The sequence below is a fragment of the Gordonia aichiensis NBRC 108223 genome (genome assembly GCF_000332975.1).
GTDB classification, from domain to species: Bacteria; Actinomycetota; Actinomycetes; order Mycobacteriales; family Mycobacteriaceae; genus Gordonia; species Gordonia aichiensis.
The window spans coordinates 57,672-107,846 of sequence record NZ_BANR01000021.1 but is presented as its reverse complement, the minus strand read 5'-3'; the positions used below and the strand labels follow the sequence as shown (position 1 = coordinate 107,846).

General features: G+C 65.1%; 47 protein-coding genes and 1 pseudogene (1 of these 48 cut by a window edge). 22 read left to right on the top strand and 26 right to left on the bottom strand.

Annotation, left to right across the window (positions count from 1 at the left end):
• Positions 1–698: winged helix-turn-helix transcriptional regulator (locus tag GOACH_RS17545; RefSeq protein ID WP_245551936.1), on the bottom strand; the 698-nt coding region annotated here is incomplete at its 3' end.
• On the opposite strand from GOACH_RS17545, the gene GOACH_RS17540 reads away from it, so the two are divergent.
• The 6 genes from GOACH_RS17540 (at position 697) to GOACH_RS17510 (ending at position 7,358) form a co-directional block, all read left to right on the top strand.
• Positions 697–1,083 carry a nuclear transport factor 2-like protein gene (locus GOACH_RS17540; protein WP_005177618.1) on the top strand — a complete coding sequence of 129 codons (387 nt, stop codon included), beginning with the start codon at positions 697–699 and terminating at the stop codon, positions 1,081–1,083. The two genes, GOACH_RS17545 and GOACH_RS17540, sit on opposite strands and share 2 nt — an antisense overlap.
• A complete protein-coding gene (locus GOACH_RS17535) occupies positions 1,080–1,412 on the top strand; it encodes a TfoX/Sxy family protein (RefSeq protein ID WP_005177612.1) in 333 nt (110 codons plus the stop codon). Before GOACH_RS17540 ends, GOACH_RS17535 begins: the two co-directional genes overlap by 4 nt.
• A 76-nt stretch (positions 1,413–1,488) precedes the next feature.
• On the top strand, positions 1,489–2,475 hold the full coding sequence (locus GOACH_RS17530) for an IS481 family transposase (RefSeq protein WP_005177610.1): 987 nt from the start codon (positions 1,489–1,491) through the stop codon (positions 2,473–2,475).
• 929 nt (positions 2,476–3,404) lie between these two features.
• Positions 3,405–4,064: a TetR/AcrR family transcriptional regulator C-terminal domain-containing protein gene (locus tag GOACH_RS17520; RefSeq protein ID WP_005177607.1), complete on the top strand. Its 660-nt coding sequence runs from the start codon at positions 3,405–3,407 to the stop codon at positions 4,062–4,064.
• A 45-nt stretch (positions 4,065–4,109) separates the two neighbouring features.
• Positions 4,110–5,636: a class I adenylate-forming enzyme family protein gene (locus GOACH_RS17515; protein WP_005177605.1), complete on the top strand. Its 1,527-nt coding sequence runs from the start codon at positions 4,110–4,112 to the stop codon at positions 5,634–5,636.
• A 39-nt stretch (positions 5,637–5,675) separates the two neighbouring features.
• A complete protein-coding gene (locus GOACH_RS17510) occupies positions 5,676–7,358 on the top strand; it encodes an acyl-CoA dehydrogenase family protein (RefSeq protein ID WP_005177603.1) in 1,683 nt (560 codons plus the stop codon).
• On the opposite strand, the gene GOACH_RS17505 is transcribed toward GOACH_RS17510, so the two are convergent.
• Together GOACH_RS17505 and GOACH_RS17500 are read right to left on the bottom strand one after the other, a co-directional pair.
• Positions 7,333–8,244, bottom strand: coding sequence for a LysR family transcriptional regulator (locus GOACH_RS17505; RefSeq protein ID WP_040519046.1), 912 nt, complete (start codon positions 8,242–8,244; stop codon positions 7,333–7,335). The two genes, GOACH_RS17510 and GOACH_RS17505, sit on opposite strands and share 26 nt — an antisense overlap.
• A 199-nt stretch (positions 8,245–8,443) precedes the next feature.
• Positions 8,444–9,811, bottom strand: a complete 1,368-nt coding sequence (locus tag GOACH_RS17500) for an FAD-binding oxidoreductase (protein WP_040519045.1) — start codon at positions 9,809–9,811, stop codon at positions 8,444–8,446.
• Positions 9,812–9,900: 89 nt separating this feature from the next.
• Here GOACH_RS17500 and GOACH_RS17495 point away from each other — a divergent pair, with 89 nt between their 5' ends.
• Positions 9,901–10,845, top strand: a complete 945-nt coding sequence (locus GOACH_RS17495) for a serine/threonine-protein kinase (protein ID WP_005177596.1) — start codon at positions 9,901–9,903, stop codon at positions 10,843–10,845.
• Between the two features lie 246 nt (positions 10,846–11,091).
• On the top strand, positions 11,092–12,588 hold the full coding sequence (locus GOACH_RS17490) for an amino acid permease (RefSeq protein WP_005177592.1): 1,497 nt from the start codon (positions 11,092–11,094) through the stop codon (positions 12,586–12,588).
• Between the two features lie 8 nt (positions 12,589–12,596).
• Here GOACH_RS17490 and GOACH_RS17485 read toward each other — a convergent pair whose 3' ends face one another.
• Positions 12,597–13,730, bottom strand: a complete 1,134-nt coding sequence (locus GOACH_RS17485; protein ID WP_005177591.1) for an amidohydrolase family protein — start codon at positions 13,728–13,730, stop codon at positions 12,597–12,599.
• A 164-nt stretch (positions 13,731–13,894) separates the two neighbouring features.
• Here GOACH_RS17485 and GOACH_RS17480 point away from each other — a divergent pair, with 164 nt between their 5' ends.
• Positions 13,895–15,046 carry an FAD-binding oxidoreductase gene (locus tag GOACH_RS17480; RefSeq protein ID WP_005177589.1) on the top strand — a complete coding sequence of 384 codons (1,152 nt, stop codon included), beginning with the start codon at positions 13,895–13,897 and terminating at the stop codon, positions 15,044–15,046.
• 26 nt (positions 15,047–15,072) lie between these two features.
• Here GOACH_RS17480 and GOACH_RS17475 read toward each other — a convergent pair whose 3' ends face one another.
• The 6 genes from GOACH_RS17475 to GOACH_RS17450 all read right to left on the bottom strand — a co-directional run bounded on the left by GOACH_RS17475 (position 15,073) and on the right by GOACH_RS17450 (position 21,239).
• Positions 15,073–16,275 (bottom strand): DUF7159 family protein, encoded by a 1,203-nt coding sequence (locus GOACH_RS17475; RefSeq protein WP_005177588.1) that lies wholly within the window; start codon positions 16,273–16,275, stop codon positions 15,073–15,075.
• Between the two features lie 90 nt (positions 16,276–16,365).
• The gene (locus GOACH_RS17470) at positions 16,366–16,788 is read right to left on the bottom strand and encodes a heat shock protein transcriptional repressor HspR (protein ID WP_005177585.1); all 423 of its coding nucleotides are present in this window, start codon (positions 16,786–16,788) and stop codon (positions 16,366–16,368) included.
• A 3-nt stretch (positions 16,789–16,791) separates the two neighbouring features.
• The gene (gene dnaJ, locus GOACH_RS17465) at positions 16,792–17,994 is read right to left on the bottom strand and encodes a molecular chaperone DnaJ (protein WP_005177583.1); all 1,203 of its coding nucleotides are present in this window, start codon (positions 17,992–17,994) and stop codon (positions 16,792–16,794) included.
• Between the two features lie 140 nt (positions 17,995–18,134).
• Positions 18,135–18,743 (bottom strand): nucleotide exchange factor GrpE, encoded by a 609-nt coding sequence (gene grpE, locus GOACH_RS17460; RefSeq protein WP_005177580.1) that lies wholly within the window; start codon positions 18,741–18,743, stop codon positions 18,135–18,137.
• A complete protein-coding gene (gene dnaK, locus GOACH_RS17455; RefSeq protein WP_005177578.1) occupies positions 18,740–20,593 on the bottom strand; it encodes a molecular chaperone DnaK in 1,854 nt (617 codons plus the stop codon). The genes grpE and dnaK overlap by 4 nt, the downstream gene beginning before the upstream one ends.
• A gap of 292 nt (positions 20,594–20,885) precedes the next feature.
• Positions 20,886–21,239 (bottom strand): hypothetical protein, encoded by a 354-nt coding sequence (locus GOACH_RS17450; protein ID WP_005177576.1) that lies wholly within the window; start codon positions 21,237–21,239, stop codon positions 20,886–20,888.
• 194 nt (positions 21,240–21,433) lie between these two features.
• Here GOACH_RS17450 and GOACH_RS17445 point away from each other — a divergent pair, with 194 nt between their 5' ends.
• Positions 21,434–21,961 carry a DoxX family protein gene (locus tag GOACH_RS17445; protein WP_005177573.1) on the top strand — a complete coding sequence of 176 codons (528 nt, stop codon included), beginning with the start codon at positions 21,434–21,436 and terminating at the stop codon, positions 21,959–21,961.
• A 39-nt stretch (positions 21,962–22,000) separates the two neighbouring features.
• Here the strand turns inward: GOACH_RS17445 and GOACH_RS17440 are convergent, their stop codons facing one another.
• Positions 22,001–23,563 carry a molybdopterin-dependent oxidoreductase gene (locus GOACH_RS17440; protein ID WP_005177569.1) on the bottom strand — a complete coding sequence of 521 codons (1,563 nt, stop codon included), beginning with the start codon at positions 23,561–23,563 and terminating at the stop codon, positions 22,001–22,003.
• 218 nt (positions 23,564–23,781) lie between these two features.
• Between GOACH_RS17440 and GOACH_RS17435 the strand changes: the two genes are divergently transcribed.
• Together GOACH_RS17435 and GOACH_RS17430 are read left to right on the top strand one after the other, a co-directional pair.
• On the top strand, positions 23,782–24,450 hold the full coding sequence (locus GOACH_RS17435; protein WP_040519062.1) for a fasciclin domain-containing protein: 669 nt from the start codon (positions 23,782–23,784) through the stop codon (positions 24,448–24,450).
• Positions 24,451–24,574: 124 nt separating this feature from the next.
• Positions 24,575–24,790 (top strand): hypothetical protein, encoded by a 216-nt coding sequence (locus GOACH_RS17430; RefSeq protein ID WP_005177563.1) that lies wholly within the window; start codon positions 24,575–24,577, stop codon positions 24,788–24,790.
• A gap of 60 nt (positions 24,791–24,850) precedes the next feature.
• Here GOACH_RS17430 and lon read toward each other — a convergent pair whose 3' ends face one another.
• A complete protein-coding gene (lon, locus tag GOACH_RS17425) occupies positions 24,851–27,217 on the bottom strand; it encodes an endopeptidase La (RefSeq protein ID WP_005177560.1) in 2,367 nt (788 codons plus the stop codon).
• Between the two features lie 577 nt (positions 27,218–27,794).
• On the opposite strand from lon, the gene GOACH_RS17420 reads away from it, so the two are divergent.
• Complete coding sequence (locus tag GOACH_RS17420) at positions 27,795–28,268, top strand: hypothetical protein (RefSeq protein ID WP_005177559.1); 474 nt, start codon at positions 27,795–27,797, stop codon at positions 28,266–28,268.
• Between the two features lie 67 nt (positions 28,269–28,335).
• Here GOACH_RS17420 and GOACH_RS24565 read toward each other — a convergent pair whose 3' ends face one another.
• Together GOACH_RS24565 and GOACH_RS17415 are read right to left on the bottom strand one after the other, a co-directional pair.
• Entirely contained in the window at positions 28,336–28,614 is a 279-nt protein-coding gene (locus GOACH_RS24565) for a hypothetical protein (protein ID WP_052004054.1), read from the bottom strand.
• On the bottom strand, positions 28,611–30,248 hold the full coding sequence (locus GOACH_RS17415; protein ID WP_052004053.1) for a DUF222 domain-containing protein: 1,638 nt from the start codon (positions 30,246–30,248) through the stop codon (positions 28,611–28,613). The genes GOACH_RS24565 and GOACH_RS17415 overlap by 4 nt, the downstream gene beginning before the upstream one ends.
• Positions 30,249–30,642: 394 nt before the next feature.
• Here GOACH_RS17415 and GOACH_RS17410 point away from each other — a divergent pair.
• Positions 30,643–31,466: pseudogene (locus GOACH_RS17410) on the top strand (crotonase/enoyl-CoA hydratase family protein).
• A 14-nt stretch (positions 31,467–31,480) separates the two neighbouring features.
• Here GOACH_RS17410 and GOACH_RS17405 read toward each other — a convergent pair.
• Both GOACH_RS17405 and GOACH_RS17400 read right to left on the bottom strand, forming a co-directional pair.
• Positions 31,481–32,311, bottom strand: a complete 831-nt coding sequence (locus GOACH_RS17405; RefSeq protein WP_005177548.1) for an SDR family NAD(P)-dependent oxidoreductase — start codon at positions 32,309–32,311, stop codon at positions 31,481–31,483.
• A gap of 66 nt (positions 32,312–32,377) precedes the next feature.
• Entirely contained in the window at positions 32,378–33,850 is a 1,473-nt protein-coding gene (locus GOACH_RS17400) for a DHA2 family efflux MFS transporter permease subunit (protein WP_005177545.1), read from the bottom strand.
• A 175-nt stretch (positions 33,851–34,025) separates the two neighbouring features.
• Here GOACH_RS17400 and GOACH_RS17395 point away from each other — a divergent pair, with 175 nt between their 5' ends.
• Positions 34,026–34,580 carry a hypothetical protein gene (locus tag GOACH_RS17395; protein ID WP_040519044.1) on the top strand — a complete coding sequence of 185 codons (555 nt, stop codon included), beginning with the start codon at positions 34,026–34,028 and terminating at the stop codon, positions 34,578–34,580.
• On the opposite strand, the gene GOACH_RS17390 is transcribed toward GOACH_RS17395, so the two are convergent.
• From GOACH_RS17390 to GOACH_RS17380, 3 genes are read right to left on the bottom strand one after another with little or no spacing between them, the layout of a single operon-like run.
• Complete coding sequence (locus GOACH_RS17390; RefSeq protein WP_005177542.1) at positions 34,568–35,119, bottom strand: SRPBCC family protein; 552 nt, start codon at positions 35,117–35,119, stop codon at positions 34,568–34,570. The genes GOACH_RS17395 and GOACH_RS17390 overlap by 13 nt on opposite strands.
• Complete coding sequence (locus GOACH_RS17385; RefSeq protein ID WP_005177541.1) at positions 35,119–35,502, bottom strand: nuclear transport factor 2 family protein; 384 nt, start codon at positions 35,500–35,502, stop codon at positions 35,119–35,121. The genes GOACH_RS17390 and GOACH_RS17385 overlap by 1 nt, the downstream gene beginning before the upstream one ends.
• A gap of 27 nt (positions 35,503–35,529) precedes the next feature.
• Entirely contained in the window at positions 35,530–36,921 is a 1,392-nt protein-coding gene (locus GOACH_RS17380; RefSeq protein WP_005177540.1) for a glucose-6-phosphate dehydrogenase, read from the bottom strand.
• A gap of 87 nt (positions 36,922–37,008) precedes the next feature.
• Between GOACH_RS17380 and GOACH_RS17375 the strand changes: the two genes are divergently transcribed.
• Entirely contained in the window at positions 37,009–38,787 is a 1,779-nt protein-coding gene (locus GOACH_RS17375; RefSeq protein WP_040519060.1) for a glycoside hydrolase family 15 protein, read from the top strand.
• A gap of 14 nt (positions 38,788–38,801) precedes the next feature.
• Here the strand turns inward: GOACH_RS17375 and GOACH_RS17370 are convergent, their stop codons facing one another.
• From GOACH_RS17370 to GOACH_RS17360, 3 genes are read right to left on the bottom strand one after another with little or no spacing between them, the layout of a single operon-like run.
• Positions 38,802–39,236: a nuclear transport factor 2 family protein gene (locus tag GOACH_RS17370; protein ID WP_005177536.1), complete on the bottom strand. Its 435-nt coding sequence runs from the start codon at positions 39,234–39,236 to the stop codon at positions 38,802–38,804.
• Between the two features lies 1 nt (position 39,237).
• Positions 39,238–39,624, bottom strand: a complete 387-nt coding sequence (locus tag GOACH_RS17365) for a DUF427 domain-containing protein (protein ID WP_005177534.1) — start codon at positions 39,622–39,624, stop codon at positions 39,238–39,240.
• The gene (locus GOACH_RS17360) at positions 39,621–40,301 is read right to left on the bottom strand and encodes a nitroreductase family protein (protein WP_005177532.1); all 681 of its coding nucleotides are present in this window, start codon (positions 40,299–40,301) and stop codon (positions 39,621–39,623) included. Before GOACH_RS17360 ends, GOACH_RS17365 begins: the two co-directional genes overlap by 4 nt.
• A gap of 145 nt (positions 40,302–40,446) precedes the next feature.
• On the opposite strand from GOACH_RS17360, the gene GOACH_RS17355 reads away from it, so the two are divergent.
• Positions 40,447–41,493 (top strand): alpha/beta fold hydrolase, encoded by a 1,047-nt coding sequence (locus GOACH_RS17355; protein ID WP_005177530.1) that lies wholly within the window; start codon positions 40,447–40,449, stop codon positions 41,491–41,493.
• Between the two features lie 144 nt (positions 41,494–41,637).
• On the opposite strand, the gene GOACH_RS17350 is transcribed toward GOACH_RS17355, so the two are convergent.
• The gene (locus GOACH_RS17350) at positions 41,638–43,158 is read right to left on the bottom strand and encodes a catalase (protein ID WP_005177529.1); all 1,521 of its coding nucleotides are present in this window, start codon (positions 43,156–43,158) and stop codon (positions 41,638–41,640) included.
• A 153-nt stretch (positions 43,159–43,311) separates the two neighbouring features.
• The gene (locus tag GOACH_RS17345) at positions 43,312–44,262 is read right to left on the bottom strand and encodes an oxidoreductase (RefSeq protein WP_005177525.1); all 951 of its coding nucleotides are present in this window, start codon (positions 44,260–44,262) and stop codon (positions 43,312–43,314) included.
• A gap of 155 nt (positions 44,263–44,417) precedes the next feature.
• Here GOACH_RS17345 and GOACH_RS17340 point away from each other — a divergent pair, with 155 nt between their 5' ends.
• The 3 genes from GOACH_RS17340 (at position 44,418) to GOACH_RS17330 (ending at position 47,500) form a co-directional block, all read left to right on the top strand.
• Positions 44,418–45,431, top strand: coding sequence for an alpha/beta hydrolase family protein (locus tag GOACH_RS17340; protein ID WP_005177521.1), 1,014 nt, complete (start codon positions 44,418–44,420; stop codon positions 45,429–45,431).
• Positions 45,432–45,567: 136 nt separating this feature from the next.
• On the top strand, positions 45,568–46,227 hold the full coding sequence (locus GOACH_RS17335) for a PAS and ANTAR domain-containing protein (RefSeq protein ID WP_005177519.1): 660 nt from the start codon (positions 45,568–45,570) through the stop codon (positions 46,225–46,227).
• A 94-nt stretch (positions 46,228–46,321) separates the two neighbouring features.
• On the top strand, positions 46,322–47,500 hold the full coding sequence (locus GOACH_RS17330; RefSeq protein ID WP_005177518.1) for a zinc-dependent alcohol dehydrogenase: 1,179 nt from the start codon (positions 46,322–46,324) through the stop codon (positions 47,498–47,500).
• A 54-nt stretch (positions 47,501–47,554) separates the two neighbouring features.
• Here GOACH_RS17330 and GOACH_RS17325 read toward each other — a convergent pair whose 3' ends face one another.
• A complete protein-coding gene (locus tag GOACH_RS17325) occupies positions 47,555–48,343 on the bottom strand; it encodes a SigB/SigF/SigG family RNA polymerase sigma factor (RefSeq protein WP_005177515.1) in 789 nt (262 codons plus the stop codon).
• 174 nt (positions 48,344–48,517) lie between these two features.
• Here GOACH_RS17325 and GOACH_RS17320 point away from each other — a divergent pair, with 174 nt between their 5' ends.
• Positions 48,518–48,970 carry an STAS domain-containing protein gene (locus GOACH_RS17320; RefSeq protein ID WP_083859095.1) on the top strand — a complete coding sequence of 151 codons (453 nt, stop codon included), beginning with the start codon at positions 48,518–48,520 and terminating at the stop codon, positions 48,968–48,970.
• Between the two features lie 20 nt (positions 48,971–48,990).
• On the opposite strand, the gene GOACH_RS17315 is transcribed toward GOACH_RS17320, so the two are convergent.
• Positions 48,991–49,470 (bottom strand): hypothetical protein, encoded by a 480-nt coding sequence (locus GOACH_RS17315; RefSeq protein ID WP_005177511.1) that lies wholly within the window; start codon positions 49,468–49,470, stop codon positions 48,991–48,993.
• 270 nt (positions 49,471–49,740) lie between these two features.
• Between GOACH_RS17315 and GOACH_RS17310 the strand changes: the two genes are divergently transcribed.
• Positions 49,741–50,175, top strand: the 5' portion of a protein-coding gene (locus tag GOACH_RS17310) for a methyltransferase (RefSeq protein ID WP_005177509.1). The gene runs 336 nt beyond the window's last position; 435 of the gene's 771 nt are visible here — the first part of the coding sequence; its start codon is at positions 49,741–49,743; its stop codon lies beyond the right edge, outside the window.

The following is a 50,175-nucleotide window of genomic DNA, read 5'->3' as shown; positions in this document are numbered from 1 at the left end:
GGTAGAACTCGCGTCAGGGTCGCGGCATCGCCGGTGACATCCACGCCATGCGCGATAGCGGCGGGCAGAGGCATTGCGCCTTGCAGGAGGGCAACCAGTACCGGCCCGGGGCCTGCAACACGCGCCAGGGGGCTGACATCGCGCTGGCAAGGGTTCACCGTGATGGTCCCGTCGGCGGCGGTGAGGTCGAAGCCGTCGTCGAAGGTGCCGAACCGGATCACGATCGGTGGCTCGTCCGGTCTGTGATCCGCGAGGAGGAAGCGTGCCGGTTGGCTGAGCCAGTGCATCTGGAAGATCGCATCACTCGGCGCCTCTGGAACCGTCGGTGCACCCCACTTCAGAAGCTCGCGCAGCACTCCGTCCAGGGCCCGGCCACGCTCGGTAAGCCGATACGTTGGCGTGCCCGGGATTCCTGGGGCGGGCTCGCGGGCGACGACACCGTTGGTCTCGAGGTCCCGCAGGCGCTGGGTGAGCAGGTTCGTCGCGATGCCAGGCAGGCCGCGCTGGACTTCACCAAAGCGCAATGCTCCCCCGATCAGCAGCTCACGCACGATCAGGAGAGTCCACCTGTCACCGACGACATCCAGGGCGCGAGCGATCGAGCAAAGCTGTCCGTAGGACTTCACCTGAACCCCCTTGACTTTATCAAGTGCCTGCTTGAAAGTATCAAGCACCATTCTCACACCAAGGAGAGCCATGCCCGCCACCCTGTCTTCTGCCGCACCTCAGACACTCAAGGACTACTACCGGATCCTCGAGTCCGGCATCGACAGTTACCAGGACGGGGCTGACCTACGGCCTCTGCTGGATGACCACCTCGACTTCACGGGCTCCCTCGCTGGACACCTCCCCGACGCCACCGATGGCTTCCTGGGCGGGGTCGCCGGGTTCATCGCGACGGTCAAGCAGATCGAGATCATCCACGACGTGCACGGCACTAACAGCTCCGCCGTGCTCTACACGGCGACCATGCCCGGCGGTCCCATGACCTTCGCGGAGTTCTTCACCTTCGACGGCGGACGCATCGCGTCCTTGAACCTTCACTACAGCGGCCCCGAGTACATCGAGAAGGGTGGACGATGACGGCACAGAAGGACCTGGTCGAGCGAGTTCGTGACGCGCTAAGAGCTCGCAACCCTCGTGAGGTGTCGATGTTCGGGGGAGTGTCGTTCATGGTCGAGGACCGGATGGTTGTCGCCGCTCGTCGGGAAGGGACGCTCCTGCTACGCATCGACCCCACTGACGCGGAAGACCTGCTCACCCGCCCTGGTGCTCACCCTGCGCTCATGGGCGCAGATCGCCCCATGGGCGACGGCTGGATCAGCGTCGAGCAGGCCGCACTCCAGGGACCTGGGCTCGAGTCCTGGCTCGAGCCAGCACTCACCTTCCATGCAGCGCAAGGCGCCGAGTAGAGATCTCTACTCCAATTCCATCATCCGGTGGCCGGTCGCAAACGCGGCCGGCCACCGATCTATCTCAGGAGGCACTTTGAGTCATCGCAATGCCGCGCTGACCCCACGTCATCGTCTACGAGTCGCACGCCTCGTCATCGAGGAAGGATGGCCGATCAGCGAAGTTGCTGCCCGCTTCCAGGTGTCGTGGCCAACCGTGAAGCGGTGGGTCGACCGCTACCTTGCTGGCGAGCCGATGCAGGACCGGTCGTCACGGCCGAAGTCTTCGCCGAACAAGACGAGCAAGAAGACGACAAAACGGTGCGTGAGCCTACGAATGCGCCTGAGGGAAGGGCCTATTCAACTCGCAGCCCGACTCGGCATCGCCCCGGCCACGGTCCACCGTATCCTCACGACCGCGCGCATGAATCGACTTTCCTACGTCGACCGTGCTACCGGCGAGCCGATCCGCCGATACGAACACGACCACCCTGGCTCGCTCGTGCACGTGGACGTCAAGAAGCTTGGGAACATCCCCGACGGTGGGGGCTGGCGATACGTCGGGCGACGTCAAGGATCGAGGAATCGTGCCGTCACTCCCGGCAAGCCGAAGAACAAGTGGCGCAACCCCAAGCTCGGGTATGCGTTCGTGCACACCATCATCGATGACCACTCGCGCGTCGCCTACACCGAGGTTCACAACGACGAATCCGCTGTCACCGCCGTCGGAGTCCTGCATCGAGCGGTCGAGTGGTTCGCCGACCGAGGGGTCGCAATTGAGCGCATCTTGTCCGATAACGGTGGTGCGTACCGTTCTCACCTGTGGCGAGACACGTGCGAGGCCCTATCGATCACTCCGAAGCGAACGCGGCCATACCGCCCACAGACCAACGGCAAGGTCGAGCGATTTCACCGCACCATGGCCGACGGTTGGGCGTATGCGCGCTGCTACACGAGCGAGAACGAACGCCGCGATGCCCTCCCCGACTGGCTCCACGAGTACAACCAGCACCGACCACACACCGCCTGCGGAGGCCAGCCGCCCTTCTCACGATTGATCAACGTCCCCGGTCAGTACACCTAGGCGAGCTGGTGACTCTTCGACGTTGAGTGAACAAGTCTGCTCGGCATCGAAACAATGGCCCCCAGTTCTTCGGGGATTTGATCTATTCCGGATTCGACCTCGCCGGGATCGGTTTCGGTCCCTCAGAGTGGCATTCTTACGGTTGTGCCGCGCTATGTGGTGGTCGGACCGTTGGGTCCTCCGAGCAGGGTCGTCGCGACTGCGTTGCTCCGCAACGACTATCTGATGGGAACGTCTCAGTCGCGTCCGGAACTGACCCATCCGCCGGGCGCCCCGACGCACCGGTTCACCTCCTCCTGACCCGGCCGTGGCACGCGATCTCGTCAAAGCTCCGCGCGATGGCAGTCCTGTCCACGCCGCCCACAGACGGTCGACCACGCTGAGTGAGAGAGTTTATGGCTGCAGAACAAGCAACGGGCCCTCTCGCTTCCGCTCTCGGTCGAACTGCCATCGCCCGGTACACTCACCATTGGTGACGTATATAGGAGTGCCCCCAGGCCCCTCATAGCCTTCTTATCTCCGTTGTCCCGCAGCACAATTCGACATTTTTCTTCTTCCAACCGCCTACTGTTCTTTCGACGAGGACCCCAATACAGCGCGCGAGAAGGCGGCTGGTCTCGCGACGTTTCACTGCCCGGAACCACGGGGTTGAAGGTCCGTCGCTTTCAGTACTGCGCCTTTAACCCCGCTCAAACGCACGCTCGCGGAATGTAGCCTCGTCGGCTGACTCGACCACACCGGACCGCTCCGCGGCGCCAGACGTCGACGCCCGACCGTCGGGCCCGATACACGCGGACAAGTACAAACAAGGTCACGATAGATCCGGAATATTCAAACTAGGCGCGGATCTCACAACTCCTTGACCCGCGCAGAGCCGCGGTTTATTGTCGAACATACAAACTTGTTCGTCATACAAACACGGAGTCAGGGTGCCACCTCGTTCGTCGTCGCCTCGTTCGCAGCAGCGCGCAACGCGCACCGCGGGTAAGCAGACCCGCCTCGCTCTGCTGCGCGCCGCGGACGAGGTCTTCCGCGAGCAGGGCGAGACCGCGTCGGTTGCGCAGATCTGCGAGCGGGCCGGAGCCTTCCCCAACCAGGTCACCTACTACTTCGGCTCCAAAGAGCAACTCTTCGTCGAGGTCGCGTGCGCAGCGGTCCTGCGCGCGGGACGCCATGCCGAAGAGGCGGCCGAAACCACCGAGACCGTGCGCGAGTATGCACAGACGCTGGTGGCCACACTGCTCGGGCCGGAGCTCCGCGGCGTCGAAATGTTCACCACCGCAATGCTCTTGGTGTCACGCCGCGACGATCTGCGTGAGCTCATCACCACCACCTTGCAGACCTTGCACGAGCGGGGCGAGGAAGCCCTCATGCAGAAGCTCGTGCGCACCGGCTGGCAGCTGCGCGCCTCGATCGACGTCGAGGCCAAGGCGTTCTGGTCGGCGATCTTCGGACTCGCCGTCCAGAAGTCGGCCACTGACGACTCGCTGGGGCCCTCGCTGGCCGACTCCGTCACGGTGATATTCGCGAATCTCGGCATCCCCGACAACGTGCTCGACGCCAGTCTCCCCACCACCGACACGGCGTGATCCATCCGCCTACCCCGAACACACACCACAACGAAGAGGTCTCTCGTGGACATACTCGCCGCATTCGACAGTGCAGCAACCAAATTCCCGACCAAGGACGTGCTCATCACAGGTGAAGGAGATTCGCTCACCTACGCCGAACTGGTGGATCAGAGCCGCCGCGCGGCAAACGTTTTTGCCGGTCAAGGACTAAGCTCAGGCGACCGCATCGCCCTCATGTGCTACAACACAACAGGTTTCGTCATCGCCATGCTCGGCGCGTGGCGTGTGGGTGCAACTATCGTCCCGATCAATCACAAGCTGGCCCCACCGGAGGTCGCCCACATCATCGGGCATTCGGGATCGGCGCTCCTGGTGGTCGACGGCTCATTGCACGCCGGAACAGAAGGCATCGACGTCGCCGTCATGACCACCGACACCTCGGTGCCCGACGTCCCGCACCTCGAGGACGCGGTTGCCGCAGCCACTCCCCTCCCCGCTGCAGAGCAGGCGCAGTTGGCCGACGACACGATCGCTGAGATCCTGTACACCTCGGGCACCACCGGACTTCCGAAGGGTTGTGTGCACACGCACCGTACGGTCACACTCACCGCGATGACCGCCGTGATCGGCTTGTCGATGACGCGCGATGAACGACTCCTGATGAGCGTGCCCATCTGGCACGCGTCGCCGCTGAACAACTGGCTTCTCGGCACCCTGTACGTGGGTGGAACCGTCGTGTTGCAGCGCGAGTATCACCCGGTCAAGTTCCTCGATACCGCTGCCGCACAACGGATCACACTGTGCTTCGGGCCGCCGGTCATCTACACAACCGCACTCAACTCGGTACCCGACTTCGCCGACTACGATCTGTCCTCTGCGCGCGCGTGGCTGTACGGCGGCGGACCGATCGGCCCCGAGGTGGCACAACGACTCGCGGCCGGATACCGCAGCGACAACTTCTTCCAGGTGTACGGCATGACCGAGACCGGCCCCGTCGGTTCGGTTCTCTACCCCGACGAACAGGTGAGCAAGGCAGGCTCGATCGGACGAGTCGGCCTCCCGGGAGTCGACGTGCGGGTCGTCACCGCGAGCGGTGAGAACGCCCACGCGAAACAGGTGGGCGAGATATGGATTCGCAGCGCGACCATCATGATCGGATACCTCGACGACCCGGAGGCCACCCGCGCCGCGATCGATGCCGACGGCTGGTACCACACCGGCGACCTCGCGCGCGTCGACGACGACGGCTACCTCTTCATCGTCGACCGCACCAAGGACATGATCATCACCGGTGGCGAGAACGTGTACTCCAAGGAGGTGGAGGACGCGCTGACCGCCCACCCCGCCATCGCCGAAGCGGCAGTCGTCGGACGTCCGCACCCGGAGTGGGGCCAGACCGTGATCGCGCACATCGTCCGCATCGACGGTGCGGACGATGTGACCGAGGATCTCACGACGTTCTTGGCCGATCGTCTCGCCCGCTACAAGATCCCGCGCGAATTCCATGTCGCACAGTCGCTTCCGCGCACGCCGACCGGGAAGATCCAGAAGCACCTGATCAACACACCCGAACTGTCGACCACGGCCTGAACGCACACAGCCACACCTGGTCTGAGAAAGGCACCAACCATGACCTCCACAACCCCCACCACACATCCGCAACCGCATTTGACACACACCGTGTTCAACCAGTCCGCTCCGCGCACCGAGGTCAACGAGTACGAGCTGAACACCGTGCTCGTCGAGGCCGTCAACCGTCATGACGCCGGCTGGGCCACAGACGAACTCCGCGAGGTCGGCGCGCTGGTGGGTACCGAGCAGTTCCAACACGACGCCACGCTCGCCAACACGATCACTCCGGAACTGCACACCTTCGACCGCTGGGGCAACCGGATCGACGAGGTCGAGTACCACCCCAGCTACCACCGCATCATCTCTGCGGCGGTCGAACACGGCGCACACACGCGCTGCTGGTCCGATCCCCAGCCGGGGTCGCACGTGGCACGCGCAGCGATCTTCATGCTTTTCGGACAGATCGAACCGGGACACGCCTGCCCGGTATCGATGACACACGCCGTGATCCCGTCGTTGGAACTGCAGCCGGACGTTGCCGCACAGTGGGTGCCGAAAGCGTTGTCGCGCAGTTACTCCCCCGACCTCTCAGCCGACAAATCGTCGGCCATCTTCGGCATGTCGATGACGGAGAAGCAGGGCGGCTCCGACGTTCGCGCCAACACCACTGTCGCCCGACCGGTCGGCACAGGCGGCCCCGGTGCCGAGTATCTCCTCACCGGACACAAGTGGTTCTGCTCGGCCCCCATGTCCGACGCGTTCCTGGTGCTTGCTCAAGCGGAAGGCACCGGCGGCCAGGGGCTCTCGTGCTTCCTGCTACCCAGAATCCTGCCCGACGGCACGCGCAATTCGTTCCGCATCCAGCGCCTCAAGAACAAGCTCGGCAACAAGTCCAATGCGTCGAGCGAGATCGAACTGGACGGCACCGTCGCACTGATGGTCGGTGAACCGGGCCGCGGGGTGCGGACGATCATCGAGATGGTGGCGCAGACCCGTCTCGACTGCGTGCTCGGCAGCACGGCGGGTATGCGCCAGTCGGTCGCTGAAGCACTGTGGCATGCCCGCCACCGTGCGGCGTTTGGCGCCACCCTGGCCGACCAGCCCGCCATGACCGCCGTCCTCGCCGACCTCGCCCTCGAGTCCGAAGCAGCAACGGTGACCGCGATGCGGCTGGCACGTGCCCACGACGAGGACGCAACCGACCAGGAGCGTGCCTTCCGTCGACTGGCCACCGCGGTCGCCAAGTACTGGATCTGCAAGCGCGGTCCGCACCACTCCTACGAGGCGCTCGAATGCCTCGGGGGAAACGGCTACACCGAAGACTTCCCGCTGGCGATGCGCTACCGAGAACAACCGGTCATGGCCGTGTGGGAGGGCTCGGGCAACGTCATCGCGCTCGACGTCCTGCGCGCGATGACGCGCGAGCCGGAGTCGATCGCGGCGTTCGACGCCGAGATCAACCTCGCGCGCGGGGCTGACCCGGTACTCGACGCCCACCTCGACCGCGTCCGCACCGAACTCGGCGAGTTGGTCGGGCTCGATCCCGCCGACGCGCAACGCCGCGCACGCCGCGTCGTCGAATCCATGGCACTTGCCCTCGAGGCCTCACTGCTGGTTCGCTTCTCGCCGACGCCGGTCTCCGAGGCATTCATCGCTGCGCGACTGGGCGCCGACCGTGGAGCGGAGTACGGAACGCTGCCCGTGGGCGACGACCTCACTGCGATTCTGCAGCGGCACTGACACCGACGGCGTCGAGGATACGGTTGCGCATCCTCGGCGCCGTGTTCGGCAGCCACATCGCCATGACCGGTGTCATCGGCGGGTTGTCGAACGAGATGACGCGGATCTGGTCGTCGTAGAGCCATCCCGGCTGGTTGGTCACGAACGCGACCGCCTGCGGGTGGGCGATCACCGAGGTGTGCGGCGGCGTGCCGCGAAGGTTGGAGACGATGATCTCGGGTTCGAACCCCGCTCGTCTGCAATACGACACGATCATGTCGGTGTAGTCGGGTTCGAGCTCGGAGATCACGATCTGGCAGGACGCGACGTCCTTCATCGCGCACGTCTCATGCGCGGCGAGCGGATGCCGCGCATTGACCGCGAGCCGTAGCTCATGACTCGTCGCGATGGCACCGGCGAGGTCGGGCGGAGCCTCCACTGTCCGGGCGAGTGCGAGGTCGATACTCCCTGCGAGGAGTTCGTCCCGGATGAACTCGGCAGCGACCGGGCGGACGGTGATCGGCATGGAGGCGTCCTGCTGAACCGCGCCCTCGATGACCTGGAAGACCTCCGACGGCGCAAGTCCCTGGGTATAGCCGATCACGTAGGGGTCGGGATTCTGTGCGTCGACCATGCGCACTTCCGATGCGAGATGCGCGCCGCCGGCGAGCAGGGGGACCGACCCCTCGTACAACGCCGTGCCTGCAGCGGTCGGGGTGAGTGACCGCCGCGAACGAGAGAACAATTGCACGCCGAGCTGTCGCTCGAGGTCCTTGATCGCCGACGACAACGCCTGCTGTGAGATGAAGAGCCGCTCGGCCGCGACACGCAACGACGGGGCCTCGATCACCTCGACGAACATTCTGAGACGCCGAAGGTCCAGGTCACGATCCGATGAACTGGTCATAAGCTCCATTATCAATCAGAGGTTGACAATTATCCGGATATTCTCGATGGATGGTTGTGTAAATCGTGATTACAGTGTCATCAGCGGTACGAACTTGGAGTCAGCGCCTTCCCATTCGAAGACGTCAGCTGCGCTCGATCCCGGTCCGCATGTCGCAGCACAGAGGGGGCGTTGCGACATGCGGACCGGTGCCGTTTCCCTACAGGAGCACGCCCGGGTTGAGTAGGCCATGAGGATCCAGTGCCGCCTTGATCGTTGCTGTGAGTTCCATGACATCGGGCCCGAGTTGGTCCGGTAACCAGCCCTTCTTCAACCGCCCGACGCCGTGCTCGCCTGTGATCGTCCCGCCGAGACCGATCGCGAGATCCATGACCTGACCGAACGCTGTCTGCGCTCGCCTGCTCTCGTCGGCGTCTGCCGGGTCGAACACGATCAGCGGGTGGGTGTTGCCGTCACCCGCGTGCGCGATCACCGAGATCATCACCCGGTTGTCGGTGGCAATGGCCTCGACCCCGTCGATGAGTTCCGGTAGTGCGGGCAATGGAACTCCGACGTCTTCGAGCAGCAACGAACCGAGACGTTCGACGGCCGGGATCGCCGCGCGGCGGGCTGCGGTGAACGCCTCCCCCTCGGCAGGATCCGACGTCGCGAACACCTCGGTCGCGCCGTGCTCGGAGAACGCTTTCTCGATCAGCTCGACCTCCGCGATGCCCGCGGGTCCCGGAGCGTCGGACTGCGCGACCAACAGGGCGCCAGCATCCCGATCAAGGCCCATCTTGAGCATGTCCTCGACGGCGTTGATCGACACCGAATCCATGAACTCGAGCATTGCCGGTCGGATCGTCGCGGTGATTGCGAGGACCGCTTCGCTCGCGTGGTGCACCGACGCGAACGTCCCGACCACCGTGCACGCCGACGCCTGCGGCGGAAGCAGACGCAGCGTGACCTCGGTGATGATGCCGAGCAGCCCCTCGCTCCCGACGAACAGCTTCGTCAGGGGCAGACCTGCCGAGTCCTTGAGCTGTTTGCCGCCGACCCTGATCGCGCGGCCGTCGGCGAGCACCACCTCGAGCCCGAGTACGTAGTCGGTGGTGACGCCGTACTTCACACAACACAGCCCACCGGCGTTGGTGGCGACGTTGCCGCCGATCGAACAGATCTCGAACGACGACGGATCGGGTGGATACCACAGTCCGTGGCCCGCAGCTGCCGCCTTGACCTCAGAGTTCAGCAGGCCCGGTTGTGAGACGGCCGTGCGGGTCGCCGTGTCGATGGTCAGATTCCGCATTTTCTCGGTCGAGAGCATCACCGCACCGTCGACCGCGGTCGACCCGCCCGACAAACTCGTCCCGGCACCACGGGTGATCAGCGGAATACCGTGCTTTCCGCACCACCGCACCACCTCTTGGACCTGTGCTGTCGCGGTGGGCCTCACCACTGCCAACGGCGTTCCGGCCTCCGGGTCGTTGGCACGATCCTGGCGGTAACCCGCCAGAATGTCCGGATCTGTCACGACCATCTGGTCGCCGAGCGTGGCGATCAGTTCGTCGAGTGCTCCACTGCTCATGAGGATCAAGCGTAGGCTCCGAGGCCGACTCCGATGACCGTGTTGGACGGACCGCGTGCGCCGCGCACTGCGCCGGATACCCTGACGAGGTGTATGAGCCGGGAAGCCTCGTAGCCGGTTACACCATCGATGCGCTGGTGGGTAGCGGCAGTAGCGCTGACGTGTACCGCGTACATCGCGGCGACGAGCGCATTCCCGAAGCACTGAAGGTGCTGCACTCCGACGAGACCGGCAACACGCGGGCCGCCGAACGTTTCGAGCGCGAGTTCACCATCGCCTCCCTCCTCGACCACCCGAACATCGTCGAGATGTACACCCGCGGCGAGATCCCGCCCGATGATCAGAGCATCCGCCGGGCACAGGCTCTGGGCGTGCCACCCGACCGCGTCGCGCCGACGTTGTGGATCGCCATGCAGTACGTCGACGGTCCCGCGGCAAGTGCGCTGATCCCCTCCCCGACGACGGAGCCGGAGGTGACGACGATCGTCCGTGTGGCCAGACAGATCGCGGCGGCAATCGATTTCGCACACTCGTGCGAGGTGCTGCACCGCGACGTCAAGCCCGCCAACATCCTGCTGACCTCGACTCGACCGGACACCGACGCACTGCTCTCCGACTTCGGTATCGCGCAACTCGTCGACGACAACCGGCCACTGGCGCGCAACGGCCGAGTGCAGGGATCGATCGCGTACGCCTCCCCTGAACTGCTTCAGGCCAGACAGCTCTCACCGGCAACCGACGAGTATGCGTTCGCCTGCACCCTGACCGAATTCCTCACCGGCGCACCCCCTTACCCGCGCGCAACAGCCTTCGCGATCACCAACGCGCATCTGCGTGATGATCCGCCCGTACTGACCCGACGACGACCCTGGCTGCCCTCGGCCCTGAATTCAGTCTTCGCCAAGGCGCTTGCCAAGAATCCGGCCGACCGGTACCCGACGTGCAGCGAGTTCGCCGACATTGTCGCCCGCAACCTTCGCGACGTCCCTGTGCCCGCACCCGAGCCGCCACGACGTCCATGGCGTCGACTCTGAACCGACGGCACAACCGTTGTCGGACACAGGGCCTCGATGCGTCACTATGACACAGAACACAGATTCACGATTGTTAAATCGGACATCGGATAGCCAGTTATTCTGCGCACCAAGGCATTTAGCGCGAACCGACCCCGCGTCGACACCCAGCGACCGCCTCGATCGTTAACACTCTGCGTCATCTCAACGTAGCGAAGACCAATTAGCGTCGACCGACGTCCAGTGTTTTCACCCGTATGGGGAGTCATGACAGCCGAATCAACGACGCAGTACGACAACTCTGCGCTCGCCCATGAGGAGGAGGGCTACCAGAAGGCCCTCAAGCCGCGCCAGATCCAGATGATCGCCATCGGAGGCGCGATCGGTACCGGATTGTTCATGGGTGCGGGGTCGCGCTTGCATGACGCAGGTCCGGGGCTGTTCCTCACCTACGCCGTGTGCGGCGTCTTCGTCTTCTTCATCCTTCGCGCCCTCGGCGAGCTGGTGCTCCATCGTCCGTCGTCGGGATCGTTCGTCTCCTACGCACGCGAGTTCTTCGGGGAGAAGACAGCATTTGTCACCGGCTGGCTCTACTTCTTCAACTGGGCAGCCACCGCCATCGTCGATGTGACGGCTGTCGCGCTCTACGTGCACTACTGGGGCATGTTCGGCGCGATCCCGCAGTGGCTGATCGCCCTCATCGCCCTGTGCATCGTCCTGACGATGAACATCATCTCGGTCAAACTCTTCGGCGAGATGGAGTTCTGGGCGTCGATCATCAAGGTCACCGCACTTGTCACGTTCCTCGTCGTGGGAATCGTCTTCCTCGCGGGACGATTCGACATCGAGGGCGCTCCGACCGGATTCAGTGTGATCTCCGACAACGGCGGAATGTTCCCCACCGGCCTGTTCTCGTTGGTGATCGTGACGTCGGGCGTCATCTTCGCCTATGCGGCAGTCGAATTGGTCGGCACGGCTGCCGGCGAAACCGCCGAACCGGCGAAAGTGATGCCGCGAGCGATCAATTCGGTGATTCTGCGCATCGCCGTGTTCTACGTGGGCTCACTGATCATCCTCGCGCTGCTTCTGCCCTACACCACCTACAAGGCAGACGAGAGTCCGTTCGTCACTTTCTTCTCCAAGATCGGCGTTCCGGCCGCGGGCGGGATCATGAACCTCGTCGTGCTCACGGCGGCGATGTCGAGTCTCAACGCAGGCCTGTACTCCACCGGACGCACCCTGCGCTCGATGGCGCTCAATGGCACGGCCCCGGCGTTCACCGGCAAGATGAACAAGAACGGGGTGCCCTTCGGCGGTATCGCGCTCACCGGCGCGCTGACGTTCCTCGGGGTCATCCTCAATCTGTTCGTGCCCTCCGAGGCATTCAACATCGCGCTCGATCTCTCGGCGCTCGGCATCATCTCCACCTGGGGGATGATCGTCGCCTGTCAGATCCAGCTCTACCGCTGGGAGAAGAAGGGCATTCTCACCCGTCCTGCGTTCCGGCTACCGGGCACCCCGTACACCAGCTACGCCACCCTGGTCTTCCTCGCCGCCGTGGTCGTGCTGATGTGCTACGACAACTACTGGAATCTCATCGCGATCATCGTCGGCATACCGCTACTCATCGCCGGGTGGTTCGGCTGTCGGTCCAAGGTGCTCGCCATCGCAGCCCAGCGTCAGGGCTACACCGGCGAATACCCGGTCATCCCGCAGCCGCCGGTCCCCGAGGGCCCCGAGGACACAAAGGACGCGAAGGACTGACCAGGCCATCAGGGGGTGTCGTCGACGCCGTACACCCTGAGCGCGTTGTCGCGGAATACTTTTCGCATGAGGTCGTCACCCCACGGCGCAAGTACGTCGAGCAGGGCACCGACGAGCATGCCCATCGTCGCGTTCGGTCGGTCGAGCGGAAAGTTCGAGCCGAAGATGAGGCGTTCAGAGCCGAAATGGCTCACCAGGTGCCCGACGAGTGGACCGATCATCTCGGCGAGGGTCTTTCGGCTACCGATGTTGCCTCTGGCGTCGTGGCCATAACCGAGGATCGGCATCGCCAGCCCCGACAGCTTCATCACGATGTTGGGCTGTGCGGCAAGACTCACCACGCGTTCACGCCACAATCGCATGATGTCGGCGCGCGCCGCAGCAGTGTTGCCTGTTCGCACACCCATTGGGCCGAACACACCCACCGGCGCCCCTATGTGGTCGACAACGACCGTGGCCTGGGGATATTCGCGCGCCACACTGATCGCGTCGTAGAGCTGATGCGAATAGGCGAATACCTCCACCACCAGTCCTCGACGCACCGCTTCGCCGAAGCCACGCAGCGCGGCAGGCGATGACAGCAGACTCTCGTCCGGGGTCGAGTCGCGCACTCGCGGATCCGGATGCCGAGCCGCGAGCACGCGGATGCCCCGCACGGGAGGGGTGATATCGAGCTGGCGGTCGAGTTGCGTTGCGAAATCCGGTGATCGAGGGTCACCGTGCACGATCAAGCCGCCGAGCCGCGGCGCACCGTCGCGGCCGAAGGGAAGCCCCAGTGCGTAGCGGGTCTCCGACAGTTCCTCGGCCTCGACGTCGGGAATCATGTCGATGTCGCCCGCGTAAGCACGCCAGTGAGAGTCGGCGAGGATCACCGTGTCGATCGGAACGCCCGCGACGACAGGCACTCCAGCGATGTCGCTGACGTAGTGCTCTGTCTCGTAGGCGCGAGCGATGACCGACGGCGTCAGGACGTACTCGCGATCGGACTGCGAGACCAGCAGTGTGAACGCACGGTCACCGAGCCTCGGCGTGAGTCGCTGCACTCGCGCGAGGCCCTTTGCCCGCCAGGGAGTCTGACGCGGATTCCATTGCAGCAGGTGCGCGTCTACGATTCCCGGGAGCACGTTTTCCAGGGAGACCACATATGCAGGGTCCCATATCGCGCGCAATTTCGGTCCGATTGGACACTTCACGGGTGCGGATTGTTTCCGCCGGACTCGCCTCACTCCTGCTCTTCGGACACCGTCGGCCGACGAAGAGGCAGAATGGAGAGGCTGTCGACGGGGCGAAACGAGCGGAGGTGTGCATGGGCGGGCATTCACGCCACGTGCTGCACCATGTCCGTCAGGTGATGGGACGCGACCCGGACGCGTTCACGCGCGGTGTCTTCACCCGACTGTTCGCCCTCGACCCCGACCTGCGTGACCTGTTCCCCGCCCAGATGTCGCACCTACGTGAAGCGTTCTACGGAGTGATCGACCACGCGCTCGAAGTGATTCCCTCCGACGACGGGCACACCGACCTCGTCGAATTTCTTGCACAACTCGGCCGGGACCACCGCAAATTCGGTGTGCTGCCTGCGCACTATTCGCTGATGTGTTCCGCGCTGATCGGGGAGTTCCGTGCGCTGCTCGACGGCTACTGGGACGGCGAGACCGAGGAGACCGTCACACAGGCGATGCTGTTGACGACCGGCGTGATGCGGGGGGCTGCCGAAATGGCTTCCGGTCCACCGACCTGGACGGCGCAGGTCGTCGAGAAGTATCGGATCACGCGTGATCTCGCCGTCGTGCGCCTCATCGGCGACGCTCCGCTTCGCTTCTCGGTCGGCCAGTTCCTCGAGGTGGCCATTCCGCAATGGCCGCACGAATGGCGACATCTCTCACCGGCTATACCGCCCAATCCTGACGGTGAGATCGAGTTTCACGTCCGCGCGATACCGGGCGGCGTTGTCAGTTCCACAATCGTGGCGGACACCCGCGTCGGCGACGTCTGGAAGCTCGCGCAGCATCACGGCACGCTGCACGTCGAACGGGATCGCGACGTTCTCATGGTCGCGGGCGGGACCGGCCTCGCCCCGCTGCGTGCGCTACTCATCGAGATGTCGAAGCGGGCCGACTCACCGTCGACGCACATCTTCTACGGCATGCGCTACCCCGGCGAACTCTACGATCTCGCGGTGCTGGCGCGCATCGCGTCGACGAATCCGTGGCTGAGAGTCACCGCCGTATCGCAGGAGCGCGACGACCCGTGGTGGTTGAACTCGATCGCGACACCAGAGGACCTCGGCGTCGAGCACCGCATCGGCATCCTCTCGAATATCGTAGCGGCAGAACGCGATTGGACCGAGCATCAGGCTCTCGTCGTCGGCTCTCCGCAGATGGTCACCGAGACCCGACGCCGACTCATCATCGCGGGCGTGCGGGCAAGCAGTATCCAGTCGGACCCGGTGTACTGAGATCGCTGCCGGTTTCGGATCCCGGTTCAGCCCGCGTCCGACTCCTGCTCGCTGCCGCCCTCGGACTGACCGGGCACCTCGACGGTGGTGGTCCTGATTTCGGTGGTCGTCTCGGTCTCGGTCTCCGTCACTGCAGGGGCTTGCACGGTTCTGGTAACCGTCGGTGGTCTGACGGTGGTGGTGCGGACCTCTCGCCTGGTTTCGGTCGCGGTCTCGGTGGCGACCTCACCCTCGCGGGTGACGGTTGCGCGCTGCGGGGTGTCTGTGACGGTCACCGTCGTCGGCGCGGAATCGGGCGTGGCTGCGGCGTCGTCTCCACTTGCGTGAAGCGCAGTGAGTCCGATGGCGCCGAGCAGGACCGCTACCCCGATGACAGCACCCAGTGCCCACCAGCGCAGACCGGTCGCATCACGAGGCGCACGCGTCGGGGCTGCGGCGAACGCGGACCCGCCGGGTTCGCCCGCTGGTATCGCCGTCGTTCTCGCAGGGGTCGCGGCGGCGCCGACGGCAAGGGCGAGGGCGGGCATATCCGCGATCATCACCGGGCGCGTGACGGCGTATTCGAGTGCCGGCGCAACACCGGGCAGTTCCGCGCCCGACCCGGTGCACACCACCGCGCCGAGTCGAGAACCACCGTCGGCGTCGAGGATCAACCGCGCGACCTCGTCGGCGCCCCGCGGGTCGGTGACGGCAATGCCCTGCAGCGTCGAGTTGTCGCGCGTGTCGAGCAGCCGGCCCGTGGTGTTGTCGACGAGTGCGACGCATACTCCGTCGGCAGGTTCGCCTGTGCGTGCGAGATTGACGACCGCACTCACCCCTGCGCCGCGCGGAGACGAGCGCGCCACCGCCAGCATGGCGCCCGCTATGTCGTCGACGCTGGTGATCTGGTACCAGGGCGGGGTCGACGGCCCGGGCGTGAATGCCTGCGCAAGATAGTTGCGGGTGCTCGGACGCGAGCAGGAGACGATCAGGTGATCGACCTCGAAGGGAACCGACTCGACCAGCTCCGTGATGGCTGCTGCCGCCGATTCCGGCAGGTAATCGGGCAGATCGACAAGGTTACTTGCCGCGATCTCGTCGCCACCGGCGCCCGGACGGATGACGACCGATGCGATCTCGTCGCCGACGACCGACACACCGAGGGTCACTGATCCGCCGGGATCTCTGCCCGATGTCGGCGTCACTGCCGTCTGCGGCCCGTTCAGCGGTGTCCCGCTCGTCGTTGTCACCGTTATCTCCCCATGTCGCTCTCGAGGGGTCAGCCTAACGTGTCATCCCCGACGGCCAACCGGCCGTCGGGGATGAGGGATCGAAAGTGATCAGTCCTTGCGCTTGGCGCGTCGTGGTTGCCACACGACCAGAGCGCTCGTGCGTGGAACCGGCACCAGCTCGCCGCCTCGGCGAGCGGACTGCTCGACCTGACTCTGCAGTTCGCCCACTCTCTGCTGCAGAGCGTCGACCTGGTTGGTCAGATCGATGATCCGCTTGATACCCGCGAGGTTGACGCCCTCCTCCTGCGAGAGACGTTGGATCTCTCTCAGCAGTTCGACGTCGCGCGTCGAATACCGACGCCCGCCTCCCGTCGTGCGTTGCGGGGTGACGAGCCCGAGCCGGTCATAGGTGCGCAGTGTCTGCGCGTGCATCCCGGCCAGTTGTGCGGCAACCGAGATCATGAACGTCGCACCCGAATCCTCGAAGTCCCGATCGTTGAAGCCCCGATCGTCGAAGTTCCGACTCGCCATGACTCATCGCCCCCATCCTGCACGGGGATCGAAACCGCTGGCCTTCTCCGCCTCTGCGTAGGTCTTGAGCGCTTCGGTCGCGGCGTCGTCGAGCTTGCTCGGCACCTCGACCTTCACGGTGACCAGCAGATCGCCCGCGCCACCGGTGCGCTTCGGGACACCCCGACCGCGAACGCGCAGTGTGCGCCCGTCGGTGGTGTTCGGCGGGATCTTGACCCCCACCGACCCCTCGAGTGTCGGAACCGAGACCGTTGCGCCGAGCACCAACTCGGAGAAGCTCACCGGCAGGTGCACCTTGAGGTCGTTGCCGCTGCGGGTGAAGATCTTGTCGGCTGTCACGTGGACGACCACATAGAGGTCGCCAGACGGAGCGCCGCGTCGACCTGCTTCGCCCTGACCCGCCAGTCGAATCCGTTGTCCGTCTTCGACTCCTGCGGGGATACGCACATTGATGGTGCGTGCCCTGACCTTGACGCCTGAGCCGTCGCAATCGGTACACGGGTCGTCGATGCGCGATCCCGTGCCCTGGCAGTCCTGGCACGGCTCACTGAAACCGAATGCGCCCTGATTTCGGCTCACCAGCCCCGACCCGTTACAAGTCGGGCAGACCCGCGGACTGGTTCCCGGCTTCGCGCCGCTTCCGTGGCAGGTCGTACAGGGCGCGGGACTCGTCACCCGAAGCGGGACGGTCGTGCCGATCGCCGCATCCTTGAACGACAGCGTGGTCTCGGTCTCGAGATCGTTGCCGCGACGCGGTCGAGTCGCCGTCGACGGACGCGACGAACCGCCGCGATTGAACAGACCGTCGAACAGGTCGCCGAAGCCGCCGCTCGACTCGCCCCCGCCGCCGAACAGATCGCCGAGATCGCCGATGTTGAAGTCGGCGCCGTTACTCGTCGAGTACCGCGTTCCCCCACCGGGGAATCCTCCCGGGAACCCGTTGCCGCCGCCGCGGAACTGACCGCCCGCGAACATGGCACGGGTCTCGTCGTACTCCTTACGCTTGTCTGCGTCGGAGAGCACGCTGTGGGCTTCGGACACCCGCTTGAAGCGTTCTTCGGCTTCCTTGTCTCCCGGGTTGGCGTCGGGATGCAGCTCGCGTGCGAGCTTGCGGTAAGCCTTCTTGATCTCTTCAGCCGAAGCGTCAGAAGCAACGCCCAGGTCCTTGTAGAAGTCGTGTTCGAGCCATTCTCGTTGTGGAGCCACCAGACGTCACCTCCTTCGTGGTTGTGTGAAGTTGTCTGGTCTTGAGTTGTGGAAAAGCTGTGTTGTGTTGGTGGGCCGTGCAGCGCCGACGGCGCGTCGCGTCATGTCGCGCGACGCGCCGTCGGTGCATGTGCAGGTGTTTATTGTGCACCACTCTGCTGGTTCTGCGGCTCCGACTGCTGCGCCGGATCCGGGTCGGTGACCGTGACCATCGCTGTGCGAATCACTTTGTCGCCGAGACGGTATCCGCTGCGGTACACCGCACCGATGACGGGTTCTGCTCCGCTGCCGTCGTTCTGGACGGCCTCGTGCAGTTCGGGATCGAACAGATCGCCCGGCGTACCGAACTTCGTCAATCCCTCGGCGTCGAGCGTGGCGATCAGCTTGTCGGCCACGCCCTTGAGCGGTCCGCCCTCGAGATCGCCGTGCTCGCGGGCACGGTCGAGGTCGTCGAGGACCGGCAACAGCTTGTCGATCAGGATCTGCTTGCCGTAGGCGACGCGTCCCTGCTTCTCTTCTTCGGTCCGCCGCTTGTAGTTGGCGAACTGAGCGCGCTCGCGCTGCAGGGCAGCGGTGAGTTCGGCAACCTCGGCCGAACCCGTATCCGCCTCTTCCGAACTCTGTGCCTCCTCGGCACCGCCGGGGCGCACCTCACCCGTTTCGGGATCGATGCGCCGCCGGTCGGTGACCGTGATCGGCTCGTCGACTTCGACGTCGACCGGGTCGAGCTCGGGCTCCTGTGAGGTCACTTGGTGTCCCCGGAGTTCGGCTCGTCCACGACCTCGGCGTCGACGACGTCGTTGTCGGAGTCAGCGGTGGCACCGTCGGCCGATGCGCCGTCCTGCGACTCTGCGGCCGATGCCGCGTAGATCGCCTGACCCATCTCCTGGGATTCCGCCGAGAGCTTCTCGATCGCGCTCTTGACCGCCGAGATGTCGGTGCCCTTCAGCGCCTCGTTGGCCTCGGAGATCGCAGCGTTGACCTTGTCCTTGACCTCGCCGGGAACCTTGTCCTCGTTGTCCTTGAGGAACTTCTCGGTGTGGTTGACAAGCGACTCGGCCTGGTTGCGGGTCTCGGCCTCCTCGCGACGCTTGCGGTCCTCTTCTGCGTGGGCCTCGGCGTCCTTGATCATCCGGTCGATCTCGTCCTTGCTCAGGCCCGAGCCCTCCTGGATGCGGATGGAGTTCTCCTTGCCGGTGCCCTTGTCCTTCGCGGTGACGTGAACGATGCCGTTGGCGTCGATGTCGAACGTCACCTCGATCTGCGGGACACCTTGCGGCGCAGGAGCGATGCCACCGAGCTCGAAGGAGCCGAGCAGCTTGTTGTGCGAAGCGATCTCGCGCTCACCCTGGTAGACCTGGATCTGCACGGAGGGCTGGTTGTCCTCGGCCGTGGTGTAGGTCTCCGACCGCTTGGTCGGGATCGTGGTGTTGCGCTCGATCAGCTTGTGCATCACGCCGCCCTTGGTCTCGATACCGAGCGACAGTGGAGTGACGTCAAGCAGCAGAACGTCTTTCACCTCACCGCGGAGCACGCCAGCCTGCAGCGCAGCACCCACCGCGACGACCTCGTCGGGGTTGACGCCCTTGTTGGGCTCCTGGCCACCGGTGAGTTCCTTCACCAGATCGGTGACGGCGGGCATACGGGTCGAACCACCAACGAGCACAACGTGATCGATGTCGCCGACGGAGATGCCTGCGTCCTTAATGACCGCCTGGAACGGAGCGCGGGTGCGCTCGAGCAGGTCGGAGGTGATCTTCTGGAACTCGCTGCGGCTCAACTGCTCGTCGAGGAAGAGCGGGTTCTTGTCGGCGTCGACGGTGATGTAGGGCAGGTTGATCGAGGTGCTCTGCGAGGCAGACAGTTCGATCTTGGCCTTCTCGGCAGCCTCACGCAGACGCTGCATGGCCATCTTGTCCTTGGTCAGGTCGATGCCGGAGCTGGTCTTGAACTTCTCGACGAGCCAATCGACGATGCGCTGATCCCAGTCGTCACCACCGAGGTTGTTGTCACCCGAGGTCGCACGGACCTCGACGACGCCGTCGCCGATCTCGAGTAGCGAGACGTCGAAGGTACCGCCACCGAGGTCGAAGACCAGGATGGTCTGTTCCTTCTCACCCTTGTCCAGGCCGTATGCCAGCGCGGCTGCGGTCGGCTCGTTGACGATGCGCAGGACGTTGAGGCCCGCGATCTGTCCGGCCTCCTTGGTGGCCTGACGCTGCGAGTCGTTGAAGTATGCGGGCACGGTGATGACCGCGTCGGAGACGTCTTCACCCAGGTAGGACTCGGCGTCGCGCTTCAGCTTCATGAGCGTGCGGGCGCTGATCTCCTGCGGGGTGTACTTCTTGTCGTCGATCTCGACGTTCCAGTCGGTGTCGCCCATGTGGCGCTTGACCGAGCGGATGGTGCGGTCGACGTTGGTGACTGCCTGGTTCTTGGCAGGCTGCCCGACGAGTACCTCACCGTTGCGCGCGAACGCCACGACCGACGGAGTGGTCCGTGAGCCTTCGGCGTTGGCGATGACAGTCGGTTCGCCGCCCTCGAGCACGGACACCACGGAGTTGGTGGTGCCGAGGTCGATTCCAACAGCACGAGACATCTGTTATTTCCTCCTAGTTTGTGGGTGTGCACCCAAGTTCTTGTCCCCGGGTCGAGCTCGCGGCACGACCTGGGGGGTGGTCGTTGCAAACCTGCGCCTGGAACGTGTGAGACTTCAGTGCGTCCGACTCATGTCCTACTGGTTGAGTCTTACCGCGTCAAGTCTACTTGAGTCTGCCAGGCTCAGGTTTCTCGATAGGTGCAACTACACCCGATGGAGGGTTGTTCCCGATTCGGAGAAAAAAGTTGAGCGAAGTTCGCGCAAGTCTGGGCGCCTCGGTCTCCCGGTGCTCTTACGGCGCAGGCGGAAGCGCGTCGCCGGGGAGACCTTCGGCGGGGTGGACGTCGAAGGTGAACACCCCGGCCTGCACGGCAGGGTCGTCGTTCATGATCGCGGTGACAGTGTCGACGTCGCGGTCGAAGACGGCGATCCCACAGATGTCGGAGTCGTCGCGCACCGGGAGCACCACGGCGATCTCGCCGGCCTTGCGCAACGCGAACGTGCGTCGACCGTGTTCTTTCACCAGGTCCGCAGACTCCGGCTTGCCGTGCTCGGGGCCGGCCTTGAGGATCGCCACGGTGTAGGGCTGCGCATACTCGATGATGGTCTGCATCTCGGCATCGGTGATCTCGGGCAACTCGGTCATCACGGCTCCTTCTCGTCGGTCGACGGACACGAGGCGGCACCGGCACACCTCGGTGCCAGCCTATTCCGCCATACGACCGAATACGCGTCGCGCGATCGGCACGAGTGTGCGCATTATCTCCCGCCGCGGCTTAGACGACGTGGCGCTAAGCGGACTACAGTCCCCTTAGCGATCTACGAACGAAAGGCCCTCCCATGTCACATTCCGATTCACGCTCTGTTGCCCTCGACGCCGGTCTGTTGACCCTGCGCGTCGCGGTGGGCACCACCCTGTTCGCGCACGGTGCACAGAAGCTGCTCGGCTGGTTCGGCGGCCCGGGCATTGAGGGCACGGCAGCAGGCATGGAGCACATGGGCTTCGAGCCGGCCAAGACCTCGGCCGTCGCCGCGGGCGTCAGTGAGGCCGCAGGCGGACTCGTCGCACTCGGTGCGGGAACGCGCGTCGCCGCCGCTGCCGGCGCCGCGGCCATGCTCGCAGCAAGCGACGTCCATCGCCCCAGCGGATTCTTCGCCCAGGAAGGCGGATTCGAGTTTCCCGCGGTCCTCGGTCTCGCATCTGCCGCGCTGGCGCTGACCGGGCCGGGTCGGTACTCCGTCGACGCCGTCATCAAGCACCCGCTCTCTCGCGACGGCGTGGGCGTCGCCGCACTCATCGCGTCTGCGGCAGGTGCGGCGGGTGTGCTCACTCGTCGCAAGAAGGCCCTGGCGTCGAAGACGGCCTGAGTCGAGCCGTTCGGTCCGGGTGCAGCCAGGCGCATGACGCTAGGCCACCTGGACCACGCGGCTGTGCCAACCAGTGGCACCGTCGGGAATCGGAGCCACTCGCTGCTCGGTCTGCGTCCGCCCCTCGGCGTCGGTCGCCCGGCAGTACAGCGTGTGCTGGCCGGGCGTCGCCTGCCAGGTCCAGCTCCACTGGCGCCACGTGTCAGTGGAGTACTCGGTCGCGAGGGTGGCGGTGTTCCACTCGCCGTCGTCGACCCTCACCTCCACTCTGCGTACGCCCCTGTGCTGCGCCCATGCCGTACCCGCCACGACAACCGGCCCGACCGGGTTGGTCGACAGTGGCGCCGGCCTGTCGATACGTGAAGCTGTTTTGATGGGCGCCTTGACACCCCAGCCGCGTTTGGCCCAATACGATTGCGCGCGGTCGAATCTCGTTATTTCCCAATCGACGACCCACTTGCACGCAGAGACGAAGCCGTACAGCCCTGGTATCACCTGCCGCACGGGATAGCCGTGTTCGAGCGGCAGGGGCGTTCCATTCATTCCGACGGCGAGCATGGCATCGCGCCCGTCGGTGATCGCGTCGAGAGGTGTTCCCGACGTCCATCCGTCGACGCTCGTGGAGAGCAACATGTCGGCGTCCGGATGCGGTTTGGCCCGTGCGAGGATCTCGCGCATCGGGTAGCCGATCCACCGGGCGTTGCTTGCCAGATCGCCGCCCACCTCATTGGAGACGCAGGTCAGCGTGATGATCCGCTCTTGTGCGGACATCGCCATGAGATCGCTCCAGTCAATCGTGACCTCGCGGTCGACCATCCCGTGAATTCGCAGCCTCCAGTCGGAGGTGGACAGCTGAGGCACCTGCAGGGCGGTGTCGATGCGGTAGAAGTCCGCATTGTCGGTGAGGAACGGCGTTGCGCCCTTCACCTCGACGCCCGACGGCACCGCCCTCGCCGTCGATGCAGGTCTGGGTAGCACCAATCGGGCCCTCTCCGCGATGACCCCACCGGCTTCGGCCAGACGCCGGGCGACCACCAGCGACACCGCCGACGCCCCCGCCACCACGGCTGCGGTGACCAGGAAGGTTCGACGTGACCAGCCAGACCCCTCCGGGACAGCGGGTTTCTCAGTGACGGCCTCCGATTGTTCGGGGCCACGACGCGAACCTCGCGCTCCGCGGCAGAGGAGGACGAGTAATGCAACCGCGACCACACCTGCAACGATCGACGGAATCACGTAGGCCGCGGTCGCGGTGGGCCGGGTCGCCGCCGCGACGACGCCGAACAGCGCGACAAGAACGACGATCACTGCACCAGCAGGAGGGCGCACCACCTGCAGAATGCCTGCCAGCACCGCCAGGACGGCTACGGCCAGGCCCACGCCGATCATCAACGCCAGCTTGTCGTTCGTGCCGAACGTGTCGATCGCCCACTCGCGGGCCGGGGCAGGAGAATGATCCACCAGGAAAGCAGCCACCGACTGAAACGGTGACGCCAAGCGCGACAACGGAATAGCGGTCAACTCACCGACCGACAACCCGCCGATCACAGCAAGTGGACCGGAAACCGCAGCACGGAGCCAGGTTTCGGATCGATAACCCATATCGACGCTCCTCGTCCGAAGTCGTCCTCATAGCGCGTCCACGTCATAGCGCATCAACGTCGTAGCGCGTCAACTTCTGCAGGGGCTTCGTACGAGCGAGGCGTGCAGATGGGTCGCAATCTTTCTTGGCAGCCCACCCATCCGGGGTGAAACCACCTGCGAATGACCTCCTGAGACTCACAGTCCGGTGAGTTTGTTCCTCAATGATGGGATCGATCATGGTAGCCAACAGATTTCAACGACTGACGCTTGCTGCGGCAGGTGCAGTACTGACCGTCGGTGTCATCGCGGGTTGTTCCGACGACAGCAGTTCGTCGTCCGATACGTCAGCGTCGTCGATGGCGCCGATGTCGTCGTCGGAGATGCCGATGACCAGCGGTTCTGCTGCACCCGCGGCTCTCGTCGGACCGGGATGTGCCGACTACGCCAAGGCAAATCCGTCCGGGAGCGGGTCCGTCGAGGGAATGGCGATGGACCCGGTGGCCACCGCGGCGTCGCACAATCCGATGCTCAAGACACTGACGCAGGCGGTGTCGGGTCAGTTGAACCCGCAAGTGAACCTGGTCGACACGCTCAACAACGGTCAGTACACCGTGTTCGCACCCACCGACGATGCATTCGCGAAGCTCGATGCCGCGACGCTCGACAAGCTGAAGACCGATAAGGATCTGCTGACCAAAATCCTTACCTACCATGTTGTTTCGGGCCAGGTGGCACCCGACAAGATCGACGGGATGCACAAGACGCTCGAGGGTCAGGACGTGAACGTCACCGGATCGGGCAATGACATCAAGGTCAACGACTCCGGCGTCGTCTGCGGTGGCGTCAAGACCGCCAATGCGACGGTGTACATGATCGACACGGTGTTGATGCCGCCGAGCATGTGAGCGCATCGGTGATCGGTTGCAGGGCAACACCATCCGTGCTGCGCACCGGATCGTGTCGCTCACCGGCCGGTGGCGAGGAGTATTCTCGCTGACTGCCGGTGACCGAGCGGTTGGGAGGAGCACGATGGAGCGATCGATCGTCGAATGTTCGGGCGGGGCCTACTACTCCACCATCTGGGTGCCGTCGGTGTCGTTCAAGGCTATCCGCCTCGGCAGCACCCGAGTGCAGCGGTGCCCGATCCACCACAAGTGGGAGAAGACGCGGCTCGTTGCGCCCGACACGTTGGAACCGGAGGTGCTCGCGAAGGCACGCGCGACCCGCGACTCGAGCATCCCGTAACAGGTCCGCGACGCGAACGAACCCCGGGAGACTCCTCCCGGGGTTCGTCGTATCGCGGTGTCAGGCCGCGACTGTCTCGTTTGTCCGATCTACGGCCGAGTCTTTCGCTTCATCGGCGGCAGGCTCGAGGGCCTGTGCGACGACGTCCGCGACGTCGGCGACCGGTGTGACCGTGACGGCGTCGAGGATCTCGGCGGGAACGTCGTCGAGGTCGGCGACGTTCCGCGGCGAGATGAACACCTGTGTCAGCCCGTTGCGTTGTGCCGCAAGCAGTTTCTGCTTGAGCCCACCGATCGGGAGCACGCGACCGTTCAGCGTGACCTCGCCGGTCATGCCGACCTCGGCGCGCACCTTTCGGCCGGTGGCCATCGACACAAGTGCGGTCACCATCGTGATGCCGGCACTCGGGCCATCCTTCGGGACCGCCCCAGCAGGCACGTGCACGTGGATGGTGCCCTCGAGGTTGCTCGGATCGACGCCGAGTTCGCGTGCGTGCGCACGGACATACGACAGTGCGATCTGCGCCGACTCCTTCATCACGTCACCGAGCTGGCCGGTCAGTTGCAGACCGCCCTTGCCCTCACCGGTGTCGGTGCGGTTGGCCTCGATGAACAGCACGTCGCCGCCCATTCCGGTGACCGCGAGTCCTGTGGCAACGCCAGGCACGGCGGTGCGCTCCTCGGACTCCGGGGTGAACCTGGCACGTCCAAGGTAATCCTTGAGATCGGACTCCTCGATTGTGACAGGCGTTGTGGCCTTGCCGCTTTCGATGTTGGTCGCGACCTTGCGGAACAGCTTGGCGAGCAGACGCTCGTACTGGCGCACCCCCGGTTCGCGGGTGTAGTTGGCAGCGATCTCACGCAGCGCGTCCTCACTCACCGACACCTCGTCGTTGGTCAGGGCCGCACGCTCCTCCTGCCGCGGGAGCAGGAAGTCGCGGGCAATCGCGACCTTGTCGTCCTCGGTGTAGCCGTCGATGGTGACGAGTTCCATGCGGTCGAGCAGCGCCGACGGGATGTTCTCGATGACGTTGGCCGTCGCGAGGAACACCACGTCGGACAGGTCGAGGTCGAGGTCGAGGTAGTGATCGCGGAACGTGTGGTTCTGCGCGGGGTCGAGGACCTCGAGCAGAGCCGCAGCGGGATCGCCCCGGAAGTCGGAGCCGACCTTGTCGATCTCGTCCAGCAGCACAACGGGATTCATCGAGCCCGCTTCGCCGATGGCACGAACGATCCGACCCGGCAACGCGCCCACGTAGGTACGACGGTGACCGCGGATCTCGGCTTCGTCGCGCACACCCCCGAGGGCGACGCGCACGAACTTGCGGCCGAGCGCACGGGCAACCGACTCACCCAGCGACGTCTTGCCGACGCCGGGAGGACCGGCCAGCACCATGACAGCACCCGAGCCGCGTCCGCCGACGACCTGCAGCTTGCGCTCGGCACGGCGGGCTCGCACGGCGAGGTACTCGACGATCCGATCCTTCACGTCGTCGAGACCGTGGTGATCGGCGTCGAGGATCTCGCGAGCACCCTTGATGTCGGTGGAATCCTCGGTCGTCACGTTCCACGGAAGGTCGAGCACGGTATCCAACCATGTTCTGATCCAACCGGTTTCGGGCGACTGGTCGCTGGCGCGCTCGAGCTTGCCGACCTCGCGCAGCGCGGCCTCCCGAACGTTCTCGGGCAGGTCCGCCGATTCGACGCGACCGCGGTAGTCGTCGGCGCCGTCGGGCTCGTCCTCACCGAGTTCCTTGCGGATCGCGGCGAGCTGTTGGCGGAGCAGGAATTCCTTCTGCTGCTTCTCCATACCGTTGCGGACGTCGTCGGCGATCTTGTCGGAGACCTCGGTCTCGGCGATGTGTTCGCTGGTCCAGTCGATCAGCAGTTGCAGCCGCTCACCGACGTCGGGCGTCTCGAGCAGTTGACGCTTCTGCACGTCGTCGAGCCACGACGAGTAGCCCGAGGTGTCGGCGAGATCCGACGGATCGGTCATCTTGTTGACCGCGTCGATGATCTGCCACGCCTCGCGACGCTGCAGCATGGCCAGGACGAGCTTCTTGTACTCGGCGGCCAGCGCCTTGGTCTCGGCGCTCGGTTCGGCGTCGGCGACCTCGGTGACCTCCACCCACAGCGCATTGCCGTGGCCCGTGGTGCCGGTGCCGATGTGTGCGCGCTTCTCACCCTTGACCACGGCGGCCTGGGTGCCGCCGGGCATGCGGCCGACCTGCACGATCGACGCAAGAACCCCGTAGGTGGGGTACCGGTCGTCCAAGCGCGGGGCGACCAGCAGTTTTCCGGACTCACTGGCCCGGGCCGCGTCCACCGTCGCCTGAGCGGCGTCGTCGAGGGGCACGGGCACAACCATGCCGGGCAGGACGACCAGGTCAGGAACGAAGAGGACGGGCACTGAATACGTGTCAGACATGTAACCTCCAAAGTTCAGTCTGCCCGACTCAACCCTCGTGGCCGGATGTTTGTTCCCGGGCATATTTCGCCGGGGGTGAACATTGCGGCGCCGGTGTGTCGCCGGGTGCTCGGCAGGGCCCTCTGGATCGAGGAGGCGGCACCCCTGGGCTGAATGTGTGTCGTATCGAAGGATGTGGATGCTGCAACGCCCACATCCTTCGATTGGACACACATTCAGAACAGAGCACATCTAGGTTGTGGCGCGTCGACGGTGATCCCGCGCGAACTATTCCGATGTGCCGGCGTTCACGAATAGTCGGTCAGGAACTGCAGTGACTGCACCCGCCGGAGGCAATGAACAACTATGGAAACGGCCGAGTGACAACGCTTGCACGGCTGGTGGTTCGTTAACCGAAGTGGTGGCCCGGTCGCCCCTGACGTGTCCCGCGTATCCCCCGATCGGCGGACCTCACGATCAACCGCCCCACCACCCGGCCGGCGGAAGGTCGTCGCCCCTGATGAGCGGCAGAGTCATTGGTGTCAGAAACAACCCGCCCAGCCCCGACCGGGACCGGACGACACTCGGAGGAGACACGATGACCATCTCGAAGAACGTCAAGACCCGCACCCTCGCCGCCATCGCAGGGCTCGGTATCGCCGGAGCACTCGCCGCGGGCGGAGCCGGGCTCGCCAACGCGGGCACGCTGCCGGTCACCCACCCTGGCGAGCCCACTGTCGCCATGACGCTCACCAACCACACCGACAAGACCGAATGGCTCGTCTCGGCAACCCCCGGTACCGGCAACTGGGTCCAGGCACCCGCGCGCGTACTGGCACCCGGAGCGTCGGAGACGGTCGTGAGCGTCGCGCCCAACAGCAGCTACGAGAGCGTGTTCGTCAACTACCGAGTCGGCGCCTTCGGTCCGACTGCGACGTACAACCTCGAGAACGTCCGAGGCGACGTCAACACGGACATGACCGGCACCTCTGGTGGAGGCCACTACTTCATCAACCAACCCGACATCGCCACCGGCTACCCCAACGTCAACGTGAGCTACGACCTCTGGTGATCCTCAAGGCGAAACCCTGATCCGGATGGCGGCACGATGAACAGCACCGCGACACCGCAGATCACTTTCAGAACGGAGGTGGCCCGACGTCGTCGACGATCAGGAGCCGCTGCGCTTCGCGGGTGAGGCGGCGTTGGCGGTTGCGGCGTCGTTCGGCGCGGCGGCGGGCGTGTTTGTTCGCCGCGCGTGTCCGGGGGCGCGGTGAGGCCTGCGGCGATGAGGTTGCTGGTGGTCGGGGTGGTGGATCGCCGGTGGTTGGTGGGGTGAAGCGGAGTCGGCGTAGTCCGGGGAAGGTGTCTTCGAAGGTTTCGGCGTCACCGGGAATGACGACCCCTTCAGGCGTCACATAGTCGGTGACCAGTCGGCCGGTGGCCGGGTCGCGGTACTGGTCATCGACCCAGTTGCCGAACGTTTTCTGGATGTGCCCGTACCGGCATTTCGTGTTGAGATTCTCGTAACTGGTGGCCCACCAGCATCCGGATTGTGGTGGTCGTACTCGGCGACATGATCGTTGTCAGCAGTCCACGCCGAACGACTGCAGCCGGGATCGACACAGTAGCCGTCGCGACATCGCACCGCTTCATCCAACGCTGTCGACGGCCGGTACGGGTCGACGCCGTGTGCGGGCAGGGTGAAGGTGCCGTCAGCGTTCTCAGGCGTGTTGATCGGCACGACCCGGTGGATCACCGCGTCCGGGCGCGCGGCGACATCTCGCACGTGCTCGGCGGAGATGATGCCGTACCCATCCATGAACCCCACCGGCACAGCCTCGGGCGACACGTCCGGGCGCGGACGGTCGACCCGCACCGTCCAGGTGCCCGGCCCATCGTCGGCATCGGTCCCCGCATCGAACGTCTCGCCACTACCGGCGTCGGTGTCGTCAACCGAATCCGCGCCGATCCCCACCCCGTCGCCGGTACCCGGCATCGAACCCGCGGCGCCGGCGGCGGGATCGGATGTCTCGGCGGAGCTTTCGACGCGCGACTCTGTGCTGTCGGCGGGTTCGGCTGTGCTGGAGAGTACTTCGGGCGCGGTGAGTGCGGCCTCATTGCACACGACGTGGATGACGAACCGCGGATCAGCCGGCGGTACCGTGCCCGGTTCGGGAATCGCCGCGGTGCACTCGATGCTGCCGCAGGCGCATTCGAACCGGGACCCCGAGAGCAGCGCGAACATCGCATCCGAGGCGCGTTGCTGACGCGTCCGACCATCACCGTCACATACCGCGTCGGCCAGGCGTCGTACCGCAGCGACCGCTACTTGCACGTTCTCCGCCGACATCACCGCGGTGATCTCCCCAACCCCGTCACCACAGTTGTCGGTGAACACACCTCGTTTGTCCAACGCACGCTCGCGGCGTTCACGCACCGCATCCGGATCCTGGCGGAACACGATCCGATCAACCATGTCGCGCAGGCGGGGCCGTTTCCATGACCCGCGCCGCGTGCGCAGCGTGGTCGCGATCTGCTCATCCACGGCCGCCACCACCTCTGGCGGGGTGCCCGGTCCACGGACCAGGTCGGTGCGTGAGATCACCAGCCGCGCTTGGTCGATCGACACGATCCCCTCACGCAGACAGCCAAACACCTGCGGCAGATCATCACGCAACACGATCGCCTCGTCGATCATGCGTTCAGCTTGCGACCGCGATACCGCGAAGATTCCCGAAATGCGTGCTGCGGCATCGGAGAAACCATCCACGATCAGCCCATCAGCCTCGGCACGCTCGACCACCAGGCGGTCATAGAGGACCCCGATCGACTGATATCGCGCCCACACCACAAACGCCTCACCACAACGTAACCGGGTCAGACCCTCCAACACCGCGACCGTGTCCGAAGCATCCGGAGCCGCCGGATCGATTCCACCGAGCAAAGCTGTAGGCACGCCTGTTGCCCAATCCGACAGATCAGCATCGGACGTCGAATCATCTTCTCCCGCACCAAAATCTGCGCCCGGTCCCACCGATTCGATCGACACCCCACACCCCCTCCCGGCGACTGGATCGAACGTTTGATCCTATGTTACGGCCAGCCACCGACAAGAAGTTGGATCGAGATCCCCGGTTCGCAAACGACAATCGCGCAGCGGCAACCGCGCCGCTCCACGGCGACGAGTTGTTTGTGATGAAGGACTTCCAGATGTGGGTCGATTGTGAGGATATGTGTGCTGCAGCAGCCACATTCAGCGATTGAGCCCACGTTTGTAGCCGCGCTCGGCCCTGCTGATCGATAGCCGCCCGCGACGTGCGAGCACGTATTCGCAGCTTTGCCACCAACCCTCTGTTGGCTCCATTGGTCTCGGCCGGATTCGCAGCACTCCAGAGCGACGCGATCAGCGTACGCATCACCTTCGACTCGACAGGACAAACCGCATGACACACAACGGAACAGGTCAGGACGCCGCGACCACCAGTAGGGAACCGACCGTGACCGTCGAACGTGACGGCCACATCCTGCTGATCGGCCTCAACCGGCCGGCCAAACGTAACGCCTTCGACAAGCGGCTGATCACCGAGCTATCGGCGGCCTACGGACAGTTGGAGAACGACGACGACCTCTGGTGCGGGGTGCTCTTCGCGCACGGCGACACCTTCACAGCCGGGCTCTACCTCCTCGACGTCGGCCCCGATCTCGCGCAAGGCTCGCTCACGATCCCCGAGGGACATCGAGATCCCTGGAGGCTCGACGCCCGTGGACCACGCCACTGATCGCAGCAGCTCACGGCTGGGTGATGACACTGGGAATCGAGCTACTACTCGCAGCCGACATCGCCGTCGCTGCAGCCGATTCCCGGTTCGCACAGTCGGAGGTTCGACGCGGCATCTATCCGTTCGGCGGTGCGACCCTACGCTTTCCGCGTGTCGCGGGTTGGTGCAACGCAATGCGGTGGGTACTGACCGGTGACGAGTTCGACGCGGCCGAGGCGTACCGGCTGGGGCTGATCCAGCAGGTGGCCACCGACCGCGCCGATGCCCTCGACAGCGCGATGAGACTGGCCGAGACGATCACCACGAAGTCGGCTCCCCTCGGAGTCCAGGCGACGCTACGGTCGGCGACAGTCGCCGCGACACAGGGTGATGACGCAGCGATCGCCCGCCTCCATCCCGACATCGCGGCACTGTTCGGGACGGCGGACTGCGCCGAGGGGATGGCATCCTTCGTCGAACGACGGGAGGCGCAGTTCACCGGCCGCTGAACTGCGCCCGCCACTCACGTGATCGCCGCGATCGTCCGATCCGACATCCGCGGTGACACGAGGTCGATGACCGGCAGCAGATAGCGGACCACCGCGGGCGATACCTCCTCTGGCCGGTGGGTGATGGCGCGCAGAATCCACCGCGCCGCCTCATCGACGTCGAGCGCACCGATGTCGTCGTATTCGGCTGTCGGAGCGATCATCTCGGTCCGAACCAGCGGAAAGTAGACGTTGGTAGCCCGAACGCCCTCTGCCTGTTCAGCATTGAGACTACGCCCGAAGATCGCAAGCGCACTCTTCGATGCTGCGTACGCGGAGAACCGTGGAAAGGTGTTCGCGTGCAACGCCCAGGTGCACACGTTCACGAACTGACCACCGTCGCGCTCCATCATGCCGGGCAGCAATCCCAGCGAGAGTTGCACGGCGGCAAGATAGTTGAGGCGAATAGTGCGTTGGTAGTCGTGGAACCGATCGGTCGAGCTGACGATCGTGCGTCGAATCGAATGGCCCGCGTTGTTGACCAGCACGTCGATCTGCTCACCCGTCAGGTCGTCGACGAGCGCTGCGACCGCAGCCTCGTCCGACAGGTCGCAGACGCGATACTCACAGCCGACTTCCTCTGCCAGGGACGCCAATGCCTGTTCGTTGCGTGCCACCCCGATCACGCGCGCACCGCGCACCGCGAGTTGCCGTGCAGCTTCTCGCCCGATCCCCGCAGACGCGCCCGTGATCACGACTGTCAGATCGGCCACGCTTCTGCCCTGCCCGCTCAGTGCGGCGTCGACAACTCCCGGGACGAAGCTGCGACGCTGCACGAGTTCCTGCACCCTCCGCTGGATGGACAACGATTCCTCCCTTGATGGACGGTTCCATGGCCTACATCGTGCCGTGCGTGCTCCGTCTGTCCGGCCTCATGACCCGACCCGCGTCGCCGGGTCCTGACACGCGGCGTTCATGGTAGGCGTCACCTGCGGTCGGAAGCCCGTGCCCGACCGGATGGTGACCGCGGCGACGACTCCGCCGAGCGCACAGCACACCGCCGAGATCAGCATCGCCGTCGTGAACCCGTGACCCAACGGCTGACCGGGCCCCGCGCTGATGCCCGCCACCGCCGGAAGTACCGCGACGGCAAGTAATCCCGCGATCCGCGACACCGCGTTGTTGACGCCAGACGCCGCGCCCGCGTGCGCATCGTCGACGGCGGCGAGAGCCGCGGCCGTGAGCGGGGCAACGGTAATGGTCATCCCTATCCCGAACAGCAGAACCGCGGGTAACACGGCCCCGAGATAACTCGCGCCGGGCACGATCCGCGCCATGAGCGCGAGCCCGACGGCAGCGACGATCGGACCGACGGTCATCGGAATGCGTGGGCCGGTCTTCTGCGCGATCCGTCCCGACAACGACGATCCGAACAGCATCACGACGGTGCTCGGCACCATCGCGGCCCCGGCTTCGAGCGCCGAGTACCCCAGACTCTGTTGCAGTTGCAGCGCAACCAGAAACAGCGCCCCGCCGAGCGCCGCGTACACGAGCAGAGTGGTGGCGTTGGCTCCGGTGAACTGCGCCGACCGGAACATCGACAGCTCGAGTAGTGGTGCAGGCGAGCGGAGTTCGATCAGCACGAACACCGCCAGAAGCACAACGCCTGCGATGCCGATGGCGATGATCCACGACGTCCACCCGCGCGACGGCCCTTCGATCAGCGCGACGATCACCCCTGCGAGTCCGAGCGTGATCGTCACCGCCCCCGCGATATCCGGGCGACTTTCCACCGCGGGTTCCTTCGATTCGTCGACGTGCCGGAGCGTGATCGTCGCCGCGGCGAGCGCGATCGGCACGCTCAGGAAGAACACCCACCGCCACGACGCGGCGTCGACGAGCCAGCCTCCGACGAACGGCCCCAGTGCGCTCGTCGCTCCCGACATTCCGGCCCATAGTCCGACGGCCTGTCCGCGTTCCTCTTCCCGGATACCCGCGTTGACCAGAGCCAGACTGCCGGGCACTAGCGCGGCCGCCGCGACGCCCTGCACCAGACGGGCCACGACGAGCCATTCGATCGTCGGGGCCAGACCGCACGCGATCGACGCGACCGCGAAGACGATCAACCCGCCGACGAATATCGCCCTGCGACCGTACCTATCACCTGCAACGCCGCCGGTGAGGAGCAACGCGCTCAGGGTCAGCATGTAGCCGTCGACAACCCACTGCTGTCCGGCGAGTCCCGTGTCGAGGTCACGCGAGATGGTCGGCAGTGCGACGTTGACGACGGTGCCGTCCAGGAAAGCAACACCCGACCCGAGTACGGCCGAGGCGATCAACCAGCGCCCCTTCGCCGACGACGCGCTGACGCCGGGCGTTCCGTCATCAGATGCTGCGGGAGTCATATGGTTGCCCGTTTCTCGCATGTCGTGGTGCAGTGGTCAGGATCAAGTCAGCGCCATCACCAGTGCCCACGATGCTCCATCCGCGGTCCGGTTGCCACCATGTGCTGCCCGTCCGGTATCGAGTTTTGACCCCGACCCACCAGTACCTTGCCCGAATCCTCCGAAGGAGTCGACGATGACCACCACCGTTCGACGACTACTGACCGCAGTCGTCACCGCGCTGACTCTGACCGCGTTGTCACTGGTCAGCGAGCCCGCCATGGCGAGTGCCGCACCCGGCGCTGCTGCGCGGTCCGAGGTACTCACCTTCGCTGTGCCAGCGATCGGTGGCGTCGAGGCGGGCCCCGCGAGCGTTCCCGGTGGTTCGTTTCACCCGGTGACAGTCGTCGCCCGGCCGGCGCCGCGCACGCTGCAGTACCCGCCCCCGCCCGCAGCCGTGACCTTCTCCGTGCCGTCTCCGGCGGGATACCACGACCAGTACGCGTACCGATTCCTCTCGATCTCGTGGCAGAACCTGCAGACGGGAAAGCGGGGCATCGTGATCCTGCGGCACTGGCGACTGCCCAACCATGCGGTATCGGGTACACCCGCGAAGCTCTCGACGTCCGCGGTCGCCCAGACCGGTTCCGGTCCGGTCGTCGCGACCGTCAGCGTCCTGCGCGAGCAGTGGAAAGCCGCACCCCAGGTCATCAGTGTGATCCCAGGACTCAACGCCATTCAGGTTCCCTGAGCAGCGGGACGCCCTTCACGATGCGCGGTGATCGCCGCTGCCGCAGCGCGTAGATCGACGCGGACAGCCGACGGTACGACGACCGCGAGTGGCACGAACACCGGCGCGAGCACGAGTGGAAGCGTGAACACGGCCCGCGCGCCAACGGTCGTCGAGCCGTCGGAAGCCCGCTCGATCGTCAGGACCAGCGCCGCGTCGACAAATCGCCACTGACCGATCTCGACCCACCGCTGCGGCCGGTCGCTCCCGACGACCTCCATCCGTGGCCGCACACCGGGGACCACAGTGACATCGGTCCACGACGTTCCGACGTCACCGGGATGATCGCCCAACGGCATCACATCGGTGATTGCGCGCAGACTCGCCTGCCACTGCGGCCGATTGCGTGGGTCGGCGAGGTAATCGAAGGCCTCGTCGGGAGAGGCGTCGAAAGAGACGGTGACATCGGCGACAGCGCGTCGAACGGTCGTCGGAATACGCAGAAAGGCCACGACATCGAGGCTAGCGCGCGGGACACCGGCGGGAGACCACCACGACATCACCCGTCGTAGGACTCGAACGCTTTCATGTTCGACCAGTCAGGCCAGGTGAGCTCCCACAGCCGCAGAATTCGACCGCCGCGGAACTGCGCGATCAACATGACCTCGATCTCTGTGGGCTCTTCGCCCGGGCGGCTCGTGGTGATCCACACCCGCCCGGCAAGGCGATCACCGTTCTCCACCCAGGTGTCGTCGTCGTAGCGGACCGAGTAGGAGATGCCGGTGGGATAGACACGCTCGTGGCCCGCACGAAAGGCAGCGTAATCCTGCACCTGCCCGTTGGTGTAGAGCATGAAGTCGGGGTCGTAGTACTCCTCGACCTTGGAGATGTCCTTCGCCTCGACCATCGAGCTGAACATCTCACGCATCAACTGCTGCAACATGATTCGATCTACACCTGATCCTTCCGGCTACAGCGGCAACTCGGGCCAGTCCGCCGGACCGGAACTTCCCGCCTGATACTCGTCGATCGGCACCTTGTCGGCGCGCCACGCATCGACAATGGGATCGACGATGCGCCAACACTCTTCGGCCGCGTCACCGCGTACGGCCAGCGTCGAATCACCCTTGATGATGCCCGACAAGACCTCGGAGTACGCACGCATCGAGGCGTTGCCGAAGTCGGCATCGAGGTCAACCGTCTTGAGCGAGAACGGATGTGACCCACGATGCACATTGAGCTTCACCGACATCGCGTCGTGGCCGAAGGTGAAACGCAGGACGTTCCTCTCGACCTCACCCTCGAACTGCTCAGGGATGTGCCGCAGCGGGCGGAAGGTCATGACGATCTCTTTGGCCTCCGGCTCGAGCGCTTTGCCCGAACGCAACGTGAACGGCACTCCCTGCCATCTCATCGTGCGGACCTCGAAGGTGGCCTCGGCCAGCGTCTCGGTGTTGTTGGCTGGATCGACGCCGTCTTCGTCGACGTAATCGGGCAACGATTTACCGCCTGCCTCGCCCGCGGTGTAGCGCGCTCGTCGCGACGCAGTCACCGGGTCGTCGTCCCACAGGTACACCGAACGCAATGCCGCACCGATCGCGTCGCGCAGGTCGCGCTCGCCAAGGGTGGCAGGCGGTTCCATCGCGACCACCGCCAGCAGTTGCAGGAGATGACTCTGCATCATGTCCTGCATCGCACCCACGCCGTCGTAATAGCCCGCGCGGCCCTCGAGTCCGAGACTCTCGTCGTAACGGATCACCACCGACTCGATGTGTGTCCCCGACCAGACCGGCTCGAACACGCGGTTGGCGAGTCGTACCCCGAGCAGGTCGAGGAGCACCGATTGCCCCAGGAAGTGGTCGACGCGGTAGATCTGGTTCTCGGGGACCAGTTCAAGCAACAATTCGTTGAGTTCACGCGCACTCTTCTCGTCGCTGCCGAACGGCTTCTCGGGCGCGAGAGTGGTTCCGGGCGGAAGGTCGACGTCGCGCAGCGCCTCACACGCCTTGCGGGTCACCGACGGCGGGACCGCGAAGTACAGCACCGGTCTGCCCTGCGCCTCGCCGAGAATCCTGCTCAGATCGTCGGACACCGTCGGATCACCCTGGCGGTAGACGGTGTCGTCGGCGAGACGATCAGCAGCGTCGGACCTCTCTTCAGCGAAAGCCTCTCGCACCTTGTCACGCCACTGCTCGTCGGTGAGGTCGTGCCGGCCGACACCGACGAGACGCACATTCAGGTCTGGTTCGAGACCGAGTAGCTGGCCGAGCGCGGGCAACAGCAGACGTTTGGTGAGATCGCCTGTCGCACCGAAGATGATCAGGGTGGTCAGTTGCGAGTCGCTGTTCGACGTCCCGGTCACGTGTTCCTCCTCGACAGTGAATGTCTTTCGGTGCCCGATACGTGGAGATTCACCGGGCAGGCTGCGATCACAGGCAGAATCGAGACCATGGCCGCCTATATCGAAGACTACGCACTCGTCGGGGATTGCCGCACCGGTGCGCTGATCTCCCGCACGGGAGACGTCGACTGGTTGTGTGTACCGCGCTTCGACAGCGCATCGATCTTCGGAAGTCTGCTGGGAGCTCCCGACCACGGGTCGTGGCATCTCGCGCCCACCGACCTCGATGCCACGGTGACGCGACGCTACGACGGGGAGACGTTGATCCTGGTGACCCGCTGGGAAACGTCGGGCGGCGTCGTCGAGGTGCACGAGTTCATGCCGATCGACGGCGGACGCGTCGACCTCGTCCGTCGGATCGTCGGGATCAGCGGCAGCGTCGAGATGGAGACGGAACTGCGCATGCGGTTCGACTATGCGCGGGTGGTCCCGTGGGTGCTGCAGCACGGCGACGAGCGCAATCCCGCACTCCGGGCTGTCGCCGGTCCCGACGCCGTGATCGTCCGCGGTATCGCCCTGGAGGCCACCGACCACGTCCACCGCGCGACGACGACCGTGCGCGAGGGCGACACCGTCGACCTGGTGCTCACCTGGTACCACTCGTATCGCGAAGAACCCGAGCCGCTCGACGTCGACGCCGCACTGCGCGAAACTCACGACTGGTGGACCGAGTGGGCAGGGCGTATAGACCACACCGGGTCGCGCGACGCTACGATCGTGCGATCGCTGATCACGTTGCGCGCGTTGAGTAATCTCGACACGGGCGGGATCGTCGCTGCAGCGACCACTTCACTACCCGAATCCATTGGCGGATCACGCAATTGGGACTATCGCTACGTCTGGCTGCGTGACGCCGCCCTGACACTCGACGTTCTCGTCTGCCACGGATTCGTGCGTGTCGCCGAGCACTGGCGGATGTGGTTGCTGCGCGCCATCGCAGGAGATCCGAAACAGCTGCAGATCATGTATGGCATCGCAGGCGAACGTGAGCTACCGGAACTCGAGATGCCCCAGTTCCCCGGCTACGAGGGTTCTACACCCGTGCGTGTCGGCAACGGTGCGGTCGACCAGTTCCAGGCCGACACGATCGGCGAGGTACTCGTCGCGCTCGACGCGGCGCGCGCCGCTGGGCTGCCGGAGAACAAGATCTCGTGGTCGCTGCAGCGTGAGCTGCTCAAGCGTGCCGAGGAACACATCGACGAGCCGGACAACGGCATCTGGGAGATACGGGGACCGCTGCGCAAGTTCACACATTCGCGGGCGATGGTGTGGGCGGCCTTCGACCGTGGGGTACGAGCCGTCGAGGATCACGGCCTGAAGGGTCCGGCCAACCACTGGAAAGCGTTGCGCGACAAGGTGCGTGCCGAGATCGAGGAGAGCATGGTCGACGAGGAGACCGGCCGCTTCGTTCAGTATCCGGGAACCACCGAGGTCGACGCCTCGCTACTGCAATTGCCGCAGGTCGGGTTCTGCGACTTCGACGATCCGCGCATGCTGGCCACCGTCGAGGCCATCGAGAACACCCTCATGCATGGCGGTCTGGTGTTGCGCTACCGGACGTCGTCACACGTAGACGGCCTCGACGGAACCGAACATCCCTTCATGGCGTGCACGTTCTGGCTCGCCGAGCAGTATGCGCGCAGCGGCCGTCGTGCAGATGCGGAAAAGGTGATGGCCCAGGGGCTGGCGACCGCCAACGACGTGGGGCTGTTCTCCGAGGAGTACGACGTCGACGCCCGCCGACAGGTCGGCAACATGCCGCAGGCGCTGTCGCATCTGGCATACGTCCGAGCCGCTGACGCCCTGGCGGATTATCCGGACAACTGAGCACTATCGGCTGGTCAGCGGTGGGAGCCGACAGGAGAGTTCACGAACCATACGATCTCCTCGCGCATCGACCTACTGCGCCAGCCGTCGTCGGTGCGCGTGAGTTCGTGGTGGTAATAGCCGCCGCACGAACTCTGTTCGCCGAGTCCGGGAATCTGCATGAGATTGAAGAACTGTGCGCGCACCGAGGCCGTGTCGCCTCGGATCTCCACATCGATGTTCATCACGTAGTGCATTGTCATCTCCAGCGACGACAACCCGCGCTCGAGCCAGTCCACGACGTCGTCGACGCCTCCGGTGATGCCGAAAGGCGATGACGTGTAGTCGATCTCGGCGTCGTCGGTGAACACCGACCGGTACAGCGTCCAATCCCTGGCGTCGACAGCGGTCGAATAGCGCGTGAGCAGTTGCCTTATCTCGAGCGTGTCACCGATGGTCTGTACGTCCATCTCACCCCTCCCTGGCGGTGGTCTCGATGGTCACCGCGTCGGGATAGAACGCGACGTGCCCGGCGATGTCGGCGACCGCAGGATAGGGCTCGTCGTAGTACCAGACCTTGTCGGCGAGCTCCGATCCGTTCGGCGCAGCGATCCCGTGATAGCTCGCCTCACCCTTGTAGGGGCAGTACGTGTGGTGCCCGCTGCGCGTGAGGTGCGCTGCGTCGAGATCGTCGCGCGGGTCGTAGTAGACAGGCGGATACGATGCCTCGCGCAGCACGAGCGCCGCATCGGTCTCGGCGATCACCTGACCTGCAACGCTGACCCGCACGTGCTCGGACGCGGGTTCGACGGCGATGGGGTGCTCGGCATTCGGGAGTAGTACCTGACGTTCACTCACTGATCCTCCTCGCTATGCCGTAACGGCTGGCCGTCGAATGTCTCCATCGTGACGAACTCGTCGACCGGTTGTCGACGAAGTTTGGTGAGTTGTTTGACCGGTTTGCCGATGGGCAACACAGCGGCGACCGCGTACGTCGGCGGCAGGCCGAGGAGTTCGCGTACGTCGGGTTCCTGTGCTGTGGCCATCGTCGTGACCGTGCCACCGAAGCCGTGCGCACGGGCCTGGAGGAGGATGTTCCACACCAACGGGTAGATCGAGGCACCGCTGATCACGCCGATCCGGTCGAGATCCTGGTCTGTTGCGGCGACAACCGCGAGGTCGACCGAGACCACCAGGACGACGGGGGCATTGACGAGCGGCGAGACGAAAGCGTCGACCCCGTCGACGGCCGCGAGATCCGTCTCGCTCAGCGAGGGCGGATTCACCGGATTCCAGGGACTCTCACCAGCGGCCTTCTGCGCGAGGTAGCGTCGCGCTGCCGGCTTGCTGAGTTCGGCCAGTCGACGCTTGGCTTCGTCGTCGCGCACCACGACGACGTGCGCACCCTGGCGGTTTCCGCCGCTGGGAGCGAATCGCGCGTCGTCGAGGATGTCGAAGAGCACGTCGTCGGGGAGCGGGTCGTCGGTGTAGCGCCGTGCAGCGAACGTCGTGCGCATCGCGTCACTGAGGTCCATGCCTTCACTATGCCAACGTTCGCCCGGCGAGACACCCGTCCCGGCCGATCCGGTGCACTCGCCGACGTCCGGCGCTCCCCGGTGATTGAATGGCCCTCACGCGCGGTGACCCGACCGGCGGGTGCCAGATGTGACGGGGGTGAAGATGAGTCGACGGCCTGACCTTGTCCGACTCGAACCGATCGACTCGTGGGGTGGGCTGCACTCGGTCCGCCGCCTCGTCTACACGACTCCCGGCCCTGACGGATCCTCGGTGACGGCAACGGGTTTGGTCTGTCTTCCCGATGCCGACGCACCGGCCGACGGCTGGCGGGTGGTCGCGTGGACCCATGGAACCTCTGGGTTGTCGGAGCACTGCGGGCTCACCGGCTCTCCCGACCTGCAGGCGGGCACGGGCGAGGCGATCAGTCGGCTCAACGCAGCCGGCTACGCCGTCGTCGCACCGGACTACCTCGGCCTTGGCCCGGGCACGCCCGGCCCCCATCCCTATCTGCACACCGACACCGAGTCGACCGCGACCATCGACGCCGTCCGCGCCGCACGCGTCGGTGTCCGCGAATTGTCGCAGCACTGGGCGGTTGCCGGACAATCTCAGGGCGGGCACGCCGCCTTGGCGACCGGACACCGCGCCTCAACGTACGCACCAGAGCTGATCTTTCACGGCACCGCGGCGCTGGCCCCCGCGTCGAATATCGAGCACGTCTTCGCGATGGCACGGCCAGGCATGCCGTCGATTCCCGGTTTCCCGGTGGGTAGCCTGCTCGCCGTGTTGGCCGGGATGACGGCGACGCCCCAGCGTGTCGACGTGCGCTCGTATCTGACCCCGACCGGTCGACGACTCTCCGATGCGATCACGGGGGTGTGCAGCGCCGCCTGGCCTGAGCTCGTCGCCGGGGTGGCGGCGGGTTCCGTCGTGTCGAAACCACTGGGTGACAACGAGTTCCGACGCGCCCTCACGGAGTACATGGCCGTACCCACCGGCGGCTATGGCGCACCGATCCTGATCCTGCACGGCTGGAGAGACTCTCGCGTGCCGCTGCCACTCACACTGCGCTTACTCCGCCAGTTCCGACGTGCAGGAACACGCTACGAGTTCCACCCTGTCAACGCCGGCCACGACGACGTCCGCGACGGCGCGGGGCTGATGTATCTGTTGGCGTTCCTGCGCAGGGTCTTGCCGGCGCAGGGCTGACGCACGCGCACTGTCGGCGGGCCAGAGCACCCGCTCGGCACGACCAAGCGCCCACTCGACGAAAAGCGGCGCACAGTCGGCGGGAGTTCCCGTCGACTGTGCGCCGTGTTCAGCCCACTGGGCGCCTCGTTCGGCAGAGGGGCGTCAGACCTTCTGCTGCACCGACGTCCGGGCAGGGTTGCCCTGGTCGGCGGCCTTCGGATCGGACTCGTCGGCCTTCTCCGTGACGCCCTTCTTGATCTTCGCGCCGAGATCGGAGTCGACGCGACTCCAGTACTCGAAGGCGCGCGCAAGCACCGGTTCGGTCACACCGTTGAGCAGGTGACCGACGACGTTGTCCACCAACCGATCCCGTGCGGCGTCGTCGAGGACCTCGCGGACCATGGTGCCCGCCTGACCCCAGTCGTCGTCCTCGGGATGGTCGACGTAGGCGCTGCGGATGATCTCACCGTCGGCAGCCCACTGGGGCTCATCCTGGCCGGAGAACGTCGCAGCCGGACCACCCTTGGAGTTCGGTGCGTACACCGGGTCGGTCACCGGATTGATCCGCATCGCACCGTCTTTGGAGTAGCTGTGCACGTCGTTGCGCGGTGCGTTGACCGGAATCTGCTTGTAGTTCGCACCGAGCCGGGCGCGATGGGCGTCCGCGTAGGCGAACACGCGACCGAGCAACATGCGGTCGGGACTGAATCCGATTCCTGGCACGACGTTGTTCGGCTCGAATGCCGCCTGCTCGATCTGAGCATGGTTGTCGGTCGGATTGGTGTGCAGCGTCATCTTGCCGACCTCGTGCAGCGGATAGTCGCCGTGCGGCCACACCTTGGTCAGGTCGAAGGGATTGAAGCGATACGAGACGGCGTCGTCGTAGGGCATCAGCTGCACCTTGAGCGTCCAGCTCGGTCGGCCTCCGCCTGCGATGTTCTCGAAGAGATCCCGCGTGTGGAAATCGGTGTCGGCAGAAGCCATTTGATCGGCTTCGTCCTGCGTGAAGAACTCGACGCCCTGATCGGAGATGAAGTGGTACTTCACCCAGTGCTTCACACCTTCGGCGTTGACCCACAGATACGTGTGTGAGCTGTAGCCGTTCATGTGACGCCAGGTCTTCGGGATTCCGCGGTCGCCCATGAGCCAGGTGACCTGATGAGCCGACTCCGGAGAGAGTGTCCAGAAGTCCCACTGCATGTCGTGATCGCGGAGGTTGTTGTCGGCACGACGCTTCTGCGACCGGATGAAGTGCTGGAACTTCAGCGGGTCCTTCACGAAGAAGACCGGCGTGTTGTTGCCGACCATGTCGTAAATGCCTTCTGACGTATAGAACTTCAGCGCGAAGCCGCGGGGATCGCGCCAGGTGTCGGGGCTTCCTCGCTCACCGGCGACCGTCGAGAATCTCGCCACCATCTCCGTCTTCACACCGGGCTGGAAAAGAGCTGCCGACGTGTACGCGGACACGTCCTCGGTGGTCTCGAAGGTGCCGAACGCACCGCTTCCCTTGGCGTGGGGCTGTCGCTCGGGGATTCGTTCGCGGTTGAACTGTGCCATCTGCTCGATCAGGTAGTGATCGTGCAGAACGATGGGACCACCCGCACCGACGGTGAGCGAATGCTCGTCGCTTCCGGCAGGTGCACCGGAGTCCCGCGTTGTGTAGAAATCGTTCTTGTCGGACATATCGCCTCCAACGGCTGTGATCGGCGAAGGGCTGTCAAATGGCGCCGGGCTGTTTCAACGCCGTGCTTTCGACACTAGACGTCCGATCGTCGCGGCGCAGAAACTTGCACTCACCAGCCGGTTACCCCGGACGACTCGCGGTACACCGACGTGTCAGCCGGTGAATTCCGGCAGATCGAAGACCACGCCGGTGGCTTTCTCCGCGACCTCCCAGAGCGCGCGTGCGAGACCGAGGTCGTCGGTCTCCTCCGGCGGCGCGACGAGAACCGGTGCGCCCGACAAGCCCAAGAATCCTCCGGGCCCGATGTACTGGCCGCCGAGTAGACCGGGGTCGGTCGCTGCGCGGACCGTCGACAATGCGCCTTCGGCGGGATCCATGATGAAGGTGCGGCGCAACCAGCGCAGACGCGGCGTCGTGAACAGCCAACTGAGCATGACCTGATCGCGCATCACAGAGCTGTGCGTTGCTCCGGGGTGGGCCAGCACCGACGACGGCGCTCTCTCTCCGAGCAGCGCGAGCCGGCGCTGGAGTGCGACAGCGAAAACGGCCTGCGCCAGCTTGGACCGCGAGTACGCCGCGGCAGGACTGTAGCCCGTCGCCATGGCGAGATCGCGGGGATCGAGCCTGCCGACCTTGGACAGTTTCGAACAGACGGACACGATGCGAGCGCGGTCCGCGGCGCGAAGGGGGTCGAGCAGCAGCCCGGTGAGTGCGAAGTGCCCGAGGAAGTTGGTGGCGAAATCCAACTCGACGCCGTCGGACGTGAGGTCGCGCGTCGCCCGCATCACGCCGGCATTGTTGACCAGGATGTCGATCACCCGATAACGCTCGAGAAGGTCGTCGCCCGCGCGGCGCACCGACGCCATGTCACTCAGATCGATCTGCACGATGTCGACCGAACCCGCCGGGCGCACGCTGGCGAGAATCGTCTCGCGCGCCGCGTGTGCTGCGTCGGGGTTGCGGCACGCGAGGACGACGTCGGACCCGAGACGCGCGAAGTGAATAGCCGTGGCGAGTCCGACTCCGGAGTTCGCGCCGGTGATCACGGACCTACGTCCGGACAGATCGGGCGCACCGGACAGCGTCCACCGCGACTGCACCATCCCGGCTCCTCCCCTTGTCGGATATTCGTACGATCTCACACGCTCGCATCAGGTGTGCGTGCCGCCGGACAGGCACAATGGGTACGCCGAATTCTCCGACCGCTGCGTGGATCGACGCCGCAACCCGACACCCGACGCCGAGGACCTTTGTCATAGTGGCCACCTTCCGGTCTCTCACTCTCGCCGTGCTCACCGCCGTGTGCGCGGTCACCGCCGCATGCACGGCTCCCGCCGGGACGCAGAACGCCCCGAGCACCTCGACCAGTGCGGCAACGGGCGCGGTCCCCGCGACCGCGCGGGTGTCGGCTGCCGTCCCCGGCGGCACGGCAGCCAAGGACATGGACAACCAGTCAGCGTCATCGGGGATCTCACTGCACCGCTACTTCTATGCGGTCCCGACGGGACACGCCGATCCACGCCAGAACTGGATGGACCTCTACCTCCCGCCGAGACGCGGAAAGGTTCCGCTGGTGGTGCTCATCCACGGCGGTGCCTGGCAGGCGAAGATCGGCGCCGGGACGTTCGCCACTTTTGCGCGACGTCTGGCCGAGCGCGGCCTCGGCGTGGTCAACGTCGAGTACCGGCGCGTCGGGAACGGCGGAGGGTGGCCGACGACATTCGTCGACGTCGCTGCCGCGATGGATGCGATCCCCGATCTCGCGAAGGCCTATCCGCAGCTCGAACTGCGCAACGCCGTCGTCGTCGGACATTCCGCAGGCGCACAGCTCGCCGTCTGGGCCAGCACCCGACACGAACTCCGCAGCGACGAGGTCGGCGCCTCCCCGGCCTTCCGCCCGACGACGGTGGTCTCGCTGGCGGGTCCGCTCGACATGCGCCGCGCTGTCGACATGGGCGACACCCGGATCGTGCGTGTGCTGGGTGGCACCCCCGACGAGGTCCCCGACCGCTACGCGTCGGTGGACCCTATACAGAACATCGATCCGCAGACACCGGTCATCGCAATCGCCGGGACCTCCGACCGGGTAGTGCCCCACGTCTTGTCGCAGGAATACGTCGCGGCAGACGAGAAGGCCGGCGGACGTGCGCAGGCGATCATCATGCCGGGACAGACGCATTCATCGCTCGTGGATCCCAAGTCGAAAGCGTTCGCGCAGATTCTTGAACTGATCACGCGCATCACCAACGACGTCCACGCGAATGGCTCGTGACCGGCGCACTCTGCCCGCCGTCGGCCGGTTGGCGGCTCGACGTCGTCCGGCGCCTCGCTATCGATGTCATCGAGTAAAATACTCATCTGCCCGAGCCCGTGGCATGCAGTGTTCTTCGACGTATGTAGGGGTTAGTGTGCTTGACGAATCCCGTCAGGGTGCAGGGGACGACGACCCCCAGCACGTGGGAAGTTTCCGCTTCTTCTTCGACAGCCAGACATGGGAGTGGTCGGACGAGGTGGCGCGGTTGCACGGCTACGAGCCCGGAGAGGTCACGCCGACGACCGAGTTGCTGGCCACGCACAAGCATCCAGACGACCGCGATGAATTCGAGAAGATGGTGCGCGACATGCTCGTGCACCGCACCCCGTTCTCGAGCAGGCATCGGATCATCGACAAGGCGGGGCGGACGCGACACGTCACGGTTGTAGCCCAGCCCATGCTCGACGAAGGCGGGGTCGCCATCGGCACCGAGGGCTTCTACCTCGACATGACCGAGATGCACACCGAAGCGCTGCGCGAGGTGGACCGCCACATCGACCAGTTCCGGAAGACGCAGTCGGTGATCGAGCAGGCCAAGGGCATGATCATGCTCGTCTACAGCGTGAGCGACGACCGCGCATTCGAGGTGCTCCGGTGGCGATCGCAGACATCGAACACCAAACTGCACGTGATCTGCGCGAACATCGTCACCGCGAGCAGCAGCGTGACGATGTCGGGTCCGACCCGAGGGCAGTTCGACCAGCTGCTGCTCAGCTCGCATCTACCGCTCGACGAGGTGGCCGACACCAACTGAGCACGATCCCGTCATGTTTGAAAGCCGTTCGGTGTGGGCACGCCCTCAGTAGGGGACGCGACACCAGTGGGGACGACACCGAAACGGAGTACTGATGCGAGCAGCGACCTGGCAGGGCCGACGAGACGTGCGCGTCGAGAACGTGCCCGATCCCGCGATCGAGGAACCGACCGATGCCATCATCAGAGTGACGTCGACCAACATCTGCGGCTCGGATCTCCATCTCTATGAGGTACTCGGGGCATTCATGAACCCGGGCGACATCCTCGGCCACGAGCCGATGGGAATCGTCGAAGAAGTGGGGCCGCAAGCAGGTGACCTCAAGGTCGGGGACCGTGTGGTCATCCCGTTCCAGATCTCCTGCGGCACCTGCCACATGTGTTCCGACGAGCTCTACACCCAGTGCGAGACCACGCAGGTGCGCGCGCAACACATGGGCGCGGCGCTGTTCGGATACTCGGAGCTCTACGGCTCGGTGCCCGGCGGCCAGGCCGAGTACCTCCGTGTACCTCAGGCCCAGTTCACACACATCAAGGTGCCCGACGATGCCCCCGATTCGCGCTACGTCTACCTCTCGGATGTTCTCCCGACGGCCTGGCAGGCAGTGGAATACGCCGACATTCCCTCCGGTGGGTCGGTGACCGTACTCGGACTCGGTCCGATCGGCGACATGGCAGCGCGCATCGCCGCCCACCGCGGCGCCCGGGTCATCGGCGTCGACCTCGTGCCCGAGCGACTCGCCAGGCTCGAGCAGCGTGGGATCGAGACCATCGACCTGCGCGCGGTCGACGACATCGGCGACGAGATCCGCGACCGCACCGACGGCAGAGGGACCGACGCGGTCATCGACGCGGTCGGCATGGAGGCACACGGCTCACCAGGGGCCCGATTCCTGCAGCGGGCGGTGGGACTACTTCCGGACGCTGCAGCCAAGCCCGTCATGGAGCACGCGGGCGTCGATCGGCTCGCTGCCCTGTACTCGGGAATCGACATCGTTCGCCGCGGTGGAACGTTGTCACTGATCGGCGTGTACGGCGGCAGCGCCGACCCGCTACCCATGCTGACGATGTTCGACAAACAGATTCAGCTGCGGATGGGACAGGCGAACGTGAAGAAGTGGGTGAACGACATCATGCCCCTCCTCGGCGACGACGACCCCCTCGGCGTTGATTCGTTTGCGACGCATGAGCTTCCGCTCGACGACGCCGCACATGCCTACGACATCTTCCAGCGCAAGGCGCAGGGCGCGGTCAAGATCGTGCTGAAGCCGTGAGGTGACCGACGACGTCGCACATCCCGATTCGCCCAGCGCCCGTCACAGCCTGCGTCAGTCGTCGTCGGTGACCGAGAGAGACGCTCGCAGCGTGCCGAGCGCCTTCGTGAGCAGTCGGGAGACATGCATCTGGGAAATGCCAATCTCCGCGGCGATCTCGCTCTGCGACATCGAACTGACAAATCGCAGCGAAAGGATGCGGCGCTCCCGTTCGGACAGCCGGTCCAGCGCGGGACGAAGTGTCACGGACTCGTCGACGCGGGCCAGCTCGGGATCGTCGTGGCCGAGTCGGTCTGCGAGCGACGACGCCTGGCCGGTTTCCGAATCGATCGACACAGCGGCGTAGGCCGACCGCGCCAACAGTCCGTCGATGACCTCCGACACCGGCAGGCCGAGGAACTCGGCCAGTTCGCTCGGGCGCGGTGAGCGACCGAGCCGCTGCACCAGATCGTCGGTGGCCCTTGTGATGTCGAGTGAGGCCTCTTTGGCCCGGCGCGGTACCCTGATCGACCACATCACGTCACGAAAGTGCCGTTTGACCTCGCCCATGATGGTTGGCACGGCGAACGCCAGAAAACTCGATCCCAGAGCGGGATCGAAGCGGTCGACGGCATTCACCAGGCCGAGTCTCGCGACCTGCAGGAGGTCGTCGAAGTTCTCTCCGCGATCGGCGAATCGTCGGGCGATGTTCTCCGCGAGGGGCAGACAGTGCGAGACGACCTCATCGCGAATGATCGCTCGCCGGGCGGGGTCGCGGTGCGCACGCATCTCACCGAGCATGTCGACCACCTCGGAGTAGTCGTCCGTGTGATCAGCAGGCTCGTCGGGCGGCGCAGGAGTCAACGAAATCTCTTCTCGATTGTCCGTCTCGATCACCGGCTTCCGGTGTGCCCTTTTTCGCATTTTCCTTGAAGAGCTGCACTCTGCACCGTACCGTCGGAATAAGCGGTTCAGCCAACAGCTGCAGAGCGGGAATGCGCCCGCGCCCTATGCAACCGAGTGGACGGACACGCGCACATGAGTTTGCACTGCCCCCAACTCTCTTCACCAGCGCGCGTGGTCACGGTGACGCCGCCATCCGCGAGCCCCTCTCCAGTTCCTGGTACTGTTGCCCGGCAACGCTTCTCGGGTTCTATCGATTCCCAGAACGTAGCCGACGTGGCTGCCGTACTCGACGACATCCTGGCGCGTACCCCGGGATCGGCGATCATCGACCTGACCGCCGTCGACTTCGTGAACGTGTCGGGAGTGGTTGTGTTGGCCCGCTTCTGTGAGGACGCGACCTCAGCAGGAATTGTGGTCACGTGTGCTGCGAGCGGAGGCGTACTCCGCTGTGTGGCGGTGTGCGCCTCCGCGATTCCCCCTGATCAGTTCTCCAGCACAGGTCAGTTGTCGAGCACGGCCCAGTTGTCATTCACAGCACTGCGCGAAGCGCTCGATGTCGCGAGCGCAGACAACGCTGTCGCGTGAGAGCCGTCGCGGATCAACAGTCATTCCACGCTGCCACGCTTGGCGATTCGAACCCGCACGGTGCGCGCCGCCTGCGCACCGGAAGTGGCATCGCCATCGACCAGAGATTGCCGAGCAGCACCCTCGTACACCACGGGAGCACCACGCTCGGAGTAACTCACCGACCGTGCATCGGTCACCGCCTCGACGACCCGCCACCCGAATCCCGTTGTGTCGATGGTGAATCGTGGGTCGACCACCGTCTCGATGGCGCACCAGAAGTCGGCACCGTCGATGTCGATGGCGAGGTGCAGACGCGGTGCCCAATCGGAGGCACCCGCCACCAGCTGCGAACAGACCTCGTCGACAGCCAGCTTCACGTCGACGACGTCGTCGAACACCCAGTCCGCGGCGAACAGCGCATGCTCGACGACAGAGCGGACGATCGGCAGCGTGTCCGCTCGCGCGGGTACCGACACCGCGATCGTGTCCTCGGCGATGCCGAGGTGGTCGTCATTCATCGTTCGCTGGTCGGCGATTCCGTGATCCCCCACGGTTGTCCTTCCGTCTCGTCGTCGTGCCCACCGGTGCCACATCGTGACCGGCGGGCCCGCGTGGCTCGCGTCGTGGCACCAACAGTCATCGACCTGCGTACCCACCCTCGCCGCAAATCAAACCCCGCACCCACATCACTACCCGCACCGAGATCGCACCTCGCGGCGATGTTTGATTCTCCGCCGCACGGGTATTCCCACCATTGTCACTCGATCCTGCAGAAAAGGTAGAGACGCATGAAGCCCGGTAACCCGGCAGTTTCCACCCCAGTCACCGCGACCCCGACGGTCGACGCCGCACTCTCGGCCACTCTGCGGCCGCCACGCGATCTCACCGATGTCTACCGACCCCAGGAGGACACGTGGCTGCTGATCGAGCAGTTGTGTCTCGGCGGCTTCGCCGCCGGAGCACGTGTGGCCGATCTGTGTACCGGCAGCGGGGTGATCGCGTATGAGTGTGCCGCGCTCGGCGCACGGTCGGTGATGGCCGTCGACAGTTGCCTGACCGCCGTCGAGGCTGCGCGCAAGCGCTGCGCCGAGGCGGCATGCGCGGTGAGCGTCGAGCACGGCGATGTCGCTGCACTCGTCGGCCGGGGTCGATTCGATCTCGTCACCTGCAATCCGCCATATGTGCCGGCGTTGCCGCTCGCAGGCGGCCGTGATCCAGACCCC

Bases quoted from the DNA above. Each gene is read 5' to 3' on its own strand.
- GOACH_RS17385 (WP_005177541.1), bottom strand. From the start codon at position 35,502: ATGTTGCAGCAGTTGATGCGTGAGATGTTCAGCTCGATGGTCGAGGCG.
- lon (WP_005177560.1), bottom strand. From the start codon at position 27,217: ATGTCTGACACGTATTCAGTGCCCGTCCTCTTCGTTCCTGACCTGGTC.
- GOACH_RS17390 (WP_005177542.1), bottom strand. From the start codon at position 35,119: ATGTCGTGGTGGTCTCCCGCCGGTGTCCCGCGCGCTAGCCTCGATGTC.
- GOACH_RS17535 (WP_005177612.1), top strand. From the start codon at position 1,080: ATGACGGCACAGAAGGACCTGGTCGAGCGAGTTCGTGACGCGCTAAGA.
- GOACH_RS17375 (WP_040519060.1), top strand. From the start codon at position 37,009: ATGGCCGCCTATATCGAAGACTACGCACTCGTCGGGGATTGCCGCACC.
- GOACH_RS17330 (WP_005177518.1), top strand. From the start codon at position 46,322: ATGCGAGCAGCGACCTGGCAGGGCCGACGAGACGTGCGCGTCGAGAAC.
- GOACH_RS17450 (WP_005177576.1), bottom strand. From the start codon at position 21,239: ATGACCGAGTTGCCCGAGATCACCGATGCCGAGATGCAGACCATCATC.
- GOACH_RS17395 (WP_040519044.1), top strand. From the start codon at position 34,026: ATGACCACCACCGTTCGACGACTACTGACCGCAGTCGTCACCGCGCTG.
- GOACH_RS17505 (WP_040519046.1), bottom strand. From the start codon at position 8,244: ATGACCAGTTCATCGGATCGTGACCTGGACCTTCGGCGTCTCAGAATG.
- GOACH_RS17490 (WP_005177592.1), top strand. From the start codon at position 11,092: ATGACAGCCGAATCAACGACGCAGTACGACAACTCTGCGCTCGCCCAT.
- GOACH_RS17430 (WP_005177563.1), top strand. From the start codon at position 24,575: ATGGAGCGATCGATCGTCGAATGTTCGGGCGGGGCCTACTACTCCACC.
- GOACH_RS17360 (WP_005177532.1), bottom strand. From the start codon at position 40,301: ATGGACCTCAGTGACGCGATGCGCACGACGTTCGCTGCACGGCGCTAC.
- GOACH_RS17315 (WP_005177511.1), bottom strand. From the start codon at position 49,470: ATGAATGACGACCACCTCGGCATCGCCGAGGACACGATCGCGGTGTCG.
- dnaK (WP_005177578.1), bottom strand. From the start codon at position 20,593: ATGTCTCGTGCTGTTGGAATCGACCTCGGCACCACCAACTCCGTGGTG.
- GOACH_RS17400 (WP_005177545.1), bottom strand. From the start codon at position 33,850: ATGACTCCCGCAGCATCTGATGACGGAACGCCCGGCGTCAGCGCGTCG.
- GOACH_RS17370 (WP_005177536.1), bottom strand. From the start codon at position 39,236: ATGGACGTACAGACCATCGGTGACACGCTCGAGATAAGGCAACTGCTC.
- GOACH_RS17355 (WP_005177530.1), top strand. From the start codon at position 40,447: ATGAGTCGACGGCCTGACCTTGTCCGACTCGAACCGATCGACTCGTGG.
- GOACH_RS17350 (WP_005177529.1), bottom strand. From the start codon at position 43,158: ATGTCCGACAAGAACGATTTCTACACAACGCGGGACTCCGGTGCACCT.
- GOACH_RS17470 (WP_005177585.1), bottom strand. From the start codon at position 16,788: ATGGCGAGTCGGAACTTCGACGATCGGGGCTTCAACGATCGGGACTTC.
- GOACH_RS17480 (WP_005177589.1), top strand. From the start codon at position 13,895: ATGGGCGGGCATTCACGCCACGTGCTGCACCATGTCCGTCAGGTGATG.
- GOACH_RS17540 (WP_005177618.1), top strand. From the start codon at position 697: ATGCCCGCCACCCTGTCTTCTGCCGCACCTCAGACACTCAAGGACTAC.
- GOACH_RS17440 (WP_005177569.1), bottom strand. From the start codon at position 23,563: ATGGGTTATCGATCCGAAACCTGGCTCCGTGCTGCGGTTTCCGGTCCA.
- GOACH_RS17420 (WP_005177559.1), top strand. From the start codon at position 27,795: ATGACCATCTCGAAGAACGTCAAGACCCGCACCCTCGCCGCCATCGCA.
- GOACH_RS17435 (WP_040519062.1), top strand. From the start codon at position 23,782: ATGGTAGCCAACAGATTTCAACGACTGACGCTTGCTGCGGCAGGTGCA.
- GOACH_RS17345 (WP_005177525.1), bottom strand. From the start codon at position 44,262: ATGGTGCAGTCGCGGTGGACGCTGTCCGGTGCGCCCGATCTGTCCGGA.
- GOACH_RS17445 (WP_005177573.1), top strand. From the start codon at position 21,434: ATGTCACATTCCGATTCACGCTCTGTTGCCCTCGACGCCGGTCTGTTG.
- GOACH_RS17510 (WP_005177603.1), top strand. From the start codon at position 5,676: ATGACCTCCACAACCCCCACCACACATCCGCAACCGCATTTGACACAC.
- GOACH_RS17500 (WP_040519045.1), bottom strand. From the start codon at position 9,811: ATGAGCAGTGGAGCACTCGACGAACTGATCGCCACGCTCGGCGACCAG.
- GOACH_RS17320 (WP_083859095.1), top strand. From the start codon at position 48,518: ATGAGTTTGCACTGCCCCCAACTCTCTTCACCAGCGCGCGTGGTCACG.